We start from the raw sequence: 55,514 nt of genomic DNA, 5'->3' as shown, positions 1-55,514 counted from the left end.
GTGGCCGAGGCCCTGGAGCTGGGCTGGCTGGTGATCGGCTCGCTCGCTCTCGGCGTCGCGCAGCTGGCCGTGATGACCGACGCGCCGCCGCCCGACGGCGGGATCTGGGCCGAGCTCGCCGGAATCTCCCCGCCGCTGGCCGAGGACCGGCCGATGGCGGCCGAGGTGCGGGCCGCGCGCGACCTGCTCAACCGCTACGCCACCGACGCCCTGGCCAACGGCGACGCGGGATGAGCCTGCGGATCAAGGGGATCTCGCTGCAGGTCGACGAGGTGTCCGAGGAGGTCGCCGCGCACGACCTGCGGGCCATCAAGGAGCAGCTCCACTGCACCGACGTCATCCTGATCGGGATGGACCTGCCGAAGCTGTTCACCGCGGCGCACAACGCCCTGGCGGCCGGCCTCGACGTCTGGATCGAGCCGCACCCGGTGGACATCGGGCGGCGCAAGGTGCTGCGCACCCTCGAGGTCGCCGCGCTGGCCGCCGAGCAGCTGCGGCGCGGCTTCCCCGGCCGCGTCAACCTGGTCGTCGGCTGCGAGTTCTCCCTGCACCTGGCCGGGATGATCCCCGGCAGGCCGGAGGCGATGCGGCTGCTGCTCACCATCCATTGGCGGCGGCGGTTCGAAAAGCGGATCAACCGCAAGGTGAACCGGCTGCTGGCGCGGGCGCTGGGCCGGGTCAAGCCGGTCTTCGGCGGCCCGGTCACCTACGCGGCGGCGTCGTGGGAGGACGTCGACTGGTCCGGTTTCGACTACGCCGGGGTGAACCTCTACCGCACGGCGTCGAACTCCGCGCAGTTCGAGGTGCGGCTGAGGGAACGGCTCGCGCGCGCCGGGAAACCGCTGCTCATCACGGAGTTCGGCTGCGGGGCCTACGTCGGCGGCGCGCAGCGCGGGCCGGGATCGTTCAAGATCGTCAACTGGCTCTCGGTGCCGCCCAAGATCCGCAAGGGCAACATCCGCAGCGAGCGGGTGCAGGCCGCCTACGTCGGCGACATGATCGACGTCTACGCGCGCAACGACGTCCACGGTGCGTTCGTCTACACGTTCGCGTTGCGCGACTACCCGCACTTCGCGGATCCCTTGCGGGACCTGGACATGGCGTCGTTCAGCGTCGTCAAGATCGATCCGGACAACCTCGATCGGTGGGAACCGAAGGACGTGTTCCACGAGATCGCGCGCCGGTACGCCGTTCCCGCGGTTCAGCTCGCCGGGGGTGGCCGCGCTAGCATCGAGCAACCATGATCGGTTAGACCGCTTACGGGGGACCCATGGAAATTCACCAGCTGCAGAAGCACGATCGGTTCCACATCCGGCAGAAGCAGAAGCTGATGGTCATCCGCTACCACGTCTACGCGGACGACGGTCAGGGCCAGCCGGGTGACCTGGTCGCCTTCATCGAGGAGAAGCGCCTCACGTTCAAGGAACACGCGACGTTCTACACCGACGAGAGCAAGGAAACGGTGCTCGCGAAGTTCCGTTCCCACAAGGTGGAAGAGCTGTCCAGCGCGTACCAGGTGCTGGGCGCCGACGGCGACGAAGAGGTGCTCGGTCTGTTCGGCAAGAAGTTCGGCAAGTCCTTCTACCGCTCGACCTGGGTGCTCGACCAGGACGGCCGCGACCGCCTGACGGTCAGCGAGCGCAGCCAGGGCATGGCGGCGTTCCGCCGGATCTGGAAGCTGGTCCCGTGGCCCGGCGACGTAGAGGTCCCGTTCTTCTGGAAGTACCACTTCGACTTCACCCGCGGCGAGGACCGGGTCGTCGGCGCGGTGGAGAAGACCGCGCGGCTGTCGGACAACTACCTGCTGCGCCTGGAAGACGACGAGATCGACCGCCGCCTCGCGCTCGGCCTGGCGATCGGCCTGGACGCCCTGCAGTACAACTGATCCTCCCGCGGCTCCGCCCAAAGCCGTGAAGGCCTCCTTACCGGCTCTTATGGCCGGTAAGGAGGCCTTCACGGCTTTACGGGGTGTGCTTGCGGGTGAGCTGTTCCAGCTGGGTCACCAGGTCGTTCGGGCCCGGCTGGGCCTCGATTTCGGCGCATAGCGCCTGGCCTCGGGTGCGGAAGCCCGGTTCTGTCAGGAGTCGTTGTAGGGCATTGCGGACGGCGGGGCCGGTGGCGTCGTCCGAGTGGACTGTCAGGCCCGTTCCCTGCTCCGCCAGCTTGCGGGCCAGCAGGGGGGCGTCGAAGTCGTACGGGAGGGTCAGCTGGGGGACGCCGTGGCGGGAGAACGTCGCCAGGGTGCCGAAACCGCCGTGGTGGATGGCCGCGGTGCACGTCGCCGCCAGGGCGTCCAGGGGGACGTACGGGACCACTCGCGCGTTCGACGGGATCGGGCCCAGCGACTCCGGGTCCGCGATCGTCGCCACCACCTCGATGTCCATTGTGGACAATGCGGCCAGGATGTCGCGGACGTTCACCGTGTAGCCCGAGTACTCCGTCGCCGACGTGCCCAGCGTCAGCGCGACGCGGGGGCGGTCGAGCGGCTTGGTCACCCAGGGCGGGACCACCGCGGCGCCGCCGTACGGGGTGTAGCGGACCGGGAGCGCGTCCAGGGAAACGGCGAGGCTCGGCGGGAGCGGGTCGAGGGTGAAGTGCCCGGCACGCAAGTGATCCTCGTACGGGAGGCCGTGGCGGGACGCGGTTTCGGTGAGCCATTCGGTGAGGCGGTCGGCGGCGGCGAAGCGCCGGATCCAGTCGTGCGTGACGCCCAGGAAGTCCGTGCCGAACAGCACCCGGCCGTGCGCGGCGCCGCACGCGTGGGCCGCCAGCGCGCCGCTGTAGGTGAACGGCTCCCACAGCACCAGGTCCGGCCGCCACGCGCGGGCGAACTCGACGGCGCCGTCCAGCAGCGGCTCGTTGTCCTCGCCGAACGCGTACGTCACCATCATCTCGAACGCCTCGGCGCGCTCGTCGGTCCAGTCGGCCGGCGTCGGCGTGAACTCCGCGAGGTCGTACGGCTTCGGCAAGCCGCGCCGCAACGCGTCGCGCGCCTCCTGCGCCTCCGGCGTGTCGTCCTCGGGGTCGGGCTCCGGGTCGTGACCGAGCGGGACGGCGGTGAGGCCGGCGCGGGTGATCGCGTCGGTGAACCCCGGCGTGCTCGCCACCCGGACTTCGTGCCCGGCGGTGCGCAGCGCCCACGCGATCGGCGCGAGCGCGTAGAAGTGCGTCAGCTGAGGCAGGACGCAGCACAGGACCTTCACGGCCGGCCTCCGCGGTGTTTCGTGGTCAGTTCCTCGAGCCGCGCGACGACGTCGTTGGGACTGGGCATCGCCGCGATCTCCCCGGCCAGCGCGGTTGCGGACGCTCGGATGCCCTTGTTGCCCAGCAGTTGTTCGACGCTCCACCGGATCCGGCGGCCGCTGGCCTGGGCCGGGTCGATCGTCAGCCCGGCGCCCTGGGCCGCGAGCTTGCGGCCCAGCAGGGGCGCGTCGAAGTCGTGCGGCAGGGTCAGCTGGGGGACGCCGTGGCGGGCGAACGTCAGGAGCGTGCCGAAGCCGCCGTGGTGGATCGCCGCCGCGCACGTCGGGGCGAGGGCGTCGAGCGGCACGTACGGCACCGCTCGCACGTTGTCCGGCACCGGCCCATCGACCGTCGCCACGACCTCGACGTCCATTGTGGACAACGCGGCGAGCAGGTCGGTCACCTGCACGGTGTAGCCGCCGTACTCCAGCGTCGCGGAGGTGCCCAAGGTGAGCGCGATCCGCGGGCGTGACGGGGTTTCCCGCAGCCAGGCGGGCACTTCCGCCGGGCCGCCGTAGGCGACGTACCGCGTCGGGACGTACTCCAGCTCCGGCGACGACAGCCGCAGCGGTGACGGCAGCTGGTCGACGGTGAAGTGCCCGGACCGCAGGTCATCGGTGTAGGGAACACCCAACGAAGCGGCCGTCGAAGTCAGCCACCCGGTGAGCCGGTCGTCCGGGACGTGCGTGTGGATCCACTCGTGCGTCACGCCGAGGAAGTCCGTGCCGAACAGCACCCGGCCGTGTGCCGCCCCGCACGCCGCCGCGGCGAACGCGCCCGCGTAGGTGAACGGCTCCCACAGCACCAGGTCCGGCTGCCAGGAGCGGGCGAACGCGACCAGGGCGTCGAGGATCGGCGCGTTGAACTCGCCGAAGGCGTAGGTGACCATCGCGTCGAACGCCTCGGCGTGGCCGTCCGTCCAGTCCGCGCCCGACTCCGCGAGGTCGTACGGCGCGGGCAGCCCGGACGGGGCCTCCTCGGCGATCTCCTCGTCGTCCCCGGCGTCGGCCGGGCCGACCGCGACGGCGGTGAGCCCGGCGTCCGTCACGGCTTCGGCGAAGTCGGGCGAGGTCGCGTACCGCACCTCGTGCCCGGCCGTGCGCAGTGCCCAGGCCAGCGGGACCGTGGCGTAGAAGTGCGTCAGCTGCGGCAACGCGCAGAACAGGACCTTCACGAGGCACCGCCGCGGTGCTTGACGGTCAGCGCTTCCAGCTCGCCGACCAGCTGGTTCGGCGTCGGCAGCGCGTGCATCTCGTCGCGCAGCCGCGCCGCCCCTTCGGTGAACGACGGTTCTTCCAGCAGCCGCAGCACGTTCGCGCGGATCGTGTCCGCGTCGATCGGGATGCCGTGCATGGTCAGGCCGGCGCCGGTGGCGGCGAAGCGGCGGCCGATCAGCGGCTCGTCGAAGTGGTACGGCAGGGTCAGCTGCGGGACGCCGTGCAGCGCGAACGTCGAAAGCGTGCCGACGCCGGCGTGGTTGATCGCGACCGAGCACGTCGACGCGAGCGCGTGCAGCGGGATGTACGGCATCAGCAGCGCGTTCTCCGGGATGCTGCGCAGCTTCTCCTGTTCGTCCTCCGGGACGGTCGCGTACAGCTCGACGTCGAGGTCGGCGAGCGCGTCGAGGACGTCCTGGATGTCGATCGTGTAGCCGGCGAAGTGGCCGGTCGCGGTGAGGCCCATGGTGAGCGCGACGCGCGGCTTCTCGGGCTTGATCTCCAGCCACCACGGCGCGATCGCGACGCCGCCGTAGGGGACGTTGCGCATGTGCAGGTAGTTGAGGTCGGCTTCGCACTGCAGGCTGGCCGGCATCGGGTCGATCGTGAAGTCGCCGGTGATCAGGTCCTCGGTGAAGTCGAAGCCGTACTTGCGGCCGTAGGAGGCGAACCACTTGGCCAGCGGGTCTTCGGTCTGGCCGAAGCCGCGGAAGATCTCGCGGGCGCGGCCGTAGACGTCGGCGCCGAACAGGAGACGCGCGTGCGCCGCGCCGCACGCCTTCGCGGCGATGGCCCCGGCGTAGGTGAACGGCTCCCAGATGACCAGGTCCGGCTGCCACGAGCGGGCGAACTCGACGAGCCCGCCGATCATCGAGAAGATCTCGTAGCGGCAGCGCTCGACGTCGTCGACGTACCCGGTGAGCATGCTGTCCCAGTCGGCGCTCGACGGGTCCTCGACGGCGTCGTACGGCGGGTGCAGGCCTTCACGGGCCTCTTCGAGCATGTCCTCGGTGACCTGCATGGCCACGAGGAGGCGCCGCGGGTCGACTTGGCGACCCGCCGGGACCGCGGTGAGGCCGGCCTGCGTCACCTCCTCGACGAAGTCGGGCTGCGTGGCGACGACGACCTCGTGCCCGGCCGTGCGCAGGGCCCAGGCCAGCGGCACCATCGGCTGGAACATGCTGCCCTGGTTGGCGGTGGTCAACAGGATGCGCATGGTGCTCCTCAGCGGGCGAGTTCGTGGGCGAGTTCGTTCGGGGTGGGCAGGGCGCGGATCTCCTTGCGCAGCGCGGCGGCGCGCTCGCGGAACTCCGGTTCGGTCAGCAGCCGTGCGACGTGCTCCCGGATGGCCTTGGGGGTGGCCTGGTCGCCGGGGAGGGTGAGCGAGCCGCCCTGGCCGGCCGCGCGGGCGGCGAGCGCGGGCTCGTCGAACGTCCACGGCACGGTCAGCTGCGGGACGCCGTGGCGCGCGACGGTCAGGAAGGTGCCGGGTCCGGCGTGGTCGATGACGACGTCGCAGGTCGGGGCCAGGACGTCGAGCGGGACGAACGGGACGACGCGCGCGTCGACCGGGCCCAGGTCCTCCGCCACGGTGGCGACCACCTCGGCGTCCAAAGTGGACAGCTCGGCCAGGATGTCCTTGACGCTCACGGTGTACCCGGCGAACTGCTCGGTGGCCGACGTGCCGAGGGTGAGGCCGATCCGGGGGCGGTCCCGCGGCCGTTGCAGCCAGTCCGGGACCGTCGACGGGCCGTTGTAGGGGACGTACTGCATCGAGCGGTAGTCCAGATCGGCGTCCAGGCGCAGGGACGCGGGCAGCGCGTCGAGCGTGAACTCGCCGGTGACCAGGCTTTCGTCGAAGTCGAAGCCGTACTTGCGGCCGTACCCGCTGAGCCAGTCCCGCAAGGGGTCGGCGTCGGGTGAGAGAGCGAGGAAACGTTCGCGCGTCACGCCGAAGACGTCGAGGCTCCACAGGAACCGCGCGTGGGCCGCGCCGCACGCCTTCGCCGCGATCGCGCCGGCGTACGTCGTGGCTTCCCAGATCACCAGGTCGGGCCGCCACGCGCGGGCGAACTCGACGAGCCCGGGGACGAGCGCGAAGTTGTTCAGCTTGTGGCCGTGCTCGATCATCCGCGCGTACCCGGCCCGCATCTCCTCGACGCCGACCGGCCGCAACGCGGCGTCGTACGGCGACGGCAGGCCCGCGCGGTCGGCTTCGGCTTCGGCCGGGTCCAGGGAAAGCAGCCGCCGCCAGGTGTTCGTGCGCTCCCGTCCGACCGGGACGGCGGTGAGCCCGGCCGCGGTGATCGTGTCGGCGAAGACCGGGGGCGCGGCGACGCGGACCTCGTGCCCGGCCGTGCGCAACGCCCAGGCCAGCGGGACCATCGGCTGGAAGACCGTGGACTCGGGGTAGGTGGCGAACAGGACGCGCATCGGCCTCACCGGTTCTTCTCGACGAGGGCTTCGATCTCGTCGGCGACGTCGTTGGGGGACGGCAGGCCGCGCAGCTCGTCGCGCAGGTCCGCGGCGCGAGTCTTGAACGAGGGTTCGGCCAGCAGCCGTTCGACGCCCTCGCGGATCCGGGCGCCGGTCGCCCGGTCGCCGCGGATGGTGAGCGACCCGCCCTGCGCGGCCGCGCGGCGGGCCAGCTCGGGCTCGTCGAAGTCCCACGGGACCGTCAGCTGCGGGACGCCGTGGCGGGCCACCGTCAGGAACGTGCCCGGCCCGGCGTGGTCGATGACGACGTCGCAGGTCGGGGCCAGCGCGTCCAGGGGGACGAAGGGCACCACGCGCGCGTTGGCCGGGATCGGGAACGCGGGATCCTTGACCGTCGCCACCACGTCGACGTCCAAAGTGGACAGCTCGGCCAGGGTGTCCGCGACGTTGACGACGTAGCCGCCGAAGTGCTCGGTCGCCGTGGTGCCCAGGGTGAGGCCGATGCGCGGACGCTGGGTGGGCAGCCAGTCCGGGGTGGCGGCCGGGCCGCCGTAGGGGACGTACTGCATCGGCCGGTAGTCCAGGTCGCCCGCGCGCAGGCCGATCGACGGCGGTACCTGGTCGATGCTGAACTGCCCGGTCGTCATGTCCTCGCCGAACTCGAAGCCGTACTTGCGCCCGTAGCCGCCGAGCCAGTCCGCGAGCGGATCCTCGGGGGCGCCGTTCGCCGTCCGCCGGTAGATCTCGCGGGTCGCGCCGAAGACGTCGAGGCTCCAGAGCAGCCGGGCGTGCGCGGCGCCGCACGCCTTCGCGGCGATCGGGCCCGCGTAGGTCAGCGGCTCCCAGATCACCAGGTCCGGCTCCCACGCCCTGGCGAACTCGGCGAGGCCGTTGATCAGCGGGAAGTTCTCCAGCTTGTGGCCCTCGTCGACGGCGACGCGGTGGCCCTCGCGCAGGTCTTCCCAGTCGGCGCCGGCCGGGTCCTCGACCACCCGCCACGGGCTCGGCAGCCCGGCCCGCGCCTGCTCCAGCAGCGCCGGGTCGAGGCTCTCCATCCGCCAGATCGTCGCGTCGCGCCCGACCGGGACGGCGGTGAGCCCGGCCTGCGTCACCACGTCGGCGAACGCGGGCTGGCAGGCGACGCGCACCTCGTGCCCGGCCGTCCGCAGCGCCCAGGCCAGCGGGACCATCGAGCAGAAGATCGTCCGCTCGGCGATGACGGTGAACAGGATCCGCATCAGCGCGTCCGGAACTTCACGGTCAGCTCTTCCAGCTGGCCGACGACGTCGTTGGGCGAGGGCAGCGCGAGCATCTCGTCCCGCAGGTCGACGGCCCGTGCGCGGAACCGCGGCTCGGCGAGCAGGCGGGCGACGCCGTCGGCGACGTCCTTACCGGTCGCGTGGTCGCCGCGGATCATCAGCGCCGACCCGTGCGCGGTGGCGCGGCGCGCCAGCTCGGGCTCGTCGAGGTCCCACGGCAGCGTCAGCTGCGGGACGCCGTGCAGCGCGACGGCCAGGTAGGTGCCCGCGCCGGCGTGGTTGATCACGACGTCGCAGGTCGGCGCGAGGGCGTGCAGCGGCGCGTACGGCACGATCCGCGTGTTGCGCGGCACCGCGGTGAGCCGGCCGCGGACGTTGTCGGCGACGGTGGCGATCACCTCGATGTCGAGGTCGCCGAGCGCGGTGAGGACGTCCTGGACGTCCACGGTGTAGCCGTCGAACCGGATGGCGGCGGTGCTGCCCAGGGTGAGCGCGACGCGCGGGCGGGTCGGCGCCGCCCACAGCCAGTGCGGCACCGACGCGGGGCCGCCGTACGGGACGTGCCGCATCGGCAGGTAGTCGACGTCGTCGGCGGCCATCCGCAGCGAACCGGGGAACTGGTCGACGCTGAACTGGCCGGTGACCATGTCCTCGCCGAACTCGAAGCCGTAGCGCTCGCAGTAGCCCTCGTACCAGTCGGCGAACGGGTCGTAACGCTGGTCTTCCGGCTGCTGCGCCAGCAGCCGCCGGTAGTGCGACCGGGTGACGCCGAACGCGTCGAGCCGGCCCAGGAGCCGGCCGTGCGCCGCGCCGCAGGCCTTGGCCGCGATCGCGCCCGCGTACGTCGACGGCTCCCACAGCACGAGGTCCGGCTCCCAGGCGCGGGCGAACTCGACCAGCCCGGCGATCATCGGGAAGTTCTCGGGTTTGTGGTCGGTCCACACCGCGCCCGCGTAGGCCGGCAGCATCTTCTCCCAGTCGGCGCGCTCGGGGTACTCGGCGACGTCGTAGGGCGCGGGCATCCCGGACTCGAGTTTCAGCAGCTCCAAGGCGTCTTCGTCGGAGACGCCCGCGAACTCGGCCTTCAGCTCCGCGTTGTGGTCGAGCGCGCCCATCACGGCGTCGAGGCGGCGGTACAGGTCGACGTCGCGGCCGACCGGGACGGCCGTCAGCCCGGCCTGGATGATCGTCTCGGCGAACATCGGGGCCGCGGCGAACCGGACCTCGTGCCCGGCCGTGCGCAACGCCCAGGCCAGCGGGGCCATCGGCATGAACGTCGTCGGCTCGGGGGTGTCGGTGAACAGGACGCGCATGGGATCTCCTGGGCTTCTACTGGCGGGTGCGGTGCCGGGCGGTGAGCTCTTCGAGCCGCGGCACCAGGTCGTTCGGGCTGGGGGCGGAGAGGACTTCGCCGCGCAGCGCGACGGCCCTGCGGCGGAACTCCGGCTCGGTGAGCAGCCGCCGGACGGCGTCGCGGACGGCCGTGCCGGTCGCTTCGGTGGTGTGCAGCGCGAGCCCGGCGCCGTGCTCGGCCAGCTTGCGGCCGAGGATCGGCTGGTCGAAGTGGTAGTGCACGGCCAGCTGCGGCACCGGGTAGCGCGACGTCGTGAGCAGCGTCGCCGCGCCCGCGTGGTGCACGATCGCGGCGCAGGTCGGCACCAGCGCGTGCCACGGGACGTACGACACGACCCGGACGTTGGCCGGCAGCGTCCCGAGCTTCTCCTGCTCGGCCTCGGCGACGGTCGCGACGACCTCGACGTCCAAAGTGGACAGTTCGGTGAGGACGTCCCGCAGCGGGACGGTGTAGCCGGTGAAGATCTCCGTCGCGGTCAGGCCGAGGGTGAGGCCGACGCGGGGGCGTTCCGGCGGGCGCTTGAGCCAGTCCGGGATCACGGCCGGGCCGCCGTAGGGGACGTACTGCGTGCGCACGTAGCCGAGGTCGGCGTTCTCCTGCAGGCTCGCCGGGAACTGGTCGATCGTGAAGTGCCCGGTGGTCATGTCCTCGGTGAACGCGAAGCCGTACTTGCGGCCGTACGCGCCGAGCCAGTCGGCCAGCGGGTCTTTCGCCGGCCGGGTCCGGCGGAAGTGCTCGCGGGTCAGGCCGAAGACGTCGACGCTGAACAGCATCCGCGCGTGCGCCGCGCCGCACGCCTTGGCCGCGATCGGCCCGGCGAGGCAGAACGGCTCCCACACCACGAGGTCCGGCTGCCAGGCCTGGGCGAACTCGACGAGCCCGGCGAGCATCGGCACGTTGTCCGGCCGGTGGATCGACGCGACGGCGTGCTCCTGCTTCTCGACGAGGTCGTCCTCGTTCCCGTCGAGGACGTCCCACGGCGAGGGCAGCCCGGCGCGGGACTGTTCCAGCAGCTCGGGCCGGGTGCCGCGCCACTTGTCGACGTCCCGCCCGACCGGGACGGCGGTCAGGCCGGCCTGGGTGATGACGTCGGCGAACCCGGGCTGGCTCGCCACCCGCACCTCGTGCCCGGCGGTGCGCAACGCCCACGCCATCGGCACGAGGTACAGGAACGTGCTCTTCTCCGGGTTGACCGCGAACAGAACGCGCATGGCCGGCTCCTAGCGGGTTCGGTGCTTGGCGGTCAGGGCTTCGATCTCGGGGACCAGGTCGTTGGGGCTGGGCAACCCGCGGATCTCGGCCTGGAGGCGGCGGGCCGCCGTGGTGAAGGACGGCTCGTCGAGCAGGCGCAGGACGCCTTCGCGGACGTTCGCGCCGGTCACCTGCGTCGGGTCGAGGTTGAGGCCGGCGCCCTGGGCGGCGAGGCGGTGGCCGAGCGTCGGCTCGTCGAAGTGGAACGGCAACGTCAGCTGCGGGACGCCGTAGGGCGCGAACGCCGTCAGCGTGCCGAAACCGGCGTGCGTGATCGCCGCCGTGCACGTCGGGGCGAGCGCGTGCAGGGCCACGTACGGGACGAGCCGCGCGTTGTCCGGGATCCGCTGGAGTTTGGCCTGTTCGGCCTCGGCGACCGTGGCGACCAGCTCGATGTCCAGGTCGGCGAGGGAGTCGAGGATGTCCTGGACGTTCACCGTGTAGCCGGAGAAGTACCCCGTCGCGCTCAGGCCCATGGTGAGGGCGACGCGCGGGCGTTGCGGCGGCAGCTGCAGCCAGCGCGGGACGACCGCCGCGCCGCCGTAAGGGATGTACGGCGTCCGCAGGTAGTGCAGGTCCGACTCGGTCTGCAGGCTCGCCGGGATCTGGTCGATGGTGAACTGGCCGACCGTCATGTCCTCGCTGAACTCCGCGCCGTACTTGCGCGCGTATCCGCCGAGCCAGTCCGCGAGAGGGTCGTTCCGGCCGTCGCGGATGCTCAGGAAGTGCCGGCGGGCAAAGGCGTAGACGTCGACGCCGTAGAGCAGCCGGGCGTGGGCGGCGCCGCAGGCCTTGGCCGCGATCGCGCCGGCCGGGGTGAACGGCTCCCACACGACGAGGTCCGGTTCCCAGTCGCGGACGAACTCGACGAGCGCCGACATGATGGCGAACGTCTCGAACCGCGCGCCCTCGGCGACCTCGGTGAACGCGCGGTGGGCGCGGTCCCAGTCGGTCGAGTCCGGCTCGTCCAGCACCGCGTACGGGTCCGGCAGCCCGCGGCGCGCCTCCTCCAGCGCGGCGCTGTCCATGCCCATGGCCAGCAGCAGCCGCGGGATACCGAGGTCCCGTCCGAGCGGCACGGCGGTGAGCCCGGCCTGGGTGATCTCGTCGGCGAACGCGGGCTGGCTCGCGACGCGCACGTCGTGCCCGGCGGTGCGCAGCGCCCAGGCCAGCGGCACCATGCTGTTGAACACGGTCGTCCCCGGGCTGACGGTGAACAGGACCCGCATTACGACCCCCTGCGGTACTGGGCGGCCAGCTGCTCGGCGACCGCGTTGGGTGTGGGCATGGCTCGGATCTCGTCGCGTAGGACGGCGGCCCGGTCCGCGAAGGCGGGCTCGTCGAGCAGGCGGGCCACGGCGTCCGCGACCACTTCGCCGGTGGCTTGGTCGGCGCGGACGGCGAGGGCGCCGCCTTGCGCGGCGGCGCGGGCGGCGAAGACCGGGCCGTCGAAGTCCCACGGCGTGCACAGCTGCGGGACGGCGTGGCGCGCGGTCGTCAGGAAGGTGCCGAAACCGCCGTGGGAGACGACCGCCGAGCACGTCGCCGCCAGGGCTTCGAGCGGCGCGTACGGCACGATCCGGACGCCGTCGGGGATGCTCGCCAGCTTCGCCTTCTCGACGTCCGGCAGGGTGGCGACGACCTCGACGTCCAGCTTGACCAGGTGATCCAGCACGTCCTGCACCGCGACCGAGTATCCGGCCTCGTGGTCGGTGAGGCTGATCCCCATGCTCAACGCGACCCGCGGTTTCTCCGGCGGCTCGCGCAGCCAGTCCGGGATGGACGCCGATCCGCCGTACGGAAGGTATTGCAGCGGCACGGTTTCCAGATCGGTCGCGAGCCGAAGGGACGCCGGGAGCTGGTCGATCGTGAACTGCCCGGTGACCAGCTCCTCGGTGAACTCGCCGCCGTGCTTGCGCGCGTACGCGCCGAGCCAGTCACCCAGCGGATCGCCGGCGGCGGGAAACGACCGCGTGACGCCGAAGACGTCGGTGCTCCACAGGATCCGGCCGTGCGCGGCGCCGGACGCCAGCGCCGCGATCGGGCCCGCGAAGCACAGCGGCTCCCACAGCACGAGGTCCGGCTCCCAGGCGCGGGCGAACTCGACCAGGCCGCCGATCATCGGGAAGCACGCGGGCTTGTGCCAGTAGTGCAGGATCGCCGCGTACGACTCCTCGAGGTACTCCGGCGTCGCCTTCTCCGGGAACTCCGCGACCTCGTACGGCACCGGCAGCCCGTAGGCCGGCCGCCACTGGGTGCCGCGGTAGTCAGGGTGGCGCGGCATGAGGTCCCACAGGTCGCCGTCGCGGCCCACGGGCACCGCCGTCAGCCCGGCCTGGGTGACGACGGGCGCGAACTTCGGCTGGCACGCGACGTGCACCTCGTGCCCGGCGGTGCGCAGCGCCCAGGCCAGCGGCACCATCGGCAGGAAGTGCGCCTTCTCGGGGTTGGCGGCGAAGAGGACCTTCACGCGATGGCCACCTTCGCGACGCGGCGGGCGAGCTGGTCGGCGACGTCGTTGGGCGTCGGCATGGCGAGGATCTCGTCGCGCAGCCGGTGGGCGCCCTCGGTGAACTTCGGCTCGGTGAGCACGCGCAGCAGCCGGTTGCGCAGCACCCCGCGCGCCGACGCCTGGTGGACGTGCAGCGCCAGCCCGGCTCCCTGCGCGGCGACGCGCTTGGCGAGCGCGGGCCCGTCGGCGTTCCAGGGCACGATGACCTGCGGCTTTCCGTGCAACGCCGTCGTCGCGAGGGTGCCGTAGCCGGCGTGGTGGATGACGGCGGTGCAGGTCGGGACCAGCGCGTGCAGCGGCACGAAGGACACCATCCGCACGTTGTCCGGGACCTGGCCGAGCTTCTCCTGGACGCTCTCCGGGATCGTCGCGACGAGTTCCATGTCCACATCGGACAGTTCGTCGAACAGGTCCTCGAGGTCGACCATGTCGCCGCTCGACTCGGCGATGCTGATGCCCATGGTGAGCGCCACCCGCGGCTTCTCCGGCGGCGTGCGCAGCCAGGCCGGGAGCACGGCGGGGCCGCCGTAGGGCACGTACCGCATCGGCACGTAGTCGAGGTCCGCCTCCACGCGCAGCGACGGCGGCAGCAGCGAGATCGTGAACTCACCGGTGACGAGGCGTTCGCTCCACGGGACGCCGTACTTGCCCGCGGCCGGCGCGAGCCACTCCTTCAGCGGGTCTTCGGCGCCTTCGGGGCTGAGCCGGGTGAAGTGGTCGCGGGTGACGCCGAAGGTGTCGAGGCTGAACAGCAGCCGCGCGTGCGCCGCGCCGACGGCCTCGGCGGCGATCGCGCCCGCGTACGTCGACGGCTCCCAGATCACCAGGTCCGGCTGCCACGCCTGGGCGAACTCGACCAGGCCCGGGATCAACGGGACGTTGCTCATCTTGTGCCACTTGGTGACGTGCAGCTTGTAGCCGTCGCGGAGGTACTCGTAGGAGACGTCCTCGGGGCGCCAGTCGACGGTGTCGTAGGGCACCGGCAGGCCGTTGAGCCCGACGCTGAACCAGTTCGTGTCCCGCGCCATCAGCTGCCAGAGGTCGCGGTCCGGCCCGACCGGCACGGCGGTGAGCCCGGCCTGCGTGACGACGTCGGCGAACTTCGGCTGGCACGCGACCCGCACCTCGTGCCCGGCGGTGCGCAGCGCCCAGGCGAGCGGCGCCATGGCGAGGAAGTGGGTCTTCTCCGGGTAGGTGGTGAACAGGACGCGCATGGCCTCATCCCTCGGTTAGCTGGTGGGCGACGTCGTTGGGTGACGGCATCGCGAGCATCTCGTCGCGCAGGTGGGCGGCGCCCTTGGTGTACGCGGGTTCGTGCAGCAGCCGGACCAGCGCGTCGCGGATGCCTTCGGTGGTGGCTTCGGTGGCGTGGATGGAGATGCCCGCGTCCTGCGCCGCGAGGCGGGCGCCGAGCGTGGGCTGGTCGACGTCCCAGGGCAGGGTCAGCTGCGGGATGCCGCGCAACGCCGTCGAGGCGAGGGTGCCGACGCCCGCGTGGTGGACGGCGACCGAGCACGTCGTCAGCAGCGCGGTCAACGGCACGAACGGGACCAGGCGCGTTCGCGAGGGGACCCGGCTCAGCCGGGTCTCGGGGGTGACCGTGGCGACCAGCTCGACGTCGAGGCCGTCGACCGCGTCGAGGACGTCCTGCAGGTCGACCGGGTAGCCGCCGGTGCGGTCGTGGGCGGTCAGGCCCATGGTGAGTGCGATGCGTGGGCGCGAAGGTGGCGTCGAGAGCCAGTCCGGGACCACCGCGGCGCCGCCGTAGTTCACGTACCGCATCGGGACGTGCTCCAGGTGCGCCCGGTGGCGCAGGGACGCCGGGAGCTGGTCGATCGTGAACTGCCCGGTGACCATGTCTTCGCTGAACTCGCCGCCGTACTTGCGCGCGTACGCCCCCAGCCACTCGCCGAGCGGGTCCGGGGCGCCGTCCGGTCGCAGCCGGAGGAAGTGGTCGCGGGTCAGGCCGAAGACGTCCTCGCCGATCAGGATCCGGCCGTGCGCCGCGCCGCACGCCTTGGCCGCGATCGCGCCGGCGTACGTCGTCGGCTCCCACAGCACGAGGTCCGGCTGCCACCACTGCGCGAACTCGACGAGGTCGTCGATCAGCGGGACGTTGCTCGTCTTGTGCCAGCGCACGGCGATGTCGCGGTAGCCGCGCAGCACGTGGTCCCAGTCCGGTGTGGACAGTGCGGCCGTGTCGTAGGGCGCGGGCCAGCCCGTCTCGACGCCGAACAGGTGCTCGGGCCCGGTGCGGCGCAGCAGGTCCCACAGGTCGCGGTCGTGCCCGACCGGGACGGCGGTGAGCCCCGCCCCGGTCACCGCCCCGGCGAGCTTGGGCTGCACCGCCACCCGGACGTCGTGCCCGGCGGTGCGCAGCGCCCACGCGAGCGGCACCATCATCAGGAAGTGGGTGCGCTCGGCGTAGGTGGTCAGCAGGACGCGCATGTCACCGCGCCCGGTGCTTCACGACGAGCTCTTCGATCCGCGGCACGGCCTGGTTCGGCGTGGGCAGCGCGAAGATCTCGTCGCGCAGGGCCACCGCCCGGTCCTGGAACACCTGCTCGGTGAGCAGCCGGTCGATCGCCGTGCGGAACTTCTCCGGCGTGACCTCGGAAACGTGGATCGACAGCCCGGCGCCCTGCTTCTCCAGCATCTTGCCGAGCGTCGGCTGGTCGTAGTGGTAGGGCAGGGCCAGCTGCGGCACCGGGTGACGCGCGGTGGTGCCCATGGTCGCGGCGCCGGCGTGGTGCACGACGACCGAGCACGTCGGGGCCAGCGCGTGCATCGGCGCGAAGTCGACGATCCGGGCGTTGTCCGGCGTCTTGCCGAGCAGCGGCTGCTGCGACGCGGCGACCGTGGCGACCACCTCGACGTCGAGGTCGGCGACGGAGTCCAGCAGGTCGCTCAGCGGCACGTTGTAGCCGCGGTAGACCTCGACGGCGCTGTTGCCCATGGTGATCGCGATCCGCGGCTTCACCGGCGGCGTCTGCAGCCACTTCGGGACGACGGACGCGCCGTTGTAGGCGATGTACTGCGTCCGCACGTACTCCAGGTCGGCCTCGTCCTGCCAGCTCAGCGGGAACTGGTCGAGGGTGAAGTCGCCGGTGAACATGTCCTCGGTGAAGTCGAAGCCGTACTTGCGGGCGTACGCGCCCATCCACTCGGCCAAGGGGTCGCGGCGCTGGTCGGCCGGCTGCGCGTCCCGCAGCTTCACGAACTGCTGCCGCACCTTGCCGAAGACGTCGACGCCGAACAGCAGCCGCGCGTGCGCCGCGCCGCACGCCTTGGCCGCGATCGCGCCGGCGAAGCTCAGCGGGTCCCAGACGACGAGGTCGGGCTCCCAGTAGCGGGCGAACTCGACGAGCCCGGAGATGATCGGGAAGTTGCCGTACTTGTGCCACTCGATGCCCTCGTTGGCCATCGTCGAGACCATGTGTTCCCAGGTGGCTTTCTCGGGCTCTTCGTAGACGTCGTAGGGCGCCGGGATGCCCGCGCGCTCGTTCTCGACGCCGCGGGTGCGGGCGGCGACCTTGTGCATGTCGCGGCTGTGCCCGACGGGCACCGCGGTGAGCCCGGCCTGCAGGACCTCGTCGACGAACTCGGGCTGGCTGGCGAACCGGACCTCGTGCCCGGCCGTCCGCAGCGCCCAGGCGATGGTGAACATGTACTTGTAGACGGTCCGGGGCGGGTTGGAGACGAACAGGATGCGCATGGGCTTTCCTCCGGTCAGCGGGCTTCGGATGGCGAGGGAGCGGCGGCCGGCAGGCGCAGCACACTCGCGCGGACGGCGGGGCTCGACGTCCGGGAGCTGCGCCGGTACCGGGTGGCGAGGTCGCGGAGCGCCGGGAAGGCGCCGGTGAGAACGCGCGTGGGTTCCTCCGCTCGGCGAGCTTCGAGCACGAGTGCGGCGGCCGTTCCCGTGGCCGGGAAGGCCGGACGGCCGGGGCCGGGCCGGGTGGTCCTCATGCGTTCCTCCGGGCGACGTGGTCTTCGAGCGCCTGGACGACGTCGTTGGGCGAGGGCGTGGCGGCCATCCGCGCGGCCAGTTCCCGCGCCCGGGTGGTGAACGACGGCTCCGACAGCAGCCGCAGGACGTTCGCGCGGACGGCCTTGCCCGAGACCTCCGAGCCGGTCAGGGTCAGTGCGGAACCGTGGACCGTCGCGCGGCGGGCCAGCTCCGGCTCGTCGAACTCCCACGGCACGGCCAGCTGCGGGACGCCGTAGCGGGCCGTCGTCAGGTAGGTGCCGGGCCCGGCGTGGTTGATGACCGCCGCGCACGTCGGCACGAGCGCGTGCAGCGGCACGTACGGCACGATCCGGGCGTTGGCCGGGACTTCCGTGACCTTGGCGGCTTCGGCGTCGGGCAGGGTGGCGACGATCTCGGCGTCCACATCGGACAGTGCGGCCAGGATGTCCGGGACGCTGACCGTGTAGCCGCCGAAGTGCTCGGTGGCCGTCGTGCCGAGGGTCAGGCCGATCCGCGGCCGGTCGCTCCTGCGCTTCAGCCAGTCCGGGACGCCGGCCGCGCCGCCGTAGGGGACGTACTGCACCGGCAGCGTCGGCAGCCGCGTGTCGAGGCGGATCGGCTCCGGCACCGGGTCGATCGTGAACTGCCCGGTGATCAGCTCCTCGGCGAAGGCGAAGCCGTACTTGCGGCCGTACCCGGCGATCCAGCCGGCCAGCGGATCGGGGCCCGGGCCGAGGGCGCGGAACCGTTCGCGGGCCGCGCCGAAGACGTCGATGCTCCACAGGAGACGGCCGTGTGCCGCACCGCACGCCGCGGCCGCGATCGCGCCCGCGTAGGTCGTCGGCTCCCAGATCACCAGGTCCGGCTGCCACGCCCGGGCGAACTCGACCAGGCCGGTGACCAGCGGGAAGTTGTTCTGCTTGTGCCAAAGCTCGAGGATCGACGCATATCCGGAAGCCATCTCCTCGCGCGTACCGACGCCGGAAACGGCGGCGTCATAAGGCGAAGGCAGGCCGACGCGCTCGGCTTCGGCCAGGTCGGGGTAGGCCTCGGTGAGCCGCCGCCAGTTGCCGACGCCGCGGCGCCCGACCGGCACGGCGGTGAGCCCGGCGCCGGTGATGACGTCCTCGAACCCCGGCTGGGTCGCCACCCGCACCTCGTGCCCGGCGGTGCGCAGCGCCCACGCCAGCGTGACCATCGGCTGGAAGATGGTCTTCTCCGGGTAGGTGGTGAGCAGGACGCGCATGGTCTCTCTTCCGGTCAGCGAGCGCGGTACTTGGCGGTGAGGTCTTCGAGTTCGGGGACGATGTCGTTCGGGGACGGCAGGGTGTCCATTTCGGACTGGAGGTTCGCCGCGCCGCGCGTGAAGGACGGGTCGTCGAGCAGCCGACGGACGCTCTCGCGGATCGTGTCGGCCGTGGGTGAGCGCAGGTCGATGCCGGCACCGACGCGGGCCAGGCCGGCGGCGAAGATCGGCTCGTCCAGGTGGTGCGGCACGCACAGCTGCGGGACGCCCGCCCGGGCGAACGTGGCGAGGGTACCGAGGCCGCCGTGGTGGACGGCGGCCGCGCACGTCGGCGCCAGCGCGTGCAGCGGGACGTACGAGACCAGGCGGACGTTCGCCGGTACCGTGCCGAGGCCCTGTGCCGTCGCCACGACCTCGACGTCCACATCGGACAGTGCGTCGAGGACGTCGGGCAGCGACAGGTGGTAGCCGCCGAAGATCTCGGTGGCGCTCAGGCCCATCGTCAGCGCGATCCGCGGACGCTCGGCGGGACGTTGCAGCCAGTCCGGCACCGTCGCCGGGCCGCCGTAGGGGACGTACTGGAAGCGCAGGTACGGCAGGCCGGCCTCGATCTGCAGGCTGCCCGGCAGGTGGTCGAGGGTGAAGTCGCCGGTGACCATGTCCTCGCCGAACTCGAAGCCGTACTTGCGGCCGTAACCGGCGAACCACGCCTCGAACGGGTCCGGCTCGGCGCCGCGCAGCCGCAGGTAGTGGTCGCGGACGCCGCCGAAGAGGTCGATGCTCCACAGCATCCGCGCGTGGGCCGCGCCGCACGCCCGCGCGGCGATCGCGCCCGCCTGGCTCAGCGGCTCCCAGACGACGAGGTCCGGCTTCCAGGCCCGCGCGAACTCGACGAGGCCGGCCACGATGGGGAAGTTGCTCACCCGGTGCCAGCCGCGCACCGCCTCGGTCAGGCCCGGCTGCAGGTAGCCGAGGTTCTGCTTGGCGACGTCGTCGAAGGCGTCGTAGGGCGGCATGATCCCTTCGCGCATCGCCTCCGTGCCGCCGGCGCGCGTCTCGGTGATCCGCCAGAAGTTCCGGTCGGACCCGACCGGCACCGCGGTCAGCCCGGCCTGGGTGACGACAGGCGCGAACTTCGGCTGGCACGCCACGCGCACCTCGTGCCCGGCCGTGCGCAGCGCCCAGGCGAGCGGGACCAGGTGGTAGAAGAACGTCTTCTCCGGGTAGGTGGTCAGCAGGACTCTCATCGGACGCGCGCCTCGATCTCCGGCACGATCGCGTTCGGTGACGGCAGCCCGAGGATCTCGTCGCGCAGGTCCGCGGCCCGGTCCTTGAAGGACTGTTCGGTCAGCAGCCGTTCGACGCTCTCCCGGATCCGCGCGCCGGTCGCGCGGTGGGTCGGCAGCTCCAGCCCGGCGCCGTGCTCGGCCAGCTTGCGCCCGAGGAACGGCTGGTCGTAGTGGTGGTGCAGGGCCAGCTGCGGCACTGGGTGCCGGGACGTCGTGGCCATGGTCGCGGCGCCGGCGTGGTGGACGACGACCGAGCACGTCGGGGCCAGCGCGTGCCACGGCACGTACGAGACGATCCGCGCGTTGCCCGGGATGCGCGTCAGTTCCGCTTGTGCCTTCTCCGCGACGGTCGCGACCAGGTCGATGTCGAGGTCGGCGAGCGCGTCGAGGGCCTCCTGGACGCCGACGGTGTAGCCGTTGAAGTGCTCGGTCGCGGTCAGGCCCAGGGTCATCGCGACACGCGGGCGTTCCGGCGGCTTGGACAGCCAGCCGGGCACCACGGCCGGGCCGCCGTACGGGATGTACTGCGTGCGCAGGACGTCCAGCTCGGTCGCCGGCTGCAGGCTCGCCGGGAACTGGTCGATGGTGAACTGCCCGGTCGTCATGTCCTCGGAGAACTCGGCGCCGTACATCCGCGCGTACCGGCCGAGCCACGCGCCGAGGTGGTCGACGCGGCCGGGCTCCTCGGCCAGCCGCCGCCGGTACTGCTCGCGGGCCGCGCCGAAGACGTCGACGCCGAACAGGAGACGCGCGTGTGCTGCGCCGCACGCCTTCGCGGCGATCGGCCCGGCGTAGCAGAACGGCTCCCAGACGATCAGGTCCGGCCGCCAGGCGCGGGCGAACTCGACGAGCCCGCCGACCATCGGGTGGTTCGTCAGCCAGTGCCAGCCGCGCACCGCGTCGGCCATGCCGGGCTCGAGGTACTCCCAGGTGGCGCGCTCGTAGTCGTCGAAGACGTCGTAGGGCGCGGGCAGCCCGGCGCGCCCCTCTTCGCGGCCGTCGACGTCGGTGAGGCGGCGGTTGCGGGTGTGCCCGACCGGCACCGCGGTGAGGCCGGACTGCGTGATCACGTCCGTCAGCGCGGGCTGGCTCGCGAAGCGCACTTCGTGGCCGGCGGTGCGCAGCGCCCACGCCATCGGCGCCAGGTACAGGAAGACGCTCTTCTGCGGCGTGGTGGCGAACAGGACGCGCATGGTGCTCCTTTCCGGGTGCTCAGCGGGTGCGGTGCTTGGCGGTCAGCTCTTCGAGCGTCCCGGCCAGTTCGTTCGGGGTGGGGAGCGCGAAGATCTGGTCGCGCAGGTCTGCCGCGCGGGCTTTGAAAGACTGTTCGGTGAGCAGGCGCGAGACGGCGTCGCGGACGTTGGAGCCGGTCGCGTCGCCCGTGTGGATCTCCAGGCCGGCGCCGTGTTCGGCGAGCTTGCGGCCGAGGTAGGGCTGGTCGAAGTGGAAGTGCAGGGCCAGCTGCGGCACCGGGTGCCGTGCCGTGGTGGCCAGGGTCGCCGCGCCCGCGTGGTGCACCACCGCGGCGCACGTCGGGGCGAGCGCGTGCCACGGCACGTACGGCACCATCCGGACGTTCGCCGGCATCGACGGCAGCGTCCGCTGCACGTCCTCGGCGACCGTCGCGACCACCTCGACGTCCAGTTCGGACAGTCCTAAGAGGATCTCCGACAGCGGCACGTTGTAGCCGCCGAAGACCTCGGTCGCGGTGAGGCCGAGGGTCAGCGCGACCCGGGGGCGTTCCGCGGGCCGCTTCAGCCAGTCAGGTACCACCGCGGCCCCGCCGTAGGGCACGAACTGCACCCGGACGGTGTCGAGACCGGCGTCCAGGCTCAGCGACGCGGGCAGCTGGTCGATGGTGAAGTCGCCGACGGCGAGGTCCTCACCGGCGTCGAAGCCGTACTTGCGGGCGTAGCTGCCGAGCCAGCCGGCCAGCGGGTCGGCGCGGTCCGCCGGCGCCTGCCGGGCCTGCGTCCGCAGGTAGTCGACGCGCGTGGCGCCGAAGACGTCGATGCCGAACAGCAGCCGGCCGTGCGCCGCGCCGCACGCCTTGGCGGCGATCGCCCCGGCGTAGCAGAGCGGCTCCCACAGCACGAGATCCGGCTCCCAGTACCGGGTGTAGGAGACCAGGTCGGCGACCATCGGGAAGTTCGTCAGCCGGTGCCAGCCCTTGACCGCGGCGGTCATCCCGTCGCGCAGGTAGTCCCACGTGGCCGACCCGGGGACGTCGAACAGGTCGTACGGCGCGGCCACCCCGGCCCGCAGCGCCGCGCGTTCCTCCGGCCGGTTTTCGGTGATGCGCCACGGGTCCCGGTCGTGCCCGACCGGGACCGCCGTCAGCCCGGCCTGGGTGATCGTGCTCGCGAACCGCGGCAGGCTCGCCACGTGCACCTCGTGCCCGGCGGTGCGCAGCGCCCAGGTGACCGGCACCAGGTAGTTGAAGATGCTCTTCTCGGCGGGCAGGACCAGCAGGACGCGCATCGCCGGCCCCTCAGACGCCCGGCGAGACGGCGTCGCGCGCCATCGCCGCCGCGAGGTTCTCCAGGCCGTGCTCCAGCGAGACGCGCGGCGCCCAGCCGGTGGCGTTCCGGAAGCCCGACGGGTCGAGCACGAAGTCGAGCAGGTCGGTCGGCATCGAGTGGTCGGCCGGCGGCACCGACACCACCGGCACCGGTTCCCGCCCGGTCTGCGCGGCGACGGCCTTCGCGACCCCGCCGAACAGGTCACCGACGCTGGTCGCCAGCCCGGTGCCGACCAGCCACGGCCGGCCGTCGACGGCGTCCGGCTGGTCGAGCGCGGCCAGGAACGCGCGGGCGACGTCGTCGACGCACACCAGGTCCCGCTTCACGGTCCCGTCGTGCCACATGGTGAGCGCCTCGCCGGCGAACGCGCGGCGCATCATCGCCGAGACGACGCCGCGGTCGAGCGCGGGGGAGTCGGAGCCCTGGGTGTAGAGCGTGGCCAGCCGGAGCGACGCGCCCCGCAGCAGGCCCGTCTCGACGGCGTCGCGGATCGCGTGCTCGGCGTCCAGCTTCTGCCGGTCGTAGGTGGTGAGCGGCCGGTCCGGCTCGGTGCCGTCGATCCGGCCCGAGATCGAGCGCCCGGCCTGCGACATCGACCCGGCCAGCAGGACCACCGGCGGGTGCGCCGGCCGCTGGTCCTTCACGGCGGCGACGAGGTCGTGCACCAGGCCGACGTTGACGCGCTCGGCGACCGGGTCGTCCGACGACACCCGCCAGGTGCTGGCCCCGGCGATGTGCGCGACCAGGTGGATCACCGCGTCGGCGCCCTCGACGGCGTCGGCGACGGCACCGTCGGCGGTCAGGTCGGTGGTGCGGACGTCGATGTCGGCCCGCGCCCCGGCCGGGACCGTGGTCGGCCGGCGCCCGGCGAGGCGCAGGCGGACCGGCCGGGCGGCCAGTTCGCGGGTGATGGCGGTGCCCAGGAGCCCGGACGAACCGAGCACCGTGATCAGCGGTCGTGCCTGTTCGCCCACGGCTTCTCCTCCAGTTTCGCGTCACGATGAATGAATGGAATGGCTCTTCCGGGATGGGCCGGAATACCTCGGCCGGTGAGCTGTCCGCAGTCTAAGTCAGCTTCGCCGCCGTATCCAAAGAATTGCGCGGTCATTTCGACACGACGGCTTCGCGGTGTTCGTCCCAGCGTTTTTCGCCGGTCGCCACGGGCAGTGTGTCGATGTCGCGCAGGTCCGCCGCGCTCAGCCGGATCCCGGCCGCGCCGACGTTCTCCGCCAGCCAGCGCAGCCGCCGGGTGCCGGGGATCGGCACGACGTTGTCGCCGTGCGTGGTGAGCCAGGCGATCGCCACCTGCGCGGGGGTCGCGCCGTGCCGCGCGGCGACCCGCTGCAGGCCGTCGACGATGCGCTGGTTGCCGGTGAGCGCGCCGGCCTCGAACCGCGGGTCGCGCCGCCGCGAGTCGCCGTCGACGAGCTCGTCGACGGCGACCTGCCCGGACAGGTAACCGCGGCCGATCGGGCAGCAGGCGAGGAAGCCGACGTCGTTCTTCCAGGTCCACGGCAGGATCTCGTCGAGGTTCCGGCGTTCCCAGACCGACAGCTCGTACTGCACCGCGGCGATCGGGAACAGCGCGTGGATCTGCTCCAGCTCCTCCACGGTCGCGTGCGAGATGCCGAGGCCGAGGACCTTGCCCTCGGTGACGAGCTCGGCCAGCGCGCCCCACGACTCGGCCAGCGGCACGGCGGGATCGACGCGGTGCAGCTGGTAGAGGCCGATCGCGTCGACGCCCAGCCGGCGCAGCGAGCCTTCGCAGGCCTCGCGCAGGTATTCGGGACGCCCGTTGCGTTCCAGGGTGCCGTCGGGCCGCAGGATCAGGCCGACCTTGGTGGCGATCGTGGTCCGCGTGCGGTACGGCGCGAGCACCTCGCCGAGCAGCTGTTCGTTCGTGAACGGGCCGTAGACGTCGGCCGTGTCGAACACGGTGACGCCCAGGTCGACCGCGTGCCGGAGCACCCGGGCCGACTCTTCGTGGTCCCGCGCGGTCCGGGCGGGCCCGTAACCGTAGGACATCGAACTGCAGCCGAGCCCGATTTCACCGACGGAAAGCGTTTCGGTGAGTCGTGTGTGCCGCATATTCACCTCCGAGTGCCACTGGGGCGATTCATGGAGCGTCCGATCGCGGGGCGAAATGCGAATCGGCCGGGGGTGTCCCGGTGCCGGAAAGGAATTCGTGCGCGAGGTCCGGGTCGGCGCCGGCGACGAACGCGAGAGCCTGCTCGGTGCCGGCGTCGATCGCGCGGTAGTAGCGGTCGCCGGCCGCGGTCGGGACGCCGATCGTCATCCGCGAGCCCAGGCGCTGGAAGATCGTCTGCCGCAGCCGCCAGCCGATCACCGCGCGGGTGCGCAGCACGGTCGTCGAGCGGCCGGCCGCGCCGCTGCGCACGACCAGGTACGGGCCGATCAGCGCGTGGCCCAGCGTGCGGTAGGCGACCCAGGCCAGCGCCCAGGTCAGCGGCAGGAGCAGCAGCGGCAGCGGCCACCACGACGCCGGCACGACGCCGGTCGCGCCGAGCCAGGCGAGCAGGCCCGCGACGGCCGCCGGGCCGTAGGTCGCCCAGTAGAGCCGGCGCCGGAACGCGCCGACGGGGTGCCGCAGCAGCGGCGCTTCGAGGGGCTGGTGGCCGTCCGGGAAGACGAAGCTCGCCGCGTGCCGGGCGTCGGGCAGCGGGGTGCGCGGCAGGATGTTGGCCGACTCGTTGAGCGAGGCGTTGAGCCCGGTCGTGATCACCTTGGTCTCGGCCAGCCGCATCCACCGCCACAGCAAGGGTTCGTGCAGGTGCACGCCCCGGATCCGGCGGTCCTCCCGGTGCACGGTCTTGGTGGTGAACAGGCCCTGCCGGGTGCGCAGTTCGGTGCCGTCTTCGCCGCTGGTCGTGCGGACCAGTTCGAAGTTCCAGTGCTTCGCGGCGAAGTCCAGGCCGAGCGAGAAGTAGCCGAGGACGAACGTGATCACGACGGACGCGCCGATCGTGCGCCAGACGCCGAGGTTCGCCCAGTGGATCAGGCCCGCGATGACGTCGATCAGGTCGACGGCGAACGTCTGCATCGTGAAGTACAGCGACACGAGGAAAAGCACCCCGGCGAGGATCGCCCAGACGTGGAAAACGTTGTACCACAACCAGATCCAGCGCAGCCGGGCGATGACGACCTCGCGTTCCGCGGGTGCCTCGGCGTCGCGGGGGATCAGGTCGCGCCGCAGCTGGGCGGCCGTCTCCTTCGACAGCGCGTCGAGCTTGAAGGCGGGCGAGAAGTGCTTGCCCTCACCCGATCCGATGTGGACGACACGCAGCTTCACCAAGCGGTGCCGCAGTTTAGCGCTGCTGCTGACGCTGCGGATGCGGTCGCGCCCGACGTGCCGCTCCTCGCGGACCAGCAGGCCGGTGCGGCGTTCGACGCGTTCGGGCGTGACGCGGTAGCGGGTGAACAGCCAGCGCCACAGGTCCCGCAGGGTCATCAGCGCGCTGATGCCGCTGACCACCAGCAGCGGCCAGACCGGGCCCGAGTCGTAGAGGAAGTAGCTCGTGATGCTGATGGCGAAGGAGATCGTGAACTTGGCCGCGTTGACGTAGAAGAGCTTGATGTCCAGGCGCAGCCAGGGAAGTTCGCTCTTTTCGGCCGACGCGGGAGACACGGGCTCGGCCGTCGCTTCCGCCGTCACGTCGCGTCCCCGGGCGTGGCCTGGGCGATCTCGTTGAGCCGGCGGACCGCCTCCTCGGCGATCGGCGTCTCCAGGCCCTCGATCTTCACGTGGCCCTCGTGCGAGGCCGTGGTGACCTTGATGGTCGAGAGGCCGAGCAGCTGCTCGATCGGGCCCTGCACGGTGTCGATGCTCTGGATCCGGGACACCGGGACGATCCGCCACTCCCGGGTGATCCAGCCGCTGAGGGAGTACACGGCCTCGTCGGTCGTCTCCCAGCGGTGCACCAGGTAGCGGTAGGTCGGCATGAACAGGAGGTTCGCCGCGAAGATCGCGCCGACGCCCCAGGTGATCGGGTCCAGCCAGGTGCGGATGCCGGCGAAGACGATGTGGAGCGTGACGAACACGCCGAGCACGCCGATCGCCCAGAACAGCGTGTTCAGGGTGCGCCACAGGATGAAGCGGCGCGCGAGCCGGTGCCGCGGCGGCCGGACGGCGAGGGGTTCGGGCCGGACCGGGAGCACGGGCCGTGAAGAATCCGTGGTGGAGTGGTCCATCGGCTGAGCGTCCGATCTGTGAGGAGAACCGTGTCTCGCCGGCGGGACCCGGTGTGCGGACCCGGGGCGCCCGCACACCGGTGGTTCCCGGCTAGGCCTGGGTTTCGGCCTCGGGTTCCGGGGTGGCGCCGTCCGCCTCGGGGGCGGCGGAGGCGGGGGTCTCGGCCGGGGCCGCGTCCTCCTCGGCGACGATCTTCACGATGTAGGCGGCCAGGTCGCGGAACTCCTCGCCCTCGGTGAAGTCCTCGAACTTCTCCAGCAACTTGCGGTCGGTGGTGTTCTCGACCTCGAGCAGCACCTGCACCACGGAAAACGAGTCGAGGTCGCGCAGGCTCTCCGGCTCGGGCATGTCGGGCTGCTCGGCGCAGATCATCCGGGCGATCTCCCGGACCATCTCCTCGACGTCGTCGACATTGGTGAGGTCGACTTTCGTGGCGTTCTCTGACATGACAATTCAGCCCTTCCGCTTAATCGTCCGTGTGGCCGCGCGGCGAATCCTTCCCCTGATGCGGGGTGACGCGCTCCGGGCGAATGCCCCCAGTCGGCAGCCGGAACCCGGCCGAGGTTAGCCAGCACTCCGGCCCCGGTCAACAACACCGTGGCGGCCGTTGTCCCGCCGGCGGGACGGGCCGGTCAATGCGCGTCGAATGATGGCCGGCAAGGCTGTGACAGCCGAGCGGAAGTGTGCTTCCATGACTCCGGCGGCGCGAGGAAGCAAAACGAATAGGCGTCGCGTCGAATAGCCCATGTGTTGCGGCGTCCCGGAAGTTCACCGGGAATTCGCCCGCGTCGTACGAGCCCTGTCCGGTCGTGCCACGGCCGATCCCCTGGAGGTGACCCGCCCTGATGGCTCAATATGTCTGGGGTTATTTGCCGGAGTACGAGAAAGAACGGGACGACATTCTCGACGCCGTCGACACGGTCTTCCGCTCCGGCAAGCTCGTGCTCGGCCCGAGCGTGAAGGCGTTCGAAGAGGAGTTCGCCGCCTACCACGGCGTCGAGCACTGCGTCGGCGTCGACAACGGCACCAACGCCATCGTCCTCGGCCTGCGCGCCCTCGGCGTCGGGGCCGGCGACGAGGTGATCACGGTGTCCAACACCGCGGCGCCGACCGTGCTGGCGATCGACCAGATCGGCGCCGTGCCGGTGTTCGTCGACGTCCACCCCGGCACGTACCTGATGAACGTCGAGCAGGTCGAGGCGGCGATCACCGAGCGCACGCGCTGCCTGCTGCCGGTGCACCTGTACGGCCAGTGCGTCGACATGGCGCCGCTGGAGGCGATCGCGGCCGAGCACGGCCTGCCGATCCTGGAGGACTGCGCGCAGGCGCACGGCGCCCGCCACCACGGGAAGATCGCCGGGTCGATGGGCAAGGCTGCGGCCTTCTCCTTCTACCCCACCAAGGTGCTCGGCGCCTACGGTGACGGCGGCGCGACGATCACGTCGGACGCCGAGGTCGAGGCGAACCTGCGGCGGCTGCGCTACTACGGCATGGAGAAGGTCTACTACGTCGTCTCCACGCCGGGGTACAACAGCCGGCTCGACGAGGTGCAGGCGGAGATCCTGCGCCGCAAGCTGACCCGGCTCGACGACTACCTCGTCCGCCGCCGGCTCATCGCCGAGCGCTACGCCGAGGCGTTCGCCGGCACCGACCTCGTGACGCCGGCGCTCGCCCCGGGCAACGACCACGTCTACTACGTCTACGTGGCGCGGCACCCGTTGCGGGACAAGATCATCGAAGCGCTCAAGCCCGAGGGCATCGAGCTGAACATCAGCTACCCGTGGCCGGTGCACACGCAGTCCGGCTTCGCGAAGCTCGGCTACCGCGAAGGTTCGCTGCCCGAGACCGAGGCGGCGGCCCACGAGATCTTCTCGCTGCCGATGTACGCGTCGCTGTCCGACGTGGACCAGGAACGGGTCGTCGAAAAGGTGCGGGCGGTGCTGGCGAAGCTCTGACCCACCCGGTGGTCCGACAGACAGGAGAGCACGAGCATGAAGCGACTCGCGGTGCTGCACCGGGAACTCAACCCCGGGCCCGGAACCACCGGCGGCAGCATGATGTCCATGGTGGAGTTCCACGACTGGTGGGCCGAGCGGACGGCGGCCGGGCACTTCGCCGTCGACCGCATCCCGTTCGCCGAGCTCGGTGACTGGGCGTTCGAGGCCGGCACCGGGAACCTCGGGCACAAGAGCGGGCGCTTCTTCACCATCGAAGGCCTGCAGGTGCGCGAGGGCGGCGTCCCGACGTGGTCCCAGCCCATCATCAACCAGCCCGAGATCGGCATCCTCGGCATCGTCGTCAAGGAGTTCGACGGCGTGCTGCACTGCCTGATGCAGGCCAAGATGGAGCCGGGCAACGTCAACACGCTCCAGCTGTCGCCGACCGTGCAGGCCACGCGCAGCAACTACACGCAGGTGCACCGCGGCGCGACCACGCGCTACCTGGAGTACTTCGTCGGCGCCGGCCGCGGCCAGGTGCTGGTGGACGTGCTGCAGTCGGAGCAGGGCGCGTGGTTCTGGCGCAAGCGCAACCGCAACATGGTCGTGCTGGTCACCGGCGACGTCGAGCTGCACGAGGACTACTGCTGGCTGAGCCTCGCCCAGATCGGCGAGCTGTCCCACCGGGACAACCTGGTGAACATGGACGCCCGCACGGTGCTCTCGTGCATCCCGTTCGCCCTCCCGGACGGCGACGGCGCGACCGGCGAGGACTTCCGGGACGCGCTCGTGCGCTCCTACCAGTACGCCGCCGAGGACGCGCCGGGCCCGGCCCTGCACACCGCGGGCGACATCCTCAGCTGGTTCACCGAGGCCAAGACGCGCTGCGACTGGTCGGCCCGGCTGACGCCGCTGTCGGCGACGACGGGCTGGCACCGCGACGACGAGGAGATCGCCGACGACGCGGCGGCGAACTTCCGCATCATCGGCGTGCGGGTCGAGGCGGGCACCCGGGAGGTCAAGGCCTGGCGGCAGCCCCTCCTCCACCCCAGGGGGGAGGGGCACGCCACCTTCCTCGCCCGGCGCGTCCGCGGCGTGCTGCACCTGCTGGTGCAGGCCCGCCCGGAGTACGGCCTGATGGACATGGTCGAGATGGCGCCCACCGTGCACCTGCTGCCCGGCCAGGACGCGTCGTCGATCAAGGAGCCGTTCCTGCGGGACGTGCTCGAGGTCGGCGGGGTCAAGACGCACTACGACCAGAAGCTCTCGGAGGAGGGCGGCCGGTTCTACCACGCGCTGACCCGCTACCAGCTGATCGAGGTGGGCGAGGAGTTCCCGGTCGAGGTGCCGCCGAACTACTGCTGGATGACCGTGCGCCAGCTGATCGACCTGCTGCGCCACGGGCACTACCTGAACATCGAGGCCCGCAGCCTGCTGGCCTGCATCCACAGCCTCTGCTGACGCACGGCCCCGCCATCGACGCCGGAGGAAAACCGCACCGGGAAAGGGAGTTCGCGTGCGATTGCTGTTCACGACCGCGCCGTTGCGCGGCCATCTGTTCCCCCTCGTGCCGCTCGCCTGGGCGGCCCGGGCGGCCGGGCACGAGGTCCTGGTCGCCACGACCGAGGCGTTCGCGCCGGTCGTGCTCCGGTGCGGGCTGCCGGTCACGTCCTGGGGTGCCGCGCCCGACTTCGTCGAGCTGGTCGGCGGCGAACCGCCCGTGACGGCCGAGAGCACCGTGCTGCGCCGCGCCGAGCACGGGCACGCGTTCGGGCGGATCGCCCGGGCCTGCCTGCCCGGCGCGCGGAAGCTGGTGGACGCGTGGCGGCCCGACCTCGTCGTCAGCGAGCGGGCGGAGTTCGCCGGCCCGCTGGCGGCCGCGGCCGGCGACGTCCCGGTCGTCGCCTACCACTGGGGTGTCGCCCCGCTGACCGAGTACAGCCGGGCGGCGGCGATCGAGCTCGCCGCGGCGCCGCCGGACCCGGTCGCCACGCTCGACCCGTGGCCGCCCGGGATGCGGCTGCCGCACGCCTTCGGCCACGAAGGTGTCCGGGGCGGGTCGTTCAACGGCGACGTCCACCTGCCGGACTGGGTGTTCGAGCCGCGCGAGCGGCCGCGGGTGTGCGTCACCTTCGGCACCGTGCTGCCCGGGATGGCCGCCCTCGGGCTGCGCGAAACCGTGGCACCGATGCTGAAACTGCTCAAGGAGCTCGACGTCGAGCTGGTGGTGGCCGCCGCCGACGACGTGCTGGCGGACTGGCCCGAGCTGGCCGCCGCGGCCGACCGCGCCGGGCGGCTCCCGCTCGCCCAGGTGCTGCCGGCCTGCGAGGCCATGGTCAACCACGGTGGCCAGGGCACCGTGCTCACCGCGCTGGAGGCCGGCTGCCCGCAGCTGGTGCTCCCGCAGTTCGACGACCAGTTCGACAACGCCGCGGCCGTGGCCGCGAGCGGCGCGGGCCTGCAGCTCTCGCTGGACGAGGTGTCACCCGAGCGGGTGGCGCAGCGGTGTCGCGCGCTGCTGGACGAACCCGCCTTCACCACCGGCGCGGTGCGCGCCGCCGCCGAGGTCCGGGCCCAGCGCTCGCCCGCGGAAGTCGTGGGCCTGCTGGAGAAACTGGTCGCGGCATGACGAACTCTTTCTGGGACGAATTGGGGAGCTGGTAGCTATGCCGGGCGGAATGCGGATCGAAGAGACCAAGGTCCCGAATGCCTTCAGGCTGTTCCCGGAGCAGTTCCCGGACCAGCGGGGCCGGTTCCACGAGGCGTTCCGCGCGGACGCGCTCTCGGACCTGATCGGCTACCCGTTCGTGGTCAACCAGGTGAACTACTCCACGAGCCGCCGCGACACCGTGCGCGGCATCCACGGCACGACGCTGCCACCAGGGCAGGCGAAGCTGGTCACGTGCGTGCGCGGCGCCGTGATGGACGTCGTGGTGGACCTGCGCGTCGGTTCGCCGACGTTCGGCGTCTTCGACGTCACCTACCAGGACGAGGACTCCGGCACGGCGGTCTACCTCGCCGACGGTCTCGGCCACGCCTTCCACGCCCTGACCGACGACGCGTGCATGAACTACCTGTGCTCGCAGAACTACGTGCCGGGCACCATGCTCGTGCTGAACCCGATGGACCCGGACATCGGCATCCCGTGGGAGCTGACCGGGCCGCCGATCATGTCCGAAAAGGACGCGAACGGCGTCGGCCTCAAGGAGGCGGAGTCCGAAGGGCTGCTGCCGACCTACGAGGAGTGCCTCGCGCACTACGCGGCACTGGGGGCGGGCGCCGCCGCGACGCGGGCGAGCCGGCCGGCCTCCCCACTTCCCGACGAGCAGCGGAGCTTCTGCCGATGACGAGCTACCAACCGGCCCAGCGGCTGCGCTTCGGGGTGATCGGCTGCGCGGACATCGCCTGGCGGCGGACGCTGCCGGCGATGGAGACCGACCCGGCGATCGACGTCGTCGCGATCGCCAGCCGCGACGGCGACCGGGCCCGGACGTTCACCGACCGCTTCGGCGGCACGCCCTACGCCGGCTACCAGGCGGTGGCCGAGCGCGAGGACGTCGACGCCGTCTACATCCCGCTGCCGCTGATGCTGCACGCGGAGTGGATCGAACGGTGCCTCGACGCCGGCAAGCACGTGCTGGTGGAGAAGCCGATGTCCGACGGCTACAAGGAGTCGGCCCGGCTGCTCGACCTCGCCCGCGAGCGCGGCCTGGTGCTGCTCGAGAACTACATGTTCCTCTACCACTCCCAGCACGCGGCGGTGCGCAAGCTGCTCGCCGACGGCGCGATCGGGGACCTGCGCGGCTTCCACAGCGCGTTCACGATCCCGCCGAAGCCGCCGGGGGACATCCGCTACCAAGCGGACGTCGGCGGTGGCGCGTTCCTCGACTTCGGCGGCTACCCGATCCGCGCGGCGCAGCACCTGCTCGGCCGGGACCTGTCGGTGGAGGGCGCGGTGTTCCGCCGCGACCGCGCGCTCGACGTCGTGATGTCGGGCAGCGTGCTGCTGGCGTCGCCCGAAGGCGTGCCGGCCCAGCTGACCTTCGGCATGGAGCACTCCTACCAGAACAGCTACGCCCTGTCCGGCAGCACCGGGCGGCTGACGGTGGACTGGGCGTTCACCCTGCCGGAGACGCACCGGCCGGTGCTGCGGATCGAACGGCAGGACCACCGCGAAGAGGTGGTGCTGGCGGCCGACCACCAGTTCGCCGGGGCGATCCGGGCCTTCGTCGAAGCGGTCGTCACCAAAGCGCCGCTGCGCGAGGAGCACGACGGGACGCTCGAGCAGGCCGCCCTGATCGAGCAGGTGCAGCGGGTCGCCCGCAACGTCTGGATCTGAAACTTTCCCATACCCAAGAGGGAGATTGTGAGCATGTCGAACACAGCCGAATGCCGGATCTGCGGCGGCACGGTCGAAGAGTTCTTCGACTTCGGGCGCCAGCCGCTTTCCGACGCCTTCGTCGCGCCCGGCGCGGACCCGGGGAAGGAGTTCTTCTTCCGCCTCGCCGTCGGCCTGTGCGGCGGGTGCACGATGGTGCAGCTGATGGAGGAGGTGCCCCGCGAGGCGATGTTCCACGAGGAGTACCCGTACTACTCCTCGGGTTCGGTGGTGATGCGCGGGCACTTCGAGGACCTCGCCAAGCACCTGATCGCCACCGAGCTCACCGGCGACGACCCGTTCGCCGTCGAGATGGGCTGCAACGACGGCATCATGCTCAAGACCCTGGCCGACTCCGGCATCCGGCACCTGGGCGTCGAGCCCTCCGGTGGCGTCGCCGACGTCGCGGCGTCGAAGGGCGTGCGCGTGCGCAAGTCGTTCTTCGAGGAGTCGACCGCGCGCGAGATCCTCGCCGAGGACGGCCCGGCCGACGTCATCTACGCGGCCAACACCCTGTGCCACATCCCGTACATGGACTCGATCCTCGACGGCGTCAAGGCGCTGCTGAAGCCGACCGGCGTGTTCGTCTTCGAGGACCCGTACCTGGGCGAGATCGTGCGGCGCACGTCGTTCGACCAGATCTACGACGAGCACTTCTACTTCTTCACCCTGCGCTCGGTGCAGCAGATGGCGCAGCGCCACGGCCTCGAGCTCGTCGACGCGCAGCGCCTCGACGTCCACGGCGGCGAGGTGCGCTACACGCTGGCGCCGGCCGGCTCCCGGACGCCGTCGGACGCCGTCCGCGAGCTGCTCGCCGAGGAGCAGGCCGCCGGGCTGCACGAGCGGGCGACGCTGGAAGCGTTCGGCGCGAAGGTGCTGCAGGTCAAGGAAGACCTCGTCACCTTGCTGCGCAAGGCCAAGGACGAGGGCAAGCGCGTCGTCGCCTACGGCGCCACGGCGAAGAGCGCGACCATCGCCAACCTGTGCGGCCTCGGCCCGGACCTCGTCGAGTTCGTCTGCGACACCACGCCGGCCAAGCAGAACCGGCTCACCCCGGGCACGCACATCCCGGTGAAGCCGGCCGCCGCGTTCGCGGACCCCTACCCCGACTACGCGCTGCTGTTCGCGTGGAACCACGCCGACGAGATCATGGCCAAGGAGCAGGCGTTCCGCGACGCCGGCGGCCAGTGGATCCTCTACGTGCCGACGGTCCGGCTGGTCTGATGACCGAGACCACGACGTTCCCGCTCTCCTGGATCGGCGACTGGGCGCCGGAGCCGATCCCGGGCGGCGCGGCGGGCATCTTCAACTCGGCCGTGGCGGCGTTCGCCGTCGCCACGGCCTGGGAGGCCGGCGCCCTCGACGCGCTCGACGGCGGCGGCACCCTGGACGTGCCGGAGTTCTGCGCGCGCCGGGACCTGCACGAGCCGTCGGTCCGGAGCGTGTTCGCGGCGCTGGCCTCGGTCGGCATCGTGGTGCGCGAGGGCGACGCCGTCGTGGCCGGGCCGGAGTTCGCCGAGGTCTACCGGGCCAAGGCGTTCTTCCACTGGCTCACCATCGGCTGCGGCGAGCTGTTCGCGAACATGCCCCGGATCGTCCGCAACGCCGAGCGCACCGGCGACTTCTTCCGGCGCGACGCCGCGGCCATCGGGTTCGCCTGCCGGGACATCAACCGGCAGGCGTTCGACCCGGTGTTCGCCGACGCCCTGGCCGACCTGGACTTCCCGGTGACCAAGGTGGCCGACCTCGGCTGCGGCAGCGGCGGCCGGCTCATCGACCTGGCCCGCCGGTTCCCGGGCGTGCGCGGCGTCGGCGTCGACATCGCCCCGGCGGTGCTGCGCTCGGCGGCGTCGAACACCGAAGCCGAGGGACTGGGCTTCGAGTTCGTCGAAGCGGACGTTCGCGCGCTGGGGCCGTCACCGCGCTTCGAAGGCGTCGAACTGCTGACGTGCTTCATGATGGGCCACGACTTCTGGCCGCGGGAGCGCTGCGTGGCGACCCTGCGGATGCTGCGCGAGGCGTTCCCGGACGCGCGCCGGTTCCTGCTCGGCGACACCGCGCGCGTCGAAGGCGTGCCGGACCGCGAGAAGCCCGTGTTCACCCTGGGGTTCGAGACCGCGCACGACCTGATGGGCGTCGACCTGCCGACGCTCGCGCAGTGGGACGGCGTGTTCGCCGAGAGCGGCTGGCGCCTGCTGCGCGCCCGGCCGGTCGAGGTGCCCGCCGCGTCCGTGATCTTCGAACTGAGCTGATCTTTCGAACTGGCCTGAGAGGGGACGACCATGCGGGTCCTGGTGACCGGCGGAGCGGGTTTCATCGGCTCGAACTACGTCCGGCGGGTGCTGTCCGGGGGCTACCCCGCGCTGGCCGGCGCCGAGGTGACGGTGCTCGACAAGCTGACCTACGCCGGGAACCGGGCGAACCTCGCCCCGGTGGCCGGCAGCGAGCGGCTGAGGTTCGTCGAAGGCGACATCTGCGACGCCGCGGTCGTGGCGGACGTGCTGCGCGGCGTCGACCTCGTGGTGCACTTCGCCGCGGAGTCCCATGTGGACCGGTCGATCGCCGGGTCGGGCGACTTCGTGCGGACGAACGTCCTCGGCACGCACACGCTGCTCGAAGCGGCGTTGCGCGCCGGGACCGGCAAGTTCGTGCACGTGTCCACCGACGAGGTGTACGGCTCGATCGACGACGGCTCGTGGCCCGAGACGCACCCGCTGGAGCCGAACTCGCCGTACTCGGCGGCGAAGGCGTCGTCGGACCTGCTGGCCCGGGCGTACTTCCGCACGCACGGCCTGCCGGTGTGCGTGACGCGGTGCTCGAACAACTACGGGCCGTACCAGTTCCCGGAGAAGGTCGTCCCGCTGTTCGTCACCAACCTGCTCGACGGCGAGCAGGTGCCGCTCTACGGCGACGGCCTGAACGTGCGCGACTGGCTGCACGTCGACGACCACTGCCAGGGCATCCAGCTCGTCGCCGAGGCGGGCCGGCCGGGCGAGGTGTACAACATCGGCGGCGGCACCGAGCTGAGCAACCTGGACCTGACCGGGCGGCTGCTGGACGCGGCCGGCGTGGGCTGGGACCGCGTCCGCCGGGTCGAGGACCGCAAGGGGCACGACCGGCGGTACTCCGTGGACATCTCGAAGATCAGTGCCGAGCTGGGGTACGCGCCGCAGGTGAAGTTCGACGACGGCCTGGCCGCGACGGTGGCCTGGTACACCGCGAACCGGTCCTGGTGGGAGCCGTTGAAGGAACGAGCCGCCGAAAGGTGAAGACGTTTCGGGCCGGGGTCGGCTATGTTGGCCTCTTCGGTCGGCGTGCTGGGGGGTCGGAGGCGGTGGAAGGTGCGGGCCGGTACGACCTCGTGACCGAGCGGCGGTTCCTGAACCCGCTCGAAACCGAGGCCGACACGGGCCGCGCGCCCGCGGTGGTCGGCGACCGGTACGAGCTGGGCGAGCTGCTCGGCAGCGGCGGCACCGCCCGCGTCTACCGCGCCCGTGACCGCGACACCGGCACCGAGTGCGCCGTCAAGCTGTTCCACCGCAACGCCGCCACCCTCGGCCCCCGCCGCGCCCGCGAAACGGCGATCCTGCAGGGCCTCGACCACCCGGGCGTCGTCGGCCTGCACGACGCCGGCCTGGAAGACGGCCGCGCGTACCTCGTGGTGCAGCTCGTCGAGGGCGAAGACCTGGCCGAGCGCCTGCTCACCGGGCCGCTCGGCCTCGACGAGATCACGGCCGCGGCGCGGCGGCTGGCCGACGCGCTGGCCCACGTGCACGAGCGCGGCGTCATCCACCGCGATCTCAAGCCGGGCAACGTGCTGCTGGGCGCGGACGGCGCGATGATCACCGACTTCGGCGTCGCGTACCTGCTGGACACCACGCGCGTCACGGCGGTCGGCTCGGTCGCCGGGACCGCGGCGTACATGGCGCCGGAGCAGGTCCTCGGCGAGCCGGTGGGCCCACCCGCCGACGTCTACGCGCTGGGGCTCGTGCTCATCGAAGCCGTGACGGCCGAGCGCGAGTACGCCGGGCCGCGCGTCGAGGCCGCGCTCGCCCGGCTGAGCAGGCAACCCCGCATCCCGGAAGGCCTGCCGGACGAGCTTTCCCAGGTGCTGCACCTGATGACGGCCCGCGACCCGGCGTTGCGCCCGACCGCCGCCGAGGTCGTGCGGGCGCTGTCGGGGGTGTCGTCACCGTCGTCGTCGCCGTCCGAGCCGCTGCCGTCCGGTCTGGTGACACCGCCTTCGCTGCCCGCGTCCCGCCGCAAGCGCGGTGTGGTCGCGGCGGCCGTGCTGTCGCCGGTGGCCGCCGGGCTGGTGCTGGTCGCGCTGGTGACGGGCAGTGGCCGGGTGACCGACAGCCTGCACTCGCCGTCCTACCCCGACCCCGGCCGGATCCCGGCCACGTCGTTCGCCCCGGCGCCCTCGTCCATCGTGATCCTCACCCCGGTCGGGTCGGACGTGGTTTCCCCGCCGGGCGACGGGAAAGCGCCTTCCGGCGGCACCGCGGCGGCCGTCCAGGCACCCCCGCCGTCGATGACCACGGTGACGTCGACCGCGACCCGCGGCCCGCACCGCGGGGTCCGCCACCACACCCCGCTGAAGCACGCGACCAAGGCGATCCCCTCGGGCAAAGCCAAAGCCCGGTAGCGCCGCCACCGCCCGGGCCGAAGTCCGTGAATGCCACATTCACGGACGCTATGTCCCTCGATGTGGCATTCACGGACGTTCGCCGGTGTGTGGCCGGGCTCACGCGGGTGCGCGGAAACTCGTGGCCGTCGGAGGCCGGGATCGCCGAGCGCGTCCGGGCGGTTACCGGGAGCATGAAGGCATGGCGCGACGTCTGGCTGCGGCCCTCCTCCTGGTGGCACTGTCCCCGTTCGTCGCCGAGTTCCTGCTCGGCGACCAGTACCTCAGCGGCACCCCGCGACCCGGGCAGCAGTTCGGCCAGTTCGGCATGTTCGTCGCCTTCTACGGCAGTGGCGCGCTGCTCATCCGCGAGATCGCCCGGCACCTCAACCGCGGCTGGCCGACCATCCTCACCCTGAGCCTCGCGTTCGGCCTGCTCGAAGAAGGCCTGCTGACGCAGTCGCTGTTCAACCCGGACTACCTCGGCATCCGCGTGCTCGACGCCGGGCACATCCCGGCGCTGGGGATCGGCGCGCCGTGGACGGTGTACGTGCTGACGCTGCACGTCGTGTGGAGCATGGGCACGCCGATCGCGATCGTCGAGGCGCTGTTCGGCCGGGAACCGTGGCTGGGCAAGCTGGGCCTGGCGTTCTGGTCGGTCGTGTTCGTCCTCGGCTGCGCCGCCGAGTTCCTGATCTCGCTGCTGGTCGGGCCCGCGCCGTTCATGTCGGCGCCGGCCCAGCTGATCGTGGCCGGCCTGATCGTGATCGGGCTGGTGGTGCTGGCGATCCGCGGCTTCCGCACGCCGCCGCGCGACGCGCCGAAGGGCAACCGCTGGGCCGGGTTCGCGGTCGGCCTGGTCGCCGGCACGGGCGTGCAGCTGCTGGAACGCTGGGAGTCGATCTCGCCGTGGCTGCTGGCCGCGTTGATGCTGGCGCTGGTCGTGGTGGCCGCAGTGGCCGTGCGGGCCCTGAACCCACCGGCGTTCGCGCCGGCGGCGGGCACCCTGCTGACGTACTGCTGGGTCGGCCTCAACACCGCGATCGGCCAGGGCGCGGTGGCGATCGTCGAGCAGACGGTGCTGGTGGCCGTCGCGGTGGCGCTGCTGCTGGTGACGGCCCGCCGGACCGCGGCCGAGTACTGAAGTCCACAGTGGACAGCGCCTGGCGGGACGCCGTCCAGTGTGGACTCAGGTGCCGGCCGGTTCGGTCAGCAGCGCGGCGTCGACGGCGCGTCGCATGGCCGCCGCGGTGGCGGGGCTGTCCCGCGCGGTCGCGATCGCGGTGTTGACGAGCACCGCGTCCGCCCCGAGCGCCAGCGCTTCCGAAACCTGTTCGGGCGTACCGAGCCCGCCCTCGGCGACGACCGGGACGTCGACGGATTCGATCACCGCTCGCACGGCGTCCGGGTCGAGGACGCCCCGCGCGCTCGCCACCGGTGACGCCATCACGCGCAGCGCCACGGCGCCGAGGTCGACCAGCCGCTTCGCCAGATCGGCGTCGGGCCGGATGAACGGCAGCACCGAAAACCCGTCGGCGATCAGGGTTTTCGCCGCGGCGACGGTGGGTTCGCCGTCGGGCAGGTTGTCCGGCGTGCGGACGTCCAGCTTGATCACCGCGATGCCGAACGCGTCACGCAGTTTCTTCGCGGTGTCCACCGCTTCCGCGGCGGAGTAGGCGAACGAGGTCGTCCCGATCCAGCCGTACCGGGTGAGGTCCATCGCCTCGTCGAGGTCCGAGAGCAGCAGGCTCGCCCGGTCACCGGTGGGGTCGTAGGTGGTGATGAAGACGTCGCAGCCGCCGGCGGCCAGGACGTCGGCGACGAGCCGGGGGTCGGCGTACTGCTCGATCCCGACGATCAGCCGGGAGGTGAAGGAGACCCCGCCGGCCACCAGCCAGGGGGTGTTCACCGGTCTGTTCGCGTCGTGCACGATCCTCCTCGCAGATCGATGACTTCGACACCGGCGGCCGCCGGCGCCTCTGACCGAGGATGCCGCATCCTGGTCTGGACCAATAAAGCGGCCCTCTCCGAACGGGTTCGCTAGAGTCGCGACCATGGATTTCCAAGACGTGGTACGGCGTCGGCGCATGGTCCGGGAGTTCGGCCCGGAGCCGGTGCCCGCCGGGAGCCTGGAGCGCGTCCTCGACAACGCCACGCGCGGTCCGTCCGCCGGGTTCTCGCAGGGACAGGCGTTCCTGGTCCTCGAAGGCGACGCGCTCGAGCGCTTCTGGACGGTGGGCCTGGACGCCGTCCAGGACTCGGTGCGCACCGCGCCGCTGGTGATCGTGCCGCTGTCGTGCAAGCGGGTGTACCTGGACCGCTACGCCGAACCGGACAAGGGCTGGACCGACCGCGACGAGTCGCGCTGGCCGGTGCCGTTCTGGCACATCGACACCGGGATGGCGGCGCTGCTGATCCTGCAGACCGCCGTCGACGAGGGCCTGGGCGCGCTGTACTTCGGGATCGTCCCCGAGCAGGTGGCCCCGTTCCGCGCGCTGTACGGCGTACCGGACGACCAGGAGCCGATCGGCGCCATCGCCATCGGGTACCCGGCGGAGACCGTCCCGGTCGACCGGGAGCGGTTCAAGCGGCGCCGGAAGCCGCCGGCCGACGTCGTGCACCGCGGCCACTGGAGCTGACGCCCGGTTCCGGACCGTGGAATTCGTAGCGGCCCGTGTCGCCGCCGTCGCTTTCCGGGGCCCGGTTGCGCCGGTCGAGTCGGCCTTTCGCATTCAGCCAGCGAGGGCCAAACGGCCGTGCCAAATTGATCCCATGAGCGAATACCCGAGTTATCCGGCTTCGTCCGACCCATCCGCTTCGAGCGCCGCCGCCCCGGCCCGGCCGAGCACCATCGAGGCCTCGTTCTGGGCGTTCATCGCCTCCACTGTGGTCAGCCTGATCGGCGGCATCCTGGTCTTCGGCAACAGAGACGCACTGACCACCGCCACCCGCGACGCCAGCAGGCAGAACGGCACCGGCCTGACCGAGGCCCAGATCGACCAGGCGGTCACCATCGGCCTCGTCGTGGCGGTGGTGATCGCGGTCGTGATCGCGCTGCTGTACCTGCTGTTCGCCTTCAAGCTCCGCGCCGGCCGCAACTGGGCCCGCATCGTGCTGACGGTGATCACGGTGCTCCAGGTCCTGTCGGTCCTGGTCGGCCAGAGCACGTGGGTCACGTACGTGAGCGTCCTCGCCGCGGTGGTCGGCGTGGTGTTCTCGTTCCTGGCCCCGTCGAGCGCCTACATCAACGCGAGGAAAGCCGTCCGCTGACCCCGCGGGCCGCGCCGTGTCCCCCGGCGGCGCGGCCTGGGGTCACCCCGCCCAGCCGACGGCCGCTCGGGGCTACGTTTCAGCGACGCGGCCGCGGACCGGCACTTCACCAGACGAGCTTGATCCCGGCCGCCATCGCGCAGAAGCACAGCACCCACAGCACGATCGGGCCGGACGCGCCACTGAACTCCACGAGCTGCCCGACCTTCATCTTGATCTTGTCGAACCGCGCCTCGAACGCCGCGATGATCAAGAACGAGGCCAGTGCCGCCGACGGGAGCCCCACGATGGCGGGGAAGTGGTCCGTGACCAGATGCTGCACCCAGGGCTCCTGTTTCCAGGAAGCGATGGCGACGGGAAGGGTGAACACGGTCGCCTGCACGATGGCGACCACGCCGCCGAGCCACACCACGGCGTGCCGGACGACGGGGGCTTTCGAGCTCGAACCGGCGTCTTCGTCTTCTGCGTCCACCGAGGGAAGGCGTCGTCGTCGCCGAAGGCGTAACCGGGTGACCGCGGGTTCACCCGGAAGCAGCAGCGCCGGTGACGCTCAGCCGACGGCCGCTCGGGCGGCTTCGACGTCCGGGTGGATCTCCAGCATGTCGGCCAGCCCCAGCAGCGAGATCGGCCTCAGCACCGCGCGCTGGCGGGTGACGAGGACGAACCTCGTGCCGGCCGCGTCGGCGGCTCGGTGGGCGTGGATCAGGGCCGTCAGCCCGGTGGAGTCGCAGAACGTCACGTCGGTCAGGTCGGCGATCACCGGGGTCCCGGACTCGATCGCCGTCGCCAGGCGGTCGCGCAGCTCGCCGGAAACGGACGCGTCGATCTCGCCGGCCGCCTTCAGCACTGTCGCGGCGCCGGTGGACGTCAGCTCGAGCGCGAAGTTGACGCGGGCTGGCGGGCCTTCGATCACGGGTGGACTCCTCCGAGGGGTCAGCGCGGGACCACGCATGACGGAACCACGGCTGGGGTCTCAACCGTATTGACACGACCGTAGCAGCCGGGGCCGTCGGCGGCGCCGCTCCGGAGGCCGCGAAGCCGCGTACCGTGTGGAGGCGGCGACTGAGGAGGTCCTGGCGTGGATTGGTTCCTTGACCGGCAGGACCGCGCCTCCGCGTCGCTGCTGCGCCGCGAGATCACCGGCTACCTCGGCCGCCACGCCGTGGACCAGGCCGAGCAGATCGACGACGCCGCGTTGATCGTGGCGGAACTGCTCGCCAACGCCTACGACCACGGCCGCGGCGACATCTGGGTGTCGCTCCAGTGGACCGAGGTCCGGCCGGTGCTCGAAGTGCACGACATGGGCGAGGCGTTCACGCTGCCGCGGGAGGCGCCGACGGCGGAGCAGTACCGTGGGCGCGGCCTGTGGCTCGTGTCGCAGTTCTCCTCCGAGCTCGCGGTGGCCGCGAAGCGCGCCGGCGGGAAGTTCGTGCGCTCGGTGCTGCCCGTGGTCCGGCCGGTGGAGCTGACGCTCGACCTGCCCGCACGCCGCGTCAGCCCGCTGCCCGCCATGTCCGAGGCCCGCCCCGAGGGCGGGTTCGGCCGCGAAAGCTTCCTGCGCGCGCTGGTCGTCCAGCTGTCGACGGCCGTCGAGCAGCAGCAGGGCCCGGAAGCCGCGCAGCGCGCGATCGCCCAGGTCGCGGCCGACATCGGCGGCCAGATGGAGCAGGAGTACCGCGACGCCATCGCCACGCAGGCGGCCCAGCTGGCGCCCGAGCAGATCGCCGAGTGCCTGGTCCGGCTGAAGGCGGCGATCGGCGGCACGTTCCACGCCGTCGAGATCACCGGCGACCGCCTGGTGTTCGTCAACTCCGACTGCCCGTTCGGCGCCGCGGTGCGCCAGTCGCCGTCGTTGTGCCGCATGACGTCATCGGTGTTCGGCGGCATCGCGGCCCGCAACGTCGGCGAGTCGGCGGTGACGCTGGAGGAACGCATCGCGGTGGGCGATCCGCAGTGCCGGGTGGTCGTCCACCTGGGTGCGGCGGCGGCGAAGGCGGAGAACGCGCACCGCTACACCGCGAGCGCCTGACCCCTCACCGCCGCCGGAAGGCCAGCAGCGCGATGTCGTCCTCCGCGGCTTCGCCGAAGCGGTCCAGCAGGGTGTCGCACAGCGTCTCCAGGTCCGCGTCGTGGGTGACCGCCGTGCGGAGGAGGTCCATGCCGTCGTCGATGACGCTGCCGCGGCGCTCGATCAGGCCGTCCGTCACCAGCAGCATCAGCGAGCCGTGGTCGAGGGTCAGGGCCGTCGCCGGCGGGCGGGGCAGGCCGATGCCGAGCAGGGGGCCCGCGATCTTGACGTACCGGGCCCCGGCCGCGTCGGCCAGCAGCGGCGGGATGTGGCCCGCGCTGGCGATCTCCAGCTCGCCCGACGCGGGGTCGAGCACGACCAGGCAGAGCGTGGTGAGGCTGCGCGGGTGGTAGCGGCGCAGCATGGCGTCCAGCAGGTTCAGGATCTCGACCGGCCCGTGCCCCTCCACCGCGTACGCGCGCAGGGCGTGCCTGACCTCGCCCATCACCGTGGCCGCCTCGATGGAGTGCCCGACGACGTCGCCGACGGCGATCAGCAGGCGGCCGTCGATGTCGGAGACCTCGTAGAAGTCGCCGCCGATCTCCGCGTTGTCGCTCGCGGGGGCGTAGCGCGCGGCCATCTCCAGCTCGGGCCGGGCCGGGAGCTCGCGGGGCAGCAGGCTCTGCTGCAGCGTCAGCGCGAGCTGGTGCTCTTCGGAGAACGTCCGCATCGTCTCGCACGCGAGGGCGGTCGCCTGGCCCAGCTGCAGCAGCAGGTTGCGGTCGTCCTCGGACCGGATCCCCGACGCCGCCACGGTGATCGCGACGGGCACCCGCGACGGGTTCGGGTAGACCAGGGCCACCATCGAAAGCCCGTCCGGGGCCGGGAAGACCGAAGACGCCGGAGCGTCGGCGGCCACCGTCCCGGTGACCTGCTCCAGCGCGCGGAGGGTGTCCGCGCGGACGACCGGGGGCTCGGCGGCGGCGTCGGTCGCGGCGGAGCGCACCAGGCCGCGGTGGCTCGCGCTGACGACCGAGGCCGGGCCCTCGAAGATCGTCGCCGCCCCGGTGGCGGCCGCGGCGAGGACGTCGTCGAACGTGCGGGCGCTGTTCATCTCCAGGGTGGCGCGGGTCAGCAGGCCCAGCCGCAGCGCCAGCCGCTCGGCGCGGGTGCGGGCCCGGTAGTACCGCAGCGCGGCCTCCACGGTCGCCACCAGCTCACCCGGGTCGACGGGCTCGACGAGGTAGCCGTCCGCGCCGCGGTCGAGCCCGGCGGTGCGGTCCTCGACCTCGATGGCCGTCGCGGAGATGTGGATGACCGGCATCGCGGCCGTGCGGGGATCACCCTTGACCCGCTCGCAGACCTCGAACCCGCTCATGTCCGGCAGGTGGACGTCCAGCAGGACGAGGTCCAGCTCCTCTTCCGCGACGGCGGTGAGGGCCTCCTGGCCGGTGCGGGCCTCGGACACGCGGTAGCCGTTGCGGCGCAACCAGCTGCTGGTCAGGTACCGGCTGGCCTCGAGGTCGTCCACGACCAGGATGCTGGCCCGGCCGGGCTCGACTGGGGAATTCATCCGGTCACCGTCCTCGCCACGACCGCGAACGCTTCGCCGATGGCGAGCCTGAGGGTTTCCTGCGTGACCTGCGACTTGAGCAGCAGGCCCGCGCGGAGGCCGGCCCCGGTCAGGTCCAGCCCGTCCGGCGGCGACGAGGTGACCACGACGACCGGGATGTCCCGTGAGCCGGGTTTCTCCCGCAGCACCTGGAGCACCTCCTTGCCGTTCATCCCGGGCATGAACAGGTCGAGGAAGATCAGGTCCGGCCGGTATCCGTCGAGGGCCTCGATCGCCTCCCGCCCGTCCGCGGCGTGCCGGACGCCGGCGGCGACGCCGTGGACCAGCCGGGCGAGCCGGTCCCGGAAGTCGGCGTCGTCGTCCACGATGAGCAGCGAGTCGACGCGGGCGGGGGACGTCCGGGTCGGGTCGGGACGCGGCAGCAGGAGCACGACGGTGGTGCCCCGCCCGTGCTCGCTGTCCAGCGTCAGGCCGCCGCCCAGGATCTCCGCGAGCCGGCGCGCGTACGGCAGTCCGAGCCCGGTGCCCGGGGACGCGGCCTGCAGGTCGCTGTGGACCTGGTGGAACTCCTCGAACACGCGGTCCTGCTGGTCCGCCGGGATGCCGATGCCGGTGTCGGAGACGGTGAACCGGACGTCCTCGTCGTCGGCGTCGATCCTCAGCCGGACCTCGCCGCTTTCGGTGAACTTGAGGCTGTTGGACAGCAGGTTGCGCAGGATGCGGACGAGCATCGTCTCGTCGGTGACCACCGGCGGTGCCGGGTCGGGCTCCTCGATCACCAGCTCGACCTCAGGCGAGGGCACCGTCGAGCGCAGGGCGCCCCGCAGCTGGAGGCAGACGGCGGTCAGGTCGACCTGGGCCGGCTGCGCGACCAGCCGGCCGGACTCGGCCTTCGCGGTGTCGAGCAGCTCGTTGACCAGGGAAAGCAGTGTCGAGCCCGCGTCGCCGACCAGGCCCACCTGATGGCGTTGCTCCTCGGTCAGCGGGTCGGCACCGGGGCCGGTCAGCAGGCGCGCGAGGCCGATGACGGAGTTGATCGGCCCCCGCAGCTCGTGGCTGATGTTCGACCAGAACCGGGTCTTCGCCTCGCTGGCCGCCTTGAGCTGGCTCGACTTCTCGTTCAGCTCGGCGTAGAGCGCGACGACCCCGCGGTTCGTTTCCTCGAGCTCCTCGGAAAGCTCCTTGTAGAGGGCGACGACACCGTGGTTGGTCTCCTCGAGCTCTTCGTTGAGCCGCGTCAGCTCCTTGCCCTTCGCTTCGAGGCTTTCCAGCGTTTCGAGCAGCTCCTGGTTCTGCGCCCGCAGCTCGTCCATCGGGGTGCTCACCCCGCGCTGGGCCAGGATGCCGCGCAGCCGGTCGAGCTCGGCGTTGGTGAGGGGCCGTGCGGCGGGGGAGCGCAGCTTGTGCAGCGTGACGACGGTCTGGCCGGCCTCGTGGGTCACGTGCACGCCGTCCAGCAGCCGCTCCGCGGTGTCCCGGCCCGTCGTGAGCAGCGCCCCGGCCTCGGCGCCGAGCCAGCTGAACTCGACGGCGAGCGTGGGCGGCCCTTCCTTGAGCAGGAACCGGACGGTGGCCGTGGCCCCGGCGTGGACGAGGTCACGGCCGATGTCGCTGAGCACGGTGGCGACCCGGATCTGGTCCTGGCTCTCCAGGCCCACCGCGACGGCCACTTCGCGGCCGCACCGGCGGATCGTGAAGACGTCCGGTTCCGCGCCGACCGGCAACCGGATCAGCTCGTCGCGCTGCCGGGTGGTCATGGGCGGGGCTTGCCGACCAGCACGCCGGCGTCGTCGTGGCGGATCCCGGCGTCCCGCAGCAGCGCGGCCGCGATCGCCAGGGGAGTGGCGGCGAACAGCCGTTCGCGGCCGTCGACGCTCCACCGCTCGGTGAGGCCGTCGGAGTGCAGGACCACCGTCGAGCCGGGTGGCAGCGGGTAGTCGAACGCACGGATCGTGCGGGCCTGGTGCCCGGCGACGCCGGGTGCGGAGATCATGCCCTGCTTGCGCCCGCCGGCCACGACGCAGCCGGCGATGTTGCCCAGGCCGGCGAACCGGACGGTGCCGGCCGCGGTGTCGGCGTCCGCCACCGCGACCGCGCCGCCGCGGGTCCGGCGCAGGGCCTCGTGGATGTGCTTCACCACTGCCTCCGGCGGCTCGGTCGCGTGCTCGCGGAAAACGTCGGCGGCGGCGCGGGACGCCGCGGCCGCCAGCGGGCCGTGGCCCGATCCGTCACACATCATCAGCCGGAGCCGGCCGGGCTCGTGGTGCACAGCGTAGGCGTCGCCGCAGACTTCTTCGCCGCCGATCGGCCGGGTGATCCCAGCCGTGTCCGTTTCGGGGATCTCGGCGAGCGGGCCGCGCTTGGGGTGGAACCGCGCGGTGACGACGGTGCCGTGGCCGGGCTCGGAGAGCACCGAGGCCACGTCGGCGAGCCGGCGCACGGCACCCATGCCGACCCCGAGCGTGCCGGTGGTGGACTCGCCGTCCTGGCCGGCGGCGACGGCGTCGGCCATGCCGGGGCCGCGGTCGATCGCGACGACCTCGACCGCGGCCTGGGAGACGGCCCGGACGGACCGGATGACCACGACGCCCTCGACGGCGTGCTTGGTGAGGTTCGTCGCGAGCTCGGTGACGGCCAGCCCGATCTCGGCCACCCGGACCTCGCCGAAGCCGAGCTGGCCGGCGAGCGTGGCGGCGGCGCGCCGGGCCCGGCCGTGCGCCGTCTCGTCTTCGACCCGGAGCCAGGCGAAGTCCTCGGTGACCGGGAGGGAGCCGGTGGTGGTCATCGCGCCCACTTGACGACGGTGATGTCCGTCCCGCGGCCGACCTCGGTGTCCAGGTCGAACTGGTCCACCAGGCGCTTCGCGCCGCCGAGCCCGAGGCCCATACCCTTGCCGCTGCTCCAGCCGTCGGCCAGGGCGACGGTGACGTCCGGGATGCCGGGGCCGTCGTCGTGGAAGTGCGCCCGGACGCCCTTGCGGCGGCCGTCGGTGATCTCCTCGACGCGGGCCGTCCCGCCACCGCCGTAGATCAGGGTGTTGCGCGCGAGCTCGCTGGTGGCGGTGACCAGCTTGGTCTGGTCCACCAGGGACAGCTTGACCTGCAGCGCGTAGGTGCGGACGAGCTGGCGGACGCGGACGACGTCCTCGTCGGCCCGGATCACCTGCTCGTCCGTTCTGCCGGGGTCGGTCATCCCGTCACCGGAACGGGTTCCTCGTCCGGGCCGGCCGTGATCCCGGCGCGCCGGGCGGTGAGCGAGTCGAGCACCTTGATCCCGCGCTCGAGGTCGAGCGCCGTGCGCACGCCACCCAGCGTCAGGCCCAGCTCGACCAGGGTGATCGCCACGGCCGGGCGCATGCCGACGACGACGGTCTCGGCGTCGAACAGCTTCGACAGCGACGCGATGGTCGCGAACATCCGGCCGATGAACGAGTCGACGATCTCGACCGCGGAGATGTCGATGACCACCCCGGACGCGCCGGTCGCGCTGATCTTCTCCGCGAGATCCTCCTGCAGGGCCAGCACGCTCTGGTCCTGCAGGTCGATCTGGATGGAGACCAGCAGCATGTCGCCGATCTTCAGGATGGGGACCCGGTCCATCAGCGCGTCCGTTCGCGGGTACGGGTCACGACGACGCCGTCACGCTGCAGGGCGTGGCGGAGCGCGTCGGCCAGCGTGGCCTTGGTGGTGATGTCGCCGAACTCGATCCCGAGCGCCACGATCGTCTGCGCGATCTGCGGCCGGATGCCCGAGATGATGCATTCGGCGCCCATCAGCCGCGCCGCCACGACGGTCTTGAGCAGGTGCTGCGCGACCTGGGTGTCGACGGCCAGCACGCCGGTGATGTCGACGATCGCGTGCTCCGAGCCGGTCTCGACCAGCGCCTCCAGCAGCTTCTCCATCACGACCTGGGTGCGCGCGGAGTCCAGGGTGCCGACCAGCGGCACGGCCAGCACGCCTTCCCAGAGCTTCACCACCGGCGTGGTCAGCTCGAGCAGCTGCTCGGACTGCTCCCGGATGATCTCCTCGCGGGCGGCGGCGTAGGTCTCGAACGTCCACAGCCCGAGCGTGTCCAGCAGGGTGGAGAACGCCAGCACCTCGCGGAACACCTGGGGGTCGTCGGCGTTCTCGGTCAGCTCGGACACGGCCTGCTTGAGGGCGAAGACGCCCGCGGCGGTCTCGGACGGGCTGAAACCCTGGCGGGCCCGGCTGCGGGAGAGATCGGCCAGCTGCGCCTTGAGCTCGGTGAACTCGGATCGGTCCAGACCACCGTCCAGGGTGATCACGGCGGCGATCGCGGTGTACAGCTCGCGCAGGTCACGCTCGAGCTCCGTGGTCGTCAGCCGCCCGCGCAACGCCGTCCCGGCCAGCTCGGCCCAGCGGCCGACCAGCCGGTCGCGGTCCGTTTCGAACACCTCAGCCAGCCGGTGGGGCCGCCCGCTTTCCGCTACCACGGTTTCTCCTTGCGCCGTCACTTGTGGTGCTGACAGTAGCCGGTGACCCCGGCCGGGTTTCCCGTCGCGAGGGGTAATCCCGATGGGGGTACCCGCGCACCGCGGTTGGTGGACTGTTCACGAAAGGGGGATCGGTGTGACCGGTGCGGTACCGGGGTAATCCGGGGAAATGACGATGACCAGGGCGTATCGCGGCGGCGAACTGAAGGAGGAGGGTTTCCCGGTCGAGCAGGTGTCGGATTTCCTCGCCGACGAGGACACGACCGTGTGGGTCGACCTGTGCGAGCCGACGGAAGCGGACCTCGCCGCGCTGACGGAGGAGTTCGGGCTGCACCGCCTGGCCGTGGAGGACGCCGTCCACGAGCACCAGCGCCCCAAGCTGGACCGCTACGACCGGCACGCGTTCCTGACCGCCTATTCGGCCGAGTTCGACCAGGAGAACGGCCAGGTGCGGACATCCGAGCTGGCCGCGTTCGTGATGCCGCGCGCCCTGGTGACCGTCCGCAAGGACGACCGGTTCGACATGGCCGCCGTCGTCGCGCGCTGGGACGCCGAGAAGGACCTGGCCGGCTCGGGCGTGGCGTACCTGCTGCACGGGCTGCTCGACTACGTCGTCGACGGGCACTTCGAAGCCGTGCAGGCCCTCGACGACGAGATCGAGCGCCTGGAGGACCTGGTCTTCGACGACCGTCCCGACCAGGCCGAGCTGCAGCGGCGCTCGTTCCGGCTGCGCAAGAGCCTGACCGCGCTGCGCCGGGTGGTGCTGCCGATGCGGGAGGTCGTGAACGCGCTGATGCGCCGCGACCAGCCGTTCTTCGACGAGGCGACCGCGCCGTACTTCCAGGACGTCTACGACCACGTGCTGCGCGCGTCGGAATGGACGGAGTCGTTGCGAGAACTGGTTTCCACGATTCGCGAGACGCAGCTGAACCTGCAGTCCAACCGGCTCAACCTGATCATGAAGAAGGTGACGGGCTGGGCCGCGGTGATCGCCGTCCCGACCGCGGTGACCGGCTTCTTCGGCCAGAACGTGCCGTATCCGGGCAGCGGGAGCTCGCTCGGTTTCTGGATGTCGACGCTGGCGATCGTGCTGTTGTCGGCGTTGCTGTTCGGTATTTTCCGCCGCCGCGACTGGCTCTGACGGCGGCTCGTGCCGGCCCCGGCCGACGAGCCTCTGAAGCGTCAGCCGCGGAGCAGGACGAAACTCGCCCGCGCGACGGTCGTTCCCGCCGACGTCACCCGGCACGACGTGAAGACCGCGCGGCGGCCGACGCGGTCCACCGTCGTCGCCACTTCCAGCCAGCTGCCGACCGCGGCCGCCGAGAGGAAGTCGACCGTCGAGCTGACCGTGCGCACCACCGCGCCCTCGCCGATCGCGTGGCGCGCGGTGCGGCCGGCGGCGATGTCGGCCAGCGTCATCAGGAAGCCGCCGTGGGCCGTGCCGAGCGTGTTGCGGTGCTCGTCGCGGACGTGGACCCCGAGCACGCCGTCGTCGTTGACGTGCAGCGGTCCCACCAGCCCCGAGAACGGCGACGACTCCAGCACCACGAAGCCCGGCGGCGGGGTGCTCACCGGGCCGCCTGGAGAAGCCGGGCGAGGCGGTCGAGGTCGTCCTCGAGGTCGATCGACGGGTCGAGCAACCACTGCGCCTGCAGGCCGTCGGACGCCGCGATCAGCACCCGCGCGGCGAAGTCCGCGTCGACCGGTGGCGTCTCGGGCCGTGGTGATCCGCGGAACTTGCGGGCGAGGATCTCGCGCAGCTCGCGGTAGCGGCGCGTGAAGAACCCGTGGGCCGCGTGCTCGGGGTCGGGCGCGGCCGCGGTCATCTCGAGGAAGAGCCGGACGAGGCCGGGCGTCTTGGCGGTGTGCGCGGTCACGGCGGCGAGGTCGTCGAGGGGGCCGTCCGGGTCGAAGCTCGCGCGGTCGGCCGCGTCGCGCTCGGCGAGGATCGCCACGAACAGCTCGTCGCGGGCCGGGAAGTAGTGCAGCAGCCCGCGTTCGCTCAGCCCGGTCCGCTTCGCGATGGCCCGCAGCGACGGCCCGGTGCTGTCGCTCTCGGCGTAGGCGGCCAGCGCCTCGCGGAGGATCTGCTGCCGCCGGGCGATCCCCTTGGCGTACGGGCCGCGACGTGTCGGTTCGGGCATGGGCCGACGGTACCGGGAAATTGAAAACACAGCATCGCTGGGTTTTCGTGTAGCGTCCTCGCCGTGGAGAGATCGACGATGATCGACGCGAGCACCGTGCGGCTCGGCCGTCTCGGGCCGTTGCTGCTGCTCGGCCAGCTGGCCTGGGCCGCCCCGGGCGCGGCGAGCGGCACCCTGCTCGCGGCCCTGCTGGCCGGCGTCACCCCCGCGCACAAGGTCGGCGTCTTCACCGCCTACGCCGTGGCCGGCGCGGTGACGAGTGCCGCCGGCACCGTGCTCGGCGGGCTCCTCTCGGACCGGACGCGCAGCCGGCTGGGCCGCCGGTCGCCGTGGCTGCTCGGCTCGGCGTCGGGACGTGGGTGGCCGCGTTGTCTGCGCTGATCCCCGACCACGTGCCGGCCGGCTCGGTCGGCCGGGCGTCGGCGTTCGCCGGCTTCGGCTTCCTGCTCGGGCAGACCGCCGGCGGGGTCGTGGCGGGCGCGCTGGTGACGACGCCGGCGCGCGGGCTGATCGCCGTCCCGTGGCTGCTGGTGCTGGTCGCGGTCGTCCTCGCGCTCGCCGTGCCCGGGCGCGACAACCGGGACGAGCCCCGGCGGGTCGCCCGGCGCGACCTGGCGCTCCCGGCGTCGCGCGACTTCTGGCTCGCCTTCACCGGGCGGTTCCTGTTCATCCTGGCGATCCTGATGATCACGACGTTCCAGCTCTACCTGCTCACCGACTACCTGGGCCTGTCCACCGCCGAAGCCGGCCGGGTCGTCGGCCTGGCGACGCTGCTGGTGGGCGTGCTCTCGGCCGTCTCGGTGATCGTCGCGGGGGTCATGGCCGACCGGCTCGGCCGGCTGAAACCGGTGGTCGGCGGGGCGCCGGTGCTGCTGGCGCTCGGCCTGGTCCCGCTGCTCGTCGCGCCGGGGCTGGGCACCGAGCTGGTGTTCTTCGGGATCGTCGGGCTGACGCTGGGCGCGTACCTGGCGGTCGACCAGGCCCTGATGGTCGCGGTGCTGCCCGATCCCGGCACGGCCGCGCGCGACCTCGGCGTGCTGAGCATCGGCTCGACGCTGCCCGGCGTCGTCGCGCCGATCGCCGGCGGCCTGCTCGCCGGCGCGGCCGGTTACCTGGCGATCTTCGTGGTCGCCCTCGTCCTGGCGGTGGCCGCGGCCGCCGTCGTCCTCGGCATCAGGAGTGTGCGATGACCTTCCCGCCCGGTTTCCTCTGGGGTGTCGCGACCGGCGCCCACCAGACCGAGGGCGGCAACGTCGCCAGCGACTGGTGGTACCGCGAGAACCGGCCGGACTCGCCGGTCGCCGAGCGCTGCGGCGACGCCGTCGACAGCTACCACCGCTGGCCCGAGGACCTGGACCTCGCCGCAGGCGCGGGGTTCACCGACTACCGCTTCGGCATCGAGTGGTCCCGCGTCGAACCGGCCGACGGCCACCTCTCGCACGCCGCCGTCGCGCACTACCGCCGGATCGCCGAAGGCGCGCGCGAACGCGGGCTGCGGCCCCTCGCGACGCTGCACCACTTCACGCTGCCGCTGTGGTTCTCCGCGGCCGGCGGCTGGCTGCGACCCGATGCCGCGGACCGGTTCCTGCGGTACGTCGACGCGCTCGCGCCCGTCCTCGGCGCCGGCGTCGAACGCGTGGAGACCATCAACGAACCCAACATCGTCGCCATCTTCCCGAAACTGACGGCCGCCGGGGAGCTGGCCCGCGGCCTGCCCGAGCCGGACGCGGCGACGACGGACGCGATGATCGCGGTCCACCGGTCCACTGTGGACCGACTGCGGGCGAACCACCCGGGTGTGCTCGTGGGCTGGGGCGTCTCGGTCCAGGACTACCAGGCCGAACCCGGTGCCGAGGCGGCGCTGGAGGCCTACGCCGAGCCCCGCGACCAGGTCTTCCTGCGGGCGAGCGCGGGCGACGACTTCGTCGGCGTCCAGACCTACACCGGCGGCCGGCTGCGCGCGGACGGCACGGTGGCCGAAGACCCGGCGGCCGAACGCACGCAGACCGGCTGGGAGTACACGCCCGGCGCGTTGGGCGGAGCGGTGCGGCGGGTGGCGCGCGTGGCCCGCGACGTCCCGATCATCGTCACCGAAAACGGCGTCGCGACGGCGGACGACGACCGGCGCGTCGCCTACACGACCGGCGCGCTGGAGTCGTTGCGCGAGGCGATGGCCGACGGCGCCGACGTCCGCGGATACTTCCACTGGAGCCTGCTGGACAACTGGGAGTGGGGCCACTGGGGTCCGACGTTCGGCCTGGTCGCCGTCGACCGCACGACGTTCGCGCGCACGCCCAAGCCGTCCCTGAAGTGGCTGGGCGGGCTCGCGCCGTCGAGGATGGACGCGTGACCCCCGAAGACGCCGGCCTCTCGCCGGCCGGACTGGACCGCGTCGACGCCGCCGTGCAGCGGCAGATCGACGACGGCGTGATCGCCGGCGCCGTCACACTGGTGGCGCGCCACGGCGAGGTCGTGCGCACCACGGTGCTGGGCCGCGACCGCCGGTTCCCGCGCAGGCCGCTGCGAACCGACACGATCTTCCGGATCTTCTCCATGACGAAACCCGTCACCGGCCTGGCCATGTCCATCCTCGCCGACCGCGGGCTCTGGAAGCCGGCCGACGCGATCGCCGAGCACCTGCCCGAGCTCGAGGACCTGCGCGTCGCCACCGGGTTCGACGACCGCGGCCGCCCGCTGCTCGCCGACCCGGTGCACCCGCCGACCGTGCTCGAGCTGCTGACGCACACCGCGGGGTTCGCCTACGGCTGGGACAAGGGCGATCCGATGACCCGGCTCTACCGCGCCGAACGGCCGTTCCGGGCCACGAGCCTCGACGACTTCGTGGCGCGCGTGAGCCGGCTCCCGCTGGCCTACCAGCCGGGGACGAGCTGGCGCTACAGCCTGTCGATGGACCTGCAGGGCGCGATCATCGAGCGGCTCAGCGGCCAGTCGCTGCCGGACTTCTTCCGCGAGCACATCTTCGAGCCGCTGGGCATGACCGACACCGCGTTCCACACCCCGCCGGAGAAACGGCGGCGGCGGGCGGCGCTGCACTTCACCGGCGGCCCGGTCCGGCTGCTGCCGATCCGGAACCCGCTCTACCGCGACTCCGCCACCCCGCCCGCGGCGGCGATGGGCGGCATGGGCCTGGTCTCCACGATCGGCGACTACGCGAAGTTCGCCCAGCTGCTGCTGAACCGCGGCGAGTGGCACGGCCGCCGGATCGTCAGCGAAGAAGCTCTCGCCGCGCAGATGTCCAACCAGCTGCCGGAATCCTTGCTGGAGAAGGGTTTCCACGCCGGGCACATGGACCTGCGGCCCGGGTTCGGTTACGGCTACGACGGCGCGGTGTTCCACGACCCGGCCCTGGCCGGCGCCCCGGTCGGGCGCGGCACCTACCAGTGGGACGGCGCCGCGGGCACCTGGTTCTGGGTCGATCCCGAGCACGACCTGCTCTACGTCGGGATGATCCAGCTGCTGTCGTACGCGGCGCCGCCGTTGCAGAAGATCACCCAGGCGCTGATCGCCGAAGCGCTGCTCGACCGGTGACCGCGACGTTCCCGCTCGGGCCGTTCGAACCGAGCCCGGCCAACCCGATCCTGCGCCCGCGCGGTGCCGGCTGGGAGTCGGCGAACCTCTACAACCCGGCCGCGATCGTCGTCGGCGACCGCGTCGCGCTGCTCTACCGCGCGCACGCGGCCGACCGCGTCTCCCGCATCGGCCTCGCCTGGAGCGAGGACGGCGTCCGGTTCGACCGCGAAGACGACCCGGTCCTCGTTCCTGAGCACGACTACGAGCGGGCCGGGTGCGAAGACCCCCGGATCACGCGGGTCGGCGAGACGTACTACCTGACGTACAGCGGTTTCGACGGCGCGCGGGCCCAGCTGTGCCTGGCGACGTCGGCCGATCTGCGTACCTGGACGAAGCACGGCCCGCTGTTCCCGGGCTTCAACACCTGGCGGACCTTGCCTTACGGGCCGGACAAGCCGTGGAGCAAGGCCGGCGTCATCCACCCGGAGAAGCTCGGCGGCCGCTACTGGATGTGGTTCGGCGAGGGCACGATCCACGCGGCGACGTCGGCGGACCTGCTGCACTGGACGCCGGTGGCCGGCGACGAGCACCCGATGCACACGCCGACCCCCGGCGAGTGGGACGCGACCCTGGTCGAGATCGGAGCCCCACCGGTCCGCACGGCCGACGGCCTGCTGGTGTTCCTGACCAACGGCGCGACCGCGTCGTCGCCGGCGGAGGTCCACTACCGCTGCGGCCAGATCGCGGTGGCCGAAGCGGATCCGGCGACGGTCGTCGCGCGCACGAGCGAACCGTGGCTGCGCCCGACGAGCTTCGAGGACACCCACGGGATGGTCTCGAACGTCACGTTCGTCGAAGGCCTGGTGCACTTCCGGGGCCGGTGGCTCGCCTACTACGGCCAGAGCGACACGACCCTGGCCGTCGCGATCTGCTGATCACCGTCGTTCCAGGACGACGATGGGAATCTCGCGGCCGGCCGCTTTCGCCCGGTACTCGGGGAAGTGCGGCCAGAAGGTCTCCGCGATCCGCCACCAGCGGTCTTTCTCATCACCGTGCACTTCGCGCGCGCGGACGGCGCGGACGT

Annotated in this window: 56 protein-coding genes (2 of these 56 running past the window's edge); 22 read left to right on the top strand and 34 right to left on the bottom strand. The window is 72.0% G+C overall.

What is annotated here, in order from left to right; genetic code table 11:
* The 3 genes in view from MUY22_RS02330 to MUY22_RS02320 are tightly spaced (at most 26 nt apart) and all read left to right on the top strand, a layout consistent with a single transcriptional unit that may run on beyond the window.
* Positions 1-234 carry the end of an aromatic amino acid ammonia-lyase gene (locus tag MUY22_RS02330; protein WP_247056522.1) on the top strand. Its footprint begins 1,293 nt before the window's first position, so only the last 234 of its 1,527 coding nucleotides appear in the window; its start codon lies beyond the left edge, outside the window; its stop codon occupies positions 232-234.
* Positions 231-1,244, top strand: coding sequence for a hypothetical protein (locus MUY22_RS02325; protein ID WP_247056520.1), 1,014 nt, complete (start codon positions 231-233; stop codon positions 1,242-1,244). The genes MUY22_RS02330 and MUY22_RS02325 overlap by 4 nt, the downstream gene beginning before the upstream one ends.
* A gap of 26 nt (positions 1,245-1,270) precedes the next feature.
* Positions 1,271-1,885 (top strand): hypothetical protein, encoded by a 615-nt coding sequence (locus MUY22_RS02320; RefSeq protein WP_247056517.1) that lies wholly within the window; start codon positions 1,271-1,273, stop codon positions 1,883-1,885.
* Positions 1,886-1,961: 76 nt separating this feature from the next.
* Here MUY22_RS02320 and MUY22_RS02315 read toward each other — a convergent pair whose 3' ends face one another.
* The 22 genes from MUY22_RS02315 to MUY22_RS02210 form a co-directional block, all read right to left on the bottom strand.
* Positions 1,962-3,203, bottom strand: a complete 1,242-nt coding sequence (locus MUY22_RS02315) for a nucleotide disphospho-sugar-binding domain-containing protein (protein ID WP_247056515.1) — start codon at positions 3,201-3,203, stop codon at positions 1,962-1,964.
* Entirely contained in the window at positions 3,200-4,417 is a 1,218-nt protein-coding gene (locus MUY22_RS02310; RefSeq protein WP_247056513.1) for a nucleotide disphospho-sugar-binding domain-containing protein, read from the bottom strand. The genes MUY22_RS02315 and MUY22_RS02310 overlap by 4 nt, the downstream gene beginning before the upstream one ends.
* Positions 4,414-5,676: an activator-dependent family glycosyltransferase gene (locus MUY22_RS02305; RefSeq protein ID WP_247056511.1), complete on the bottom strand. Its 1,263-nt coding sequence runs from the start codon at positions 5,674-5,676 to the stop codon at positions 4,414-4,416. The genes MUY22_RS02310 and MUY22_RS02305 overlap by 4 nt, the downstream gene beginning before the upstream one ends.
* Positions 5,677-5,684: 8 nt before the next feature.
* A complete protein-coding gene (locus MUY22_RS02300) occupies positions 5,685-6,893 on the bottom strand; it encodes a nucleotide disphospho-sugar-binding domain-containing protein (RefSeq protein WP_247056509.1) in 1,209 nt (402 codons plus the stop codon).
* Between the two features lie 5 nt (positions 6,894-6,898).
* A complete protein-coding gene (locus tag MUY22_RS02295; RefSeq protein ID WP_247056506.1) occupies positions 6,899-8,134 on the bottom strand; it encodes a nucleotide disphospho-sugar-binding domain-containing protein in 1,236 nt (411 codons plus the stop codon).
* Positions 8,134-9,468: an activator-dependent family glycosyltransferase gene (locus MUY22_RS02290; RefSeq protein WP_247056504.1), complete on the bottom strand. Its 1,335-nt coding sequence runs from the start codon at positions 9,466-9,468 to the stop codon at positions 8,134-8,136. Before MUY22_RS02290 ends, MUY22_RS02295 begins: the two co-directional genes overlap by 1 nt.
* A 16-nt stretch (positions 9,469-9,484) precedes the next feature.
* Positions 9,485-10,720 carry an activator-dependent family glycosyltransferase gene (locus MUY22_RS02285; RefSeq protein ID WP_247056502.1) on the bottom strand — a complete coding sequence of 412 codons (1,236 nt, stop codon included), beginning with the start codon at positions 10,718-10,720 and terminating at the stop codon, positions 9,485-9,487.
* 9 nt (positions 10,721-10,729) lie between these two features.
* A complete protein-coding gene (locus MUY22_RS02280) occupies positions 10,730-11,989 on the bottom strand; it encodes an activator-dependent family glycosyltransferase (RefSeq protein WP_247056500.1) in 1,260 nt (419 codons plus the stop codon).
* On the bottom strand, positions 11,989-13,230 hold the full coding sequence (locus MUY22_RS02275; RefSeq protein WP_247056498.1) for a nucleotide disphospho-sugar-binding domain-containing protein: 1,242 nt from the start codon (positions 13,228-13,230) through the stop codon (positions 11,989-11,991). The genes MUY22_RS02280 and MUY22_RS02275 overlap by 1 nt, the downstream gene beginning before the upstream one ends.
* Positions 13,227-14,486 (bottom strand): activator-dependent family glycosyltransferase, encoded by a 1,260-nt coding sequence (locus MUY22_RS02270; RefSeq protein ID WP_247056496.1) that lies wholly within the window; start codon positions 14,484-14,486, stop codon positions 13,227-13,229. Before MUY22_RS02270 ends, MUY22_RS02275 begins: the two co-directional genes overlap by 4 nt.
* Positions 14,487-14,490: 4 nt before the next feature.
* Positions 14,491-15,720: an activator-dependent family glycosyltransferase gene (locus MUY22_RS02265; RefSeq protein WP_247056494.1), complete on the bottom strand. Its 1,230-nt coding sequence runs from the start codon at positions 15,718-15,720 to the stop codon at positions 14,491-14,493.
* A gap of 1 nt (position 15,721) precedes the next feature.
* Positions 15,722-16,987 carry an activator-dependent family glycosyltransferase gene (locus tag MUY22_RS02260; protein ID WP_247056493.1) on the bottom strand — a complete coding sequence of 422 codons (1,266 nt, stop codon included), beginning with the start codon at positions 16,985-16,987 and terminating at the stop codon, positions 15,722-15,724.
* 14 nt (positions 16,988-17,001) lie between these two features.
* Positions 17,002-17,241: a hypothetical protein gene (locus MUY22_RS02255; protein ID WP_247056491.1), complete on the bottom strand. Its 240-nt coding sequence runs from the start codon at positions 17,239-17,241 to the stop codon at positions 17,002-17,004.
* Entirely contained in the window at positions 17,238-18,488 is a 1,251-nt protein-coding gene (locus tag MUY22_RS02250) for an activator-dependent family glycosyltransferase (protein ID WP_247056488.1), read from the bottom strand. Before MUY22_RS02250 ends, MUY22_RS02255 begins: the two co-directional genes overlap by 4 nt.
* 14 nt (positions 18,489-18,502) lie before the next feature.
* Entirely contained in the window at positions 18,503-19,735 is a 1,233-nt protein-coding gene (locus MUY22_RS02245; protein ID WP_247056486.1) for an activator-dependent family glycosyltransferase, read from the bottom strand.
* Complete coding sequence (locus tag MUY22_RS02240) at positions 19,732-20,970, bottom strand: activator-dependent family glycosyltransferase (RefSeq protein ID WP_247056484.1); 1,239 nt, start codon at positions 20,968-20,970, stop codon at positions 19,732-19,734. The genes MUY22_RS02245 and MUY22_RS02240 overlap by 4 nt, the downstream gene beginning before the upstream one ends.
* Before the next feature lie 19 nt (positions 20,971-20,989).
* Positions 20,990-22,258 carry an activator-dependent family glycosyltransferase gene (locus tag MUY22_RS02235; RefSeq protein WP_247056482.1) on the bottom strand — a complete coding sequence of 423 codons (1,269 nt, stop codon included), beginning with the start codon at positions 22,256-22,258 and terminating at the stop codon, positions 20,990-20,992.
* A gap of 10 nt (positions 22,259-22,268) precedes the next feature.
* Positions 22,269-23,273, bottom strand: coding sequence for an NAD(P)-dependent oxidoreductase (locus MUY22_RS02230; protein ID WP_247056480.1), 1,005 nt, complete (start codon positions 23,271-23,273; stop codon positions 22,269-22,271).
* A gap of 130 nt (positions 23,274-23,403) precedes the next feature.
* The gene (locus MUY22_RS02225) at positions 23,404-24,387 is read right to left on the bottom strand and encodes an aldo/keto reductase (protein WP_256475394.1); all 984 of its coding nucleotides are present in this window, start codon (positions 24,385-24,387) and stop codon (positions 23,404-23,406) included.
* A gap of 28 nt (positions 24,388-24,415) precedes the next feature.
* Positions 24,416-25,972 carry a PH domain-containing protein gene (locus MUY22_RS02220; RefSeq protein ID WP_247056476.1) on the bottom strand — a complete coding sequence of 519 codons (1,557 nt, stop codon included), beginning with the start codon at positions 25,970-25,972 and terminating at the stop codon, positions 24,416-24,418.
* Entirely contained in the window at positions 25,969-26,508 is a 540-nt protein-coding gene (locus MUY22_RS02215) for a PH domain-containing protein (RefSeq protein ID WP_247056475.1), read from the bottom strand. The genes MUY22_RS02220 and MUY22_RS02215 overlap by 4 nt, the downstream gene beginning before the upstream one ends.
* Positions 26,509-26,599: 91 nt before the next feature.
* Positions 26,600-26,956 (bottom strand): hypothetical protein, encoded by a 357-nt coding sequence (locus MUY22_RS02210; RefSeq protein ID WP_247056473.1) that lies wholly within the window; start codon positions 26,954-26,956, stop codon positions 26,600-26,602.
* Positions 26,957-27,354: 398 nt separating this feature from the next.
* Between MUY22_RS02210 and MUY22_RS02205 the strand changes: the two genes are divergently transcribed.
* From MUY22_RS02205 to MUY22_RS02160, 10 genes are all read left to right on the top strand, one after another.
* Positions 27,355-28,464, top strand: coding sequence for a DegT/DnrJ/EryC1/StrS aminotransferase family protein (locus MUY22_RS02205; protein ID WP_247056471.1), 1,110 nt, complete (start codon positions 27,355-27,357; stop codon positions 28,462-28,464).
* A 36-nt stretch (positions 28,465-28,500) separates the two neighbouring features.
* On the top strand, positions 28,501-29,907 hold the full coding sequence (locus tag MUY22_RS02200; protein WP_247056469.1) for an NDP-hexose 2,3-dehydratase family protein: 1,407 nt from the start codon (positions 28,501-28,503) through the stop codon (positions 29,905-29,907).
* Between the two features lie 55 nt (positions 29,908-29,962).
* The gene (locus tag MUY22_RS02195) at positions 29,963-31,075 is read left to right on the top strand and encodes a nucleotide disphospho-sugar-binding domain-containing protein (protein ID WP_247056467.1); all 1,113 of its coding nucleotides are present in this window, start codon (positions 29,963-29,965) and stop codon (positions 31,073-31,075) included.
* 49 nt (positions 31,076-31,124) lie between these two features.
* A complete protein-coding gene (locus MUY22_RS02190) occupies positions 31,125-31,793 on the top strand; it encodes a dTDP-4-dehydrorhamnose 3,5-epimerase family protein (RefSeq protein WP_247056465.1) in 669 nt (222 codons plus the stop codon).
* Entirely contained in the window at positions 31,790-32,785 is a 996-nt protein-coding gene (locus tag MUY22_RS02185; RefSeq protein WP_247056463.1) for a Gfo/Idh/MocA family protein, read from the top strand. Before MUY22_RS02190 ends, MUY22_RS02185 begins: the two co-directional genes overlap by 4 nt.
* A gap of 33 nt (positions 32,786-32,818) precedes the next feature.
* Positions 32,819-34,048, top strand: coding sequence for a class I SAM-dependent methyltransferase (locus MUY22_RS02180; RefSeq protein WP_247056461.1), 1,230 nt, complete (start codon positions 32,819-32,821; stop codon positions 34,046-34,048).
* A complete protein-coding gene (locus tag MUY22_RS02175; RefSeq protein WP_247056459.1) occupies positions 34,048-35,076 on the top strand; it encodes a class I SAM-dependent methyltransferase in 1,029 nt (342 codons plus the stop codon). Before MUY22_RS02180 ends, MUY22_RS02175 begins: the two co-directional genes overlap by 1 nt.
* Before the next feature lie 30 nt (positions 35,077-35,106).
* Positions 35,107-36,093 carry a dTDP-glucose 4,6-dehydratase gene (rfbB, locus tag MUY22_RS02170; protein ID WP_247056457.1) on the top strand — a complete coding sequence of 329 codons (987 nt, stop codon included), beginning with the start codon at positions 35,107-35,109 and terminating at the stop codon, positions 36,091-36,093.
* Positions 36,094-36,158: 65 nt separating this feature from the next.
* Complete coding sequence (locus MUY22_RS02165) at positions 36,159-37,472, top strand: serine/threonine-protein kinase (protein ID WP_247056455.1); 1,314 nt, start codon at positions 36,159-36,161, stop codon at positions 37,470-37,472.
* A 181-nt stretch (positions 37,473-37,653) separates the two neighbouring features.
* Entirely contained in the window at positions 37,654-38,595 is a 942-nt protein-coding gene (locus MUY22_RS02160; RefSeq protein ID WP_247056453.1) for a hypothetical protein, read from the top strand.
* Positions 38,596-38,640: 45 nt separating this feature from the next.
* On the opposite strand, the gene MUY22_RS02155 is transcribed toward MUY22_RS02160, so the two are convergent.
* The gene (locus MUY22_RS02155) at positions 38,641-39,381 is read right to left on the bottom strand and encodes a nitronate monooxygenase (RefSeq protein WP_247056451.1); all 741 of its coding nucleotides are present in this window, start codon (positions 39,379-39,381) and stop codon (positions 38,641-38,643) included.
* 124 nt (positions 39,382-39,505) lie between these two features.
* Here MUY22_RS02155 and MUY22_RS02150 point away from each other — a divergent pair, with 124 nt between their 5' ends.
* Together MUY22_RS02150 and MUY22_RS02145 are read left to right on the top strand one after the other, a co-directional pair.
* Positions 39,506-40,090: a nitroreductase family protein gene (locus MUY22_RS02150; RefSeq protein WP_247056449.1), complete on the top strand. Its 585-nt coding sequence runs from the start codon at positions 39,506-39,508 to the stop codon at positions 40,088-40,090.
* 133 nt (positions 40,091-40,223) lie between these two features.
* Positions 40,224-40,721, top strand: a complete 498-nt coding sequence (locus tag MUY22_RS02145) for a hypothetical protein (protein WP_247056447.1) — start codon at positions 40,224-40,226, stop codon at positions 40,719-40,721.
* A 106-nt stretch (positions 40,722-40,827) separates the two neighbouring features.
* On the opposite strand, the gene MUY22_RS02140 is transcribed toward MUY22_RS02145, so the two are convergent.
* Together MUY22_RS02140 and MUY22_RS02135 are read right to left on the bottom strand one after the other, a co-directional pair.
* A complete protein-coding gene (locus MUY22_RS02140; RefSeq protein ID WP_247056446.1) occupies positions 40,828-41,193 on the bottom strand; it encodes a hypothetical protein in 366 nt (121 codons plus the stop codon).
* Positions 41,194-41,271: 78 nt separating this feature from the next.
* Positions 41,272-41,634 (bottom strand): STAS domain-containing protein, encoded by a 363-nt coding sequence (locus tag MUY22_RS02135; protein WP_247056443.1) that lies wholly within the window; start codon positions 41,632-41,634, stop codon positions 41,272-41,274.
* Positions 41,635-41,799: 165 nt separating this feature from the next.
* Here MUY22_RS02135 and MUY22_RS02130 point away from each other — a divergent pair, with 165 nt between their 5' ends.
* Positions 41,800-42,750: a methanogen output domain 1-containing protein gene (locus MUY22_RS02130; protein ID WP_247056441.1), complete on the top strand. Its 951-nt coding sequence runs from the start codon at positions 41,800-41,802 to the stop codon at positions 42,748-42,750.
* Positions 42,751-42,754: 4 nt separating this feature from the next.
* On the opposite strand, the gene MUY22_RS02125 is transcribed toward MUY22_RS02130, so the two are convergent.
* From MUY22_RS02125 to MUY22_RS02100, 6 genes are read right to left on the bottom strand one after another with little or no spacing between them, the layout of a single operon-like run.
* On the bottom strand, positions 42,755-44,302 hold the full coding sequence (locus MUY22_RS02125) for a fused response regulator/phosphatase (RefSeq protein ID WP_247056439.1): 1,548 nt from the start codon (positions 44,300-44,302) through the stop codon (positions 42,755-42,757).
* On the bottom strand, positions 44,299-46,059 hold the full coding sequence (locus tag MUY22_RS02120) for an ATP-binding protein (RefSeq protein ID WP_247056437.1): 1,761 nt from the start codon (positions 46,057-46,059) through the stop codon (positions 44,299-44,301). Before MUY22_RS02120 ends, MUY22_RS02125 begins: the two co-directional genes overlap by 4 nt.
* Positions 46,056-47,087: an ATP-binding SpoIIE family protein phosphatase gene (locus MUY22_RS02115; protein ID WP_247056435.1), complete on the bottom strand. Its 1,032-nt coding sequence runs from the start codon at positions 47,085-47,087 to the stop codon at positions 46,056-46,058. The genes MUY22_RS02120 and MUY22_RS02115 overlap by 4 nt, the downstream gene beginning before the upstream one ends.
* Positions 47,084-47,494, bottom strand: coding sequence for an anti-sigma regulatory factor (locus tag MUY22_RS02110; RefSeq protein WP_247056432.1), 411 nt, complete (start codon positions 47,492-47,494; stop codon positions 47,084-47,086). The genes MUY22_RS02115 and MUY22_RS02110 overlap by 4 nt, the downstream gene beginning before the upstream one ends.
* The gene (locus MUY22_RS02105; protein ID WP_247056430.1) at positions 47,491-47,901 is read right to left on the bottom strand and encodes an STAS domain-containing protein; all 411 of its coding nucleotides are present in this window, start codon (positions 47,899-47,901) and stop codon (positions 47,491-47,493) included. The genes MUY22_RS02110 and MUY22_RS02105 overlap by 4 nt, the downstream gene beginning before the upstream one ends.
* Complete coding sequence (locus MUY22_RS02100) at positions 47,901-48,755, bottom strand: STAS domain-containing protein (RefSeq protein ID WP_247056427.1); 855 nt, start codon at positions 48,753-48,755, stop codon at positions 47,901-47,903. Before MUY22_RS02100 ends, MUY22_RS02105 begins: the two co-directional genes overlap by 1 nt.
* A 169-nt stretch (positions 48,756-48,924) precedes the next feature.
* On the opposite strand from MUY22_RS02100, the gene MUY22_RS02095 reads away from it, so the two are divergent.
* Entirely contained in the window at positions 48,925-49,896 is a 972-nt protein-coding gene (locus MUY22_RS02095) for a magnesium transporter CorA family protein (RefSeq protein ID WP_247056425.1), read from the top strand.
* Between the two features lie 41 nt (positions 49,897-49,937).
* Here MUY22_RS02095 and MUY22_RS02090 read toward each other — a convergent pair whose 3' ends face one another.
* Positions 49,938-50,327 (bottom strand): PaaI family thioesterase, encoded by a 390-nt coding sequence (locus MUY22_RS02090; RefSeq protein ID WP_247056423.1) that lies wholly within the window; start codon positions 50,325-50,327, stop codon positions 49,938-49,940.
* The gene (locus MUY22_RS02085) at positions 50,324-50,899 is read right to left on the bottom strand and encodes a TetR/AcrR family transcriptional regulator (RefSeq protein ID WP_247056421.1); all 576 of its coding nucleotides are present in this window, start codon (positions 50,897-50,899) and stop codon (positions 50,324-50,326) included. The genes MUY22_RS02090 and MUY22_RS02085 overlap by 4 nt, the downstream gene beginning before the upstream one ends.
* A 63-nt stretch (positions 50,900-50,962) precedes the next feature.
* Between MUY22_RS02085 and MUY22_RS02080 the strand changes: the two genes are divergently transcribed.
* Genes MUY22_RS02080 through MUY22_RS02060 form a run of 5 tightly spaced genes read left to right on the top strand, consistent with a single transcriptional unit; the run spans position 50,963 to position 55,365 of the window.
* A complete protein-coding gene (locus MUY22_RS02080; protein WP_247056419.1) occupies positions 50,963-51,280 on the top strand; it encodes a hypothetical protein in 318 nt (105 codons plus the stop codon).
* On the top strand, positions 51,268-52,089 hold the full coding sequence (locus tag MUY22_RS02075) for an MFS transporter (RefSeq protein ID WP_247056417.1): 822 nt from the start codon (positions 51,268-51,270) through the stop codon (positions 52,087-52,089). Before MUY22_RS02080 ends, MUY22_RS02075 begins: the two co-directional genes overlap by 13 nt.
* The gene (locus MUY22_RS02070) at positions 52,086-53,249 is read left to right on the top strand and encodes a glycoside hydrolase family 1 protein (RefSeq protein ID WP_247056415.1); all 1,164 of its coding nucleotides are present in this window, start codon (positions 52,086-52,088) and stop codon (positions 53,247-53,249) included. The genes MUY22_RS02075 and MUY22_RS02070 overlap by 4 nt, the downstream gene beginning before the upstream one ends.
* Positions 53,246-54,448 (top strand): serine hydrolase, encoded by a 1,203-nt coding sequence (locus MUY22_RS02065; RefSeq protein ID WP_247056413.1) that lies wholly within the window; start codon positions 53,246-53,248, stop codon positions 54,446-54,448. Before MUY22_RS02070 ends, MUY22_RS02065 begins: the two co-directional genes overlap by 4 nt.
* Positions 54,445-55,365, top strand: a complete 921-nt coding sequence (locus tag MUY22_RS02060; protein WP_247056411.1) for a glycoside hydrolase family 130 protein — start codon at positions 54,445-54,447, stop codon at positions 55,363-55,365. The genes MUY22_RS02065 and MUY22_RS02060 overlap by 4 nt, the downstream gene beginning before the upstream one ends.
* Here MUY22_RS02060 and MUY22_RS02055 read toward each other — a convergent pair whose 3' ends face one another.
* Positions 55,366-55,514, bottom strand: partial view of a nitroreductase family deazaflavin-dependent oxidoreductase gene (locus MUY22_RS02055; RefSeq protein ID WP_247056409.1) — the final stretch only. The gene runs 277 nt beyond the window's last position; only the last 149 of its 426 coding nucleotides appear in the window; its start codon lies off the right edge, out of view; the stop codon is at positions 55,366-55,368.

It is taken from the genome of Amycolatopsis sp. WQ 127309 (assembly GCF_023023025.1).
In the GTDB taxonomy this organism is placed as follows: domain Bacteria; phylum Actinomycetota; class Actinomycetes; order Mycobacteriales; family Pseudonocardiaceae; genus Amycolatopsis.
Note: the sequence above shows the minus strand (reverse complement) of the source record. Positions and strands in the feature narration are given on the sequence as shown.

Bases quoted from the DNA above. Each gene is read 5' to 3' on its own strand.
- MUY22_RS02190 (WP_247056465.1), top strand. From the start codon at position 31,125: ATGCGGATCGAAGAGACCAAGGTCCCGAATGCCTTCAGGCTGTTCCCG.
- MUY22_RS02200 (WP_247056469.1), top strand. From the start codon at position 28,501: ATGAAGCGACTCGCGGTGCTGCACCGGGAACTCAACCCCGGGCCCGGA.
- MUY22_RS02070 (WP_247056415.1), top strand. From the start codon at position 52,086: ATGACCTTCCCGCCCGGTTTCCTCTGGGGTGTCGCGACCGGCGCCCAC.
- MUY22_RS02245 (WP_247056486.1), bottom strand. From the start codon at position 19,735: ATGAGAGTCCTGCTGACCACCTACCCGGAGAAGACGTTCTTCTACCAC.
- MUY22_RS02320 (WP_247056517.1), top strand. From the start codon at position 1,271: ATGGAAATTCACCAGCTGCAGAAGCACGATCGGTTCCACATCCGGCAG.
- MUY22_RS02145 (WP_247056447.1), top strand. From the start codon at position 40,224: ATGAGCGAATACCCGAGTTATCCGGCTTCGTCCGACCCATCCGCTTCG.
- MUY22_RS02240 (WP_247056484.1), bottom strand. From the start codon at position 20,970: ATGCGCGTCCTGTTCGCCACCACGCCGCAGAAGAGCGTCTTCCTGTAC.
- MUY22_RS02295 (WP_247056506.1), bottom strand. From the start codon at position 8,134: ATGCGGATCCTGTTCACCGTCATCGCCGAGCGGACGATCTTCTGCTCG.
- MUY22_RS02105 (WP_247056430.1), bottom strand. From the start codon at position 47,901: ATGGACCGGGTCCCCATCCTGAAGATCGGCGACATGCTGCTGGTCTCC.
- MUY22_RS02290 (WP_247056504.1), bottom strand. From the start codon at position 9,468: ATGCGCGTCCTGTTCACCGACACCCCCGAGCCGACGACGTTCATGCCG.
- MUY22_RS02260 (WP_247056493.1), bottom strand. From the start codon at position 16,987: ATGCGCATCCTGTTCGTCTCCAACCCGCCCCGGACCGTCTACAAGTAC.
- MUY22_RS02255 (WP_247056491.1), bottom strand. From the start codon at position 17,241: ATGAGGACCACCCGGCCCGGCCCCGGCCGTCCGGCCTTCCCGGCCACG.
- MUY22_RS02225 (WP_256475394.1), bottom strand. From the start codon at position 24,387: ATGCGGCACACACGACTCACCGAAACGCTTTCCGTCGGTGAAATCGGG.
- MUY22_RS02085 (WP_247056421.1), bottom strand. From the start codon at position 50,899: ATGCCCGAACCGACACGTCGCGGCCCGTACGCCAAGGGGATCGCCCGG.
- MUY22_RS02270 (WP_247056496.1), bottom strand. From the start codon at position 14,486: ATGCGCGTCCTGTTCACCACCTACCCGGAGAAGACCCACTTCCTCGCC.
- MUY22_RS02265 (WP_247056494.1), bottom strand. From the start codon at position 15,720: ATGCGCGTCCTGCTGACCACCTACGCCGAGCGCACCCACTTCCTGATG.
- MUY22_RS02285 (WP_247056502.1), bottom strand. From the start codon at position 10,720: ATGCGCGTTCTGTTCGCGGTCAACCCGGAGAAGAGCACGTTCCTGTAC.
- MUY22_RS02120 (WP_247056437.1), bottom strand. From the start codon at position 46,059: ATGACCACCCGGCAGCGCGACGAGCTGATCCGGTTGCCGGTCGGCGCG.
- MUY22_RS02210 (WP_247056473.1), bottom strand. From the start codon at position 26,956: ATGTCAGAGAACGCCACGAAAGTCGACCTCACCAATGTCGACGACGTC.
- MUY22_RS02110 (WP_247056432.1), bottom strand. From the start codon at position 47,494: ATGACCGACCCCGGCAGAACGGACGAGCAGGTGATCCGGGCCGACGAG.
- MUY22_RS02205 (WP_247056471.1), top strand. From the start codon at position 27,355: ATGGCTCAATATGTCTGGGGTTATTTGCCGGAGTACGAGAAAGAACGG.
- MUY22_RS02215 (WP_247056475.1), bottom strand. From the start codon at position 26,508: ATGGACCACTCCACCACGGATTCTTCACGGCCCGTGCTCCCGGTCCGG.
- MUY22_RS02125 (WP_247056439.1), bottom strand. From the start codon at position 44,302: ATGAATTCCCCAGTCGAGCCCGGCCGGGCCAGCATCCTGGTCGTGGAC.
- MUY22_RS02300 (WP_247056509.1), bottom strand. From the start codon at position 6,893: ATGCGCGTCCTGTTCGCCACCTACCCCGAGTCCACGGTCTTCCAGCCG.
- MUY22_RS02280 (WP_247056500.1), bottom strand. From the start codon at position 11,989: ATGCGGGTCCTGTTCACCGTCAGCCCGGGGACGACCGTGTTCAACAGC.
- MUY22_RS02175 (WP_247056459.1), top strand. From the start codon at position 34,048: ATGACCGAGACCACGACGTTCCCGCTCTCCTGGATCGGCGACTGGGCG.
- MUY22_RS02185 (WP_247056463.1), top strand. From the start codon at position 31,790: ATGACGAGCTACCAACCGGCCCAGCGGCTGCGCTTCGGGGTGATCGGC.
- MUY22_RS02180 (WP_247056461.1), top strand. From the start codon at position 32,819: ATGTCGAACACAGCCGAATGCCGGATCTGCGGCGGCACGGTCGAAGAG.
- MUY22_RS02235 (WP_247056482.1), bottom strand. From the start codon at position 22,258: ATGCGCGTCCTGCTGGTCCTGCCCGCCGAGAAGAGCATCTTCAACTAC.
- MUY22_RS02115 (WP_247056435.1), bottom strand. From the start codon at position 47,087: ATGACCACCACCGGCTCCCTCCCGGTCACCGAGGACTTCGCCTGGCTC.
- MUY22_RS02160 (WP_247056453.1), top strand. From the start codon at position 37,654: ATGGCGCGACGTCTGGCTGCGGCCCTCCTCCTGGTGGCACTGTCCCCG.
- MUY22_RS02250 (WP_247056488.1), bottom strand. From the start codon at position 18,488: ATGCGCGTCCTGCTCACCACCTACCCGGAGAAGACCATCTTCCAGCCG.
- MUY22_RS02150 (WP_247056449.1), top strand. From the start codon at position 39,506: ATGGATTTCCAAGACGTGGTACGGCGTCGGCGCATGGTCCGGGAGTTC.
- rfbB (WP_247056457.1), top strand. From the start codon at position 35,107: ATGCGGGTCCTGGTGACCGGCGGAGCGGGTTTCATCGGCTCGAACTAC.
- MUY22_RS02095 (WP_247056425.1), top strand. From the start codon at position 48,925: ATGACGATGACCAGGGCGTATCGCGGCGGCGAACTGAAGGAGGAGGGT.
- MUY22_RS02305 (WP_247056511.1), bottom strand. From the start codon at position 5,676: ATGCGCATCCTGTTGACCACCGCCAACCAGGGCAGCATGTTCCAGCCG.
- MUY22_RS02325 (WP_247056520.1), top strand. From the start codon at position 231: ATGAGCCTGCGGATCAAGGGGATCTCGCTGCAGGTCGACGAGGTGTCC.